This is a genomic window from Draconibacterium sediminis, from assembly GCF_000949475.1.
GTDB classification, from domain to species: Bacteria; Bacteroidota; Bacteroidia; order Bacteroidales; family Prolixibacteraceae; genus Draconibacterium; species Draconibacterium sediminis.
The window spans coordinates 1-57,671 of record NZ_JRHC01000004.1 but is presented as its reverse complement, the minus strand read 5'-3'; the positions used below and the strand labels follow the sequence as shown (position 1 = coordinate 57,671).

The window sequence follows — 57,671 nt, the reverse complement described above, 5'->3', positions numbered from 1 at the left end:
AGTAACTGGACATGGACAACCACACTTTCGTATGATCGCAAGATTGGAGACCATGACATAACAGGTTTAGTTGGATACGAGCTACTTCAAAACGACATAAATATGGAAGTAGGAGGCTCACGAAATAATTTATTATTCCCTGGAGATCCTCGCTATGCCTACATTAATAATACCGAAAGTCCGGCTTCAATTAGCGACATCAATACCTGGGGAGCTGACTGGGCTGCCGGCGGTGGCGGTTTAATGTCGTACATGGCAAGAGCTCAATACAATTATAAAGAGAAGTACCTGCTATCGGTAACAATGCGTGCTGATGGTTCTTCTAACTTTGCCAAAGGAAACCGTTGGGGATATTTCCCATCAGTATCTGCAGGATGGGTACTGACCAGCGAAGACTTTATGGAAAGTACTTCTTCCGTTCTTGATTTCGCTAAAGTGCGCGTAAGCTGGGGACAGAACGGTAACCAGTCAATCGATAACTTTATATACTCTTCACAAATAACCTATGCTTTCCCTGGCTATTTCTTTGGAGATACAAAACCGGTATCGGGAACAACAGCATATCCATCGAAAGTTCCAAACCCGGATGTAACCTGGGAGACTTCGGAGCAGTTGAATATCGGGCTTGATGCCAGATTATTGGATTCAAGACTTGGTATTGCGTTAGACTGGTACAAGAAAACCACAAAAGACTGGTTGGTTGTTGCACCTATTTTGGGTACTTCTGGCGCCGGTGCTCCTTTTATTAACGGAGGAGATATTGAAAATAAAGGTTTTGAAATGGTATTAAACTGGAGCGACAATATCAGTGATTTCAAATACAGTGTTGTTTTAAGCGGAGCACGTAATAAAAACGAAGTAACACGAATTGCCAATACCGATGGTATTATTCACGGACCTTCTCACGTATTATCGCAAGGTACAGCCGAGGTTTCAAGAGTAGAAGTAGGATACCCAATTGGTTATTTCTATGGATACGAAACAGCTGGTATCCTGCAGAACCAGGATGAAGTTGATGCTTATGTAGGACCAGACGGAACACCTTATTTCAACGACCAGCGTCCGGGTGATGTTCGCTTTGTAGATAAAAACATGGACGGTATAATCGACGAGAACGATAAAGGCTATCTGGGAAATCCTAATCCTGATTTTGAAATGGGATTGCAGTTAAACCTTGCGTACAAAGGATTTTACGTAAATACCACTTTAGCCGGAAAATTCGGAATGCAGGTAATGCAATCATACCGTTCATTTGCTGATAGTCCAACTCAAAACTACACCTCATCTGTTTTTGAACGTTGGCACGGCGAAGGTACTTCTAACAAAATGCCACGATTATCTTCTGTTTCGAACCGAAATCAGCAATACGTTTCTGACATTTATATGCACGATGCAGACTATTTAAGAATCAACAACCTGACATTTGGATATGATTTTAGCAAATTACTTTCAAGTTTTGATGCTGTTTCAACGCTAAAAGTATACGCTGCAGTAAACAACCTGCACACTTTCACAAGCTATGATGGAATGGATCCTGAAGTTCGTTTCGGTCATGATGCCGGCTGGGCATCCGGAATTGACCTCGGATTATATCCATTACCAAGAACAGTGATGTTTGGATTAAGTGTTGCCTTTTAATTCTAAAAATTGATGATGATGAAAAAACTATTATATATAACATTCATTGCAGGCCTTGTTCTTGCAACGAGTTGTAGTCAGGATTATCTGGATACCGATAATCTTTACGGAAAAAGTTTAGAAACCTTTTACAGCACTCCTCAGGATATAAAGGAGGCAATGGCAGGGGTCTATAATGCAATCTATACACCTAATGTTCACAGTAACGAATCGGTGGCTGCATGTTTGATGTCTGATTTAATGCTTGGCGGCGGTGGTGCTGATGATAAATCTGCAAAATGGGTTGATAATTTTGAAGACCCTGCAGAAGATACTTACAGAGATATGTGGGTACAATGCTACAATGGTATTTCCAGAGCAACTGCAATTATTGAAAAAACCGCAGAAGCTGACTTCTCGACATATTTCAGCAGTCCCGAAGAAGCTCAGAATTACAAAGATCAGGCAATTGGAGAAGCACTGTTTATGCGTGCGTTCTACTATTTCAGATTGGCGAAATTTTTTGGTGGTGTACCTTTAATCGTTACATTCGATGCACCCAGAGATATTGCCAGATCCACTTATACAGAGACTTTTGCGCAAATTGCATCAGATCTTAAGCTCGCTATCGAAACCATGCCATCGGTTGCCTTTCAAAATATCCCGGAATCTGATTACGGACATGCAAACAAATGGGTAGCACAAGCCTACATGGCAAGAGTATATTTGTTTTACACTGGTTATATGACCAATATTGAGGGGCAAGCCACAAGCGAACTTCCTTTGGTTGAAGGAGGATCTGTTTCTGCCTCAGCTGTTGCTGGTTATTTAGAAGATTGTATCGATAATAGCGGTTACGGGCTGGTTGATGATTTCAGAAATCTTTGGCCTTACTCGTACGTAAACATTGCTGCTAATGATACAACCGTATTACCATGGGCACATGAAAACGAACTTTCGTGGGTAGGCCAGGATGGCCACACACCTACTTTTGGTCGTGGAAATAATGAATCCATGTTCGTACAAAGGTTCTCTTTTGGAGACTGGGGATGGTCAAACGGAAATATTTATACCAACAGACTCGCCTTGTTTACAGGTCTTAGAGATAACTCTTTGGTGCCTTTTGGTCAAGGCTGGGGATGGTGTACTGTAAATCCCAGATTATTTAACCAATGGGATGATAATGATCCAAGAAAATTAGGTTCAATCCTTCAGGTTGGCCAGGCCGACCAGGGAACCGGCGACTATGTGGGAGATAAAGGTGATCATGAAACAGGATTTTTTAACAAAAAATATACTGCCATTCAATATTGGGATACTGATGATCAGGCAAATGTGGGTATGTTCGTTCAGTTGTACAACTGGGGAAATACTGATATGCAGTTGATGCACGCACAAGACTTTATTTTCATGCGTTTTGCCGATGTACTACTCATGCACTCTGAAATTACAGGTACTGCCGATGGGATGAACGCCGTAAGGGCCAGAGCAGGATTGGATCCGATTGCTTATTCTTTAGATGCACTAAAAGAAGAAAGAATGCACGAACTGGCTTTTGAAGCTTTACGCTGGTTCGACCTGGTGCGCTGGGGAGACGTAAATACTGCATTTAATGAAACAATAAATGTTCGAAATTCAGGTAGTGACGCGACTTACTCAGTTAACTACAGACCGGAAACCAAAGGATTGGTTCCAATTCCGGAAACGGAAATGAGGTTAGCAAATGGAGTTTATGAACAAAACCCTGGATGGTAACAGGCTTTAATTTTAATAGCAAGAGATATGAAAAGAAATAATATAATACAAGGTATTTTTGTTGCATTGCTGGCACTGTTAATTGTGTCGTGCGATGCCATTGTTGACGAACAATTCCTTGAAAACAGTACAACTGTTGAAGGCGTTGAGTTAGTTGCTACTCAAAACTCAGCGAATGGAAATACGATCGAGTTAAGTATGAACACACCGGGCGTTACCGGTTACTGGGATTACAACTTAGGTGTAGCGCTAACCAATAAAGTTGAAATTGTTTATCCTATTCCGGGAACTTCAACTTTTACTTTCATTGGAACTTTAGGAGCTGAGTTTTTCGAGAAAACAATTGATGTAACAGTTGATGTTTTAGACACACCACTCGATCAGGACTGGTATGATTTGGTAAGCGAAAGCACTTCAGAAGGTAAAACCTGGGTATTTGACGGAGGACCTACACCCGACGGAAGATTTTGGTGGTTTATGTCTGATCCGGGTAACCCATGGGGAGTTTGGTGGAACGCAGCCGGTGATTGCTGCCCTCCTGCCGATGCTGCCGGTAGAATGAGTTTTGACTTGGATGGAGCTGCCAATTTTACCTATTACAGTGGCCCTGATGCTGACCCTGCAACTGGTAGTTTTGTATTGGATGTAGCCAATCAAACATTAACGATTGACGGAGGAGTAAATATTTTGGGTTCGATGGAAGGCGGTGGCAATGCCGGTGTATTTAACATAGTAGAACTAACCGAAGATAAGATGGTACTTCATGTACCAGATGCAGCCTGGGCAACCGGCTGGACTTGGGTATTTGTTCCTGCAGAATAATAGCAAACAGTAATTCAAAATATTGGCTATTGAGCCAATTCAGTTTGATAGTTTAGTTAGAAAATGGGGAGAGTTTCTCTCCCCATTTTTATCAGCTTTCAACAATTGCACAGTCGTAACTTTTCGGCTTATATGATAATTCTATGTGCCTTTAATCAAGAACATCGTGCATTCGTCACGTCAAATTTTCAAAATCCTTATGCGTAAAACATTTAACAAACAAAAACGAAACTGGCCCTATTTACTGGCACTTCTTATTCTTATTGCTCCTTTAGAGGGGTGTAGCGAAGAAGGAACAGAAGCAGGTTTCACTGCCGATTTTTCGTATTCATTTATTGATGACAACAACGTTCGGTTTACCAACGAATCGGAAGGAGACTACCTGAGAATGAACTGGAATTTTGGTAATGGCCGCACGGAATCAACAACGACAAAATCTCAGTCGTACGATGTTTATTATCCTGAAGCCGGAGATTACAATGTAAACCTTCTGGTAATTGGTCTTGATAGCGAGCAAAAGGCAGCCTCAAAATCAATAAATATTACCAGCACCGATTTTGCTATTAGTTTTACCGCCGAAGCAGATGCAACCAATCCGAACAATATCAATCTGAAAAACACTTCGGTTGGCGATTTCGACTCTTTTCAATGGAAATTCAGAGATAAAACCATTGAAAACGAAACGAATGCCGTGGCCTATTTTCCCTATGCAGGAACGTACACTATTGAGTTAATTATTACCAAAAACGGAGATACTTTTTCTTCATCTGAGATTATCACCATTGCCGCAAACGATTCAGAATACTTCTCGAAACTGGAGCTGGTTTGGGAAGATAATTTTGATGGCAACGCTGTAAATACCGACAACTGGACCTTTGAAACCGGCTCGGGTGGCTGGGGAAACAACGAGCTGCAAAATTATACCGCCGGAGACAATGCTGTGGTTAAGGATGGCATTCTTACCATAACGGCAAAAAAACTAAACGAAGCTAAAGTTGCCGGATCGTATACTTCGTCACGTATGATCACCAGTGGTAAAAAAGAATTTACCTACGGCCGAATGGAAATCCGTGCTAAACTGCCGTCGGGAACAGGAATCTGGCCGGCAATCTGGATGCTGGGCGCCAACATTGGTACGGCAGGGTGGCCTGCCTGTGGCGAGATCGATATTATGGAATACGTGGGTTACCAACCCAACAAGGTTCATGCAACCGTGCACACTTCGGCGGGATATGGCGGAAACGGCGACGGCAGTAGCAAAACTTTTGAAACTGCTGAAGAAGAATTTCATGTTTACGGCCTGTTCTGGACCGAAAAAGAACTGGTATTTTATACCGATTCTCCCGAAAATATTACACACCGTTATGCGCCCTCAAGCAAAAACAACGACAACTGGCCGTTCAACAAACCACATTTTTTTATCCTGAATGTGGCAGTTGGTGGTAACTGGGGAGGAGCCCAGGGAATTGATAATGCCATTTTCCCTCAATCGATGGAAGTGGATTACGTTCGTGTATATCAGGAAATGTAGAACAAATACTAACTATAATGAAGATTAGAGCTTTAATATTAATTATTGGAACCTGGCTGGTAACAGGTTGTACAGCAACATTCACCGAGAACCCTGATCCGGTAGAACAAAAAATTAACAGTCTGCTGAGCGAGATGACGCTGGATGAAAAGATAGGCCAGATGCAACAGGTTAACGACGGTTTTTTTGGCGATGAAGAAGCCACAAAACAAGCCATCAGAGATGGCAAAGTTGGATCGTTTCTAAATACGACAGGAGCCGATCGGGTTGCAGAGTATCAACGTATAGCTTTGGAAGAAAGTAAACACGGAATTCCTTTGCTTTTTGGGCGCGATGTAATTCACGGCTATCGCACGATTTTCCCTATTCCGCTGGGAATGGCCTCCTCGTGGGAGCCTGAACTGGCTGAAAAAGCTATGCGTATTTCGGCAATCGAAGCCTCATCGATGGGAATTAACTGGACATTTGCACCGATGATGGATGTTACCTGGGATCCGCGCTGGGGACGAATTGCAGAAAGTTGTGGAGAAGACCCGCTGCTAACATCAGAGTTTGCAGCTGCCATGGTAAAAGGATTTCAGGGCGACCTGGGCGATCCTACTGCAGTGGCTGCCTGTGCCAAACACTTTGTTGGTTACGGAATGTCCGAAGCCGGCCGCGATTACAATACCACTTATATTCCTGAAATGCTGCTTAGAAACGTTCACCTTCGTCCGTTTAAAGCGGCAGTTGATGCGGGAGCATTAACTTTTATGTCGGCATTTAACGACTTAAACGGAGTGCCTACTTCCGGAAATGAATTCACGCTAAAACAAATTTTGCGCAACGAGTGGAACTACAAAGGAATGGTGGTTAGCGACTGGGGATCGATTGAAGAAATGATTAACCATGGTTTTGCTGCCGATAAAAAACAAGCCGCCGAAATTGCCGCCAAAGCCGGTGTTGATATGGAAATGGCAACAACCTGTTACACTGATAATTTAAAGACATTGATTGAAGAGGGCGCGATTACAGAAGATATGATCGACACTTATGTGGGCAATATTTTGCGTGTAAAGTTTAAGCTGGGATTGTTTGACAAACCTTACGACAATCACGTATCAACCGATACCATTTTAGCACCTAGCCATTTGGCGGTATCGCGCGAAGCAGCACGAAAAAGTATGGTTTTGCTGAAAAACGACAATAACACCTTACCAATATCAAAAAATATACATTCGCTGGCTGTAATTGGTCCACTTGCCGATGCCGCACGCGATCAGCTGGGAACCTGGATTTTCGACGGGCAAGGCGAAGACTCAACAACACCAAAACAAGCTTTTGGCGAGATCCTTGGCTCAAAGATGAACTATGTTTCCGGGTTGGAATACAGCCGCGATAAATCGACAAAAGGATTTGCCGAAGCTATTGCTGCCGCTAAACGTTCTGATGCCATTTTATTCTTTGCCGGCGAAGAGTCTATCCTTTCGGGCGAAGCAAATGCACGTGGTATTATTGATCTTCCGGGAGTTCAATCGGAACTGATTACCGAATTGAGAAAAACAGGCAAACCGCTTATTTTGGTGGTAATGGCCGGAAGACCGCTGGGAATTGGGGCCGAAATGGAAATGGCTGACGCCGTACTTTATGCCTGGCATCCGGGAACAATGGCCGGGCCTGCAGTGGCCGACCTGATCTTTGGCGACTATTCACCTTCAGGGAAATTACCTGTAACTTTTGTAAAAGGTGCCGGTCAAATTCCGTTTTATTACTACCGCAAAAACACCGGTCGCCCGGCTACCGAAGATGATGTTACTTACATCGATGATATTCCGAGAAATTCGAAACAACTTTCGCTTGGATTTAAATCCATGCACATCGATTACGGTATTACACCTCTCCTGCCCTTTGGATATGGTTTGAGTTACACCGAGTTTAAATACGAAAATCTTAAGCTGTCGTCGAACGAAATGACAACAGACGGATCAATTACCATTTCGGCCGATATTAAAAACATTGGCAACTTCGAAACGGAAGAGATTGTACAGCTGTATGTGCACGACAAGGTGGGCAGTATTACCCGCCCCATTAAAGAACTAAAAGGTTTTGAAAAGATTAACTTAAAACCGGGCGACGTTAAAAACGTAAGCTTCGAGCTTAAAGCTGAAGATTTGCAATTTTTTAACGGCGATGATTTTGTAATCGAACCAGGTGATTTTGAAGTTTGGATCGGACCGAATTCTGACGAAGGGTTAAAGGGAGCATTTAAGTTAAAGGAGTAACTAACTATTAACAACAAAGGGTGAAAGCCATCCTTTGCTAACTAACACTGCTAGCAGGCATTTCCATTTGCGAAATGCCTGTTTTCTTTTCCGATAGTTTACAAATCCCTTTTAAACTTTACTTTCCAAAGACCGCGGAACTCGTTCAAGGTATAACCCGTTGCCAAATCATTTGGGTACAATTCATTCAGCTTTGTTTTGGTTGCTTCATTGATATCTGTATCAGGGTTTCCATGACATTTTAAACAGGCCGGCATCTCTGTTCTTATCGGCTTGTAATAAACCAAATCACTGCCATTTTGCAATACCGTGTCGGCCAGTTGTTCGTTGGCAAAAAGTTCCCACATTTGTTTTTCCTGCTCAGTATTAAGCGCATTTTGTGGATTACGGTTTTTGGCCGAAACTCTCGAAATATCACAATCAAATACACGGTTTAAACTATCTACAATTGAGCTTGCTTCAAGGTTACAGAATTCAACTGCGTATTCCGGCCCGCCGGTTTGAATGGCTTTCCCCACATTCGTCAAAAGCACCGCTTGTACATTGGCAGTAATTTCTTGTCCGCTGTTTTGATACTTTTTATAGGTTTCCATATCCAGTTTCGGAGAACAGGCGAAGCAAAAAAATAGCAGCAGAATTGGTAAGATTTTATTTGTCATAGCTCACATTTCTTAAATAAATGGTTCAAAATATCTTTAATTCATAAACTGCAAGTTCTGCTTTATTTGTTAAATCACAAAATCAACTATCTTTGCGGCATCAAATATTCTTTCAAAGGGTGTTTGCTTATACAGAAGAGTGGAGAGATCGGGCTCTGTGAAACTCTGGCAACCATGTTCGGCAACCGGCGGACAAAAAGGTGCCAATACCTGGCCGGAAACGGAATTATAATTAAAACACAATCGATGAAGAAACTGCACTACAAATTATTTTTTACAAGCTATCTGCACGGGGCAAATATGTGTATGCGTCAGCGGTTTTAACCGCATAAAATTAGCAGCGTAAAGAATATCAATACAAACTTTTAAATGAAAACAGTTGCCGGTTTCAAAGATTCATGCTTCGGTATCCTGGCTTCCAACTTCCGACTTTTTAAAATATGTCGACAACAAAAACTTACGAAGAAATTAACCAAAAACTGAAGGCCGGAAAAGCAGTTGTTTTAACCGCCGAAGAAGTTGCACAAATGGCGAAAGAGTTAACGCCGGAGGAAATAGTTGAGAAAGTTGATGTAGTAACCACTGCAACCTTTGGCGCCATGTGTTCATCGGGGGCAATTATAAATTTCGGTCACGCGAATCCGCCAATCCGAATGGAAAAAATCCGACTGAATGGCGTTCCATGCTACGAAGGTCTGGCTGCGGTTGATTCATACATTGGCGCCACTGCCTGTAACCCTGACAATCCGGAGTACGGGGGTGCACACGTTATTCAGGATCTGCTGGAAGGAAAAGATGTGGTTTTGGAGGCCTGGGCAAAAGGCACCGATTGTTATCCGCGAAAGCATATAAAAACCAAAATCAACATTAACACGATCAATGAATTTACGTTGTTCAATCCGCGGAATGCTTATCAGAACTACAATGTGGCGGTAAATACCACTTCCACCATAAAATATACCTACATGGGCAGTTTGCTTCCGAATTTGCGCAATGCCACCTACTCCACTTCAGGTGAATTGAGCCCCCTGCTGAACGATCCGGAGTTTAAGACCATAGGGCTGGGAACACGCATATTTTTAGGAGGTACACAAGGATTTGTGGTTTGGCCGGGAACACAATTTCACACCACAAAACCGAAAAACGAGCTGGGAGTTCCGGTTACCAATGGCGCTACCATTGCAGTAATGGGCAACCTGAAAGAAATGTCGCCCGAGTATATTCAGGCTGCATCATACGAAAAATACGGTGTTAGCATGTTTGTGGGAATTGGAATTCCTATCCCGGTGTTGAATGTTGATATTGCCAAACGCGTATCGATTAACAACAGCCAGATTGAAACTTCGGTACTTGATTACGGCACGGTTGGAACGCCCAAACTTGGGCAGGTTACCTACGAGGAATTGCAGTCGGGAACCATAAAAGTGAAAGGTAAAAAGATAAGAACCGCGCCGGTTGCCAGCTTAAAAAAAGCGCGCAAAATTGCTGATGAACTGAAGAAATGGTTACAAAACGGAGAGTTCGAAGTAAGCAAACCCGTACACATGTTCGCGTCAAATACATCGTTAAACGGATTAAAAGAAACGGAGGTTGACAATGATTAAAAAAAGATACATACTGAATTTCCCTCCGCAAAGCGGCGACAAAGCGTTTACTTACCACCTGGTGAAGGAATACGATATCCGGATAAATATATTGAAAGCAGAGGTATACCCCGGGAAACGCGGCAGTCTGTTGCTTGAGTTGCAAGGCAAAAAAGAAAACATTGAAAAAGGCGTTGAGTACATTAAAAGCCATAAAATCACCTGCGAATCGCTCGACAAACGTATTCGCTGGAAAGAAGAAAAATGTATCGACTGCGGAAACTGTACCGCCGTATGTTTTGCCGGTGCATTGAACATGGACAAGCAGTCGTGGGAACTGGAATTCGACAAAAGCAAATGTGTAGTTTGCGAACTTTGTATTCCGGCTTGCCCGCTAAACTTGTTCGAAATTGATTTTAGATAGAAAGATGCATTTTCGCAAAATCACGATTTTTAAACGATGAATATTTTTGAAGAACGTACATACCGCAGCCAGTTTAACACCGAACGTTTTACAGGTTTTGAAGTAAAACACCTGGAAACCGATCTTTGGATCGGTGTCGATCCGGCCTCTTACCAAGACCAGATGCAGGAAGTGGCTTTGGAAAAAGCGAAATCGCTGCGTCAAACTTTCGATGACTATATCGAAAAAGAACCGTTTTTCAGGAAAAGCCTGAAACCTTTTCAGCCGTCAGACTTTGCTCCTGAAGAAGCAAAAGAAATGGCGCTGGCTGCCGAAAAAGCGGGAATTGGCCCGATGTCGGCAGTGGCAGGTTTGTTTGCCCGCGAAATTGGAGAAGAAATTTGTAAAAACTTTTCGGTGAAGGAACTGTTAGTTGAAAACGGCGGCGACATCTTTTTGCTTTTACAGGATGAATTGATTTTATCTGTTTTTGCAGGCGAATCCATTCTATCCGAGCGTATCGGGCTGGTAATTCCAGCAGGGAGTAGTACCTTTGGTATTTGTACTTCGGCTGGAACAGTTGGTCCCTCGCTAAGTTATGGAAAAGCGGATGCCGTTGTGGTGGTTTGTGAAGATATTCTAATGGCAGATGCGCTGGCAACGGCCCTGGGAAATAAGGTTAAAACACCTGACCACGTTGAGAAAGTGATTAAACAGGCAGAAAATTTTAACGAGATACAATCGTTGCTCATTATTTGCGAAGACAAGATCGGAATTAAAGGAGACAACGAAATTCGAATATTGAAGTAGAAACACAAAGCCACAAAGGCACTAAGAATTCTTTTATACTTAGGGTTTTTGTGTTAAGAGTTAGGATAGATGACAACAAAAAGAGACATACGGGAAGAACTCAAAAAGAGAGTATTGGTATTGGATGGAGCAATGGGATCTCTGATTCAGGAATATAAATTGGACGAGGCCGATTACAGGGGCGAATTGTTGATAGATCACCCCAGTGATATGAAAGGGAACAACGACATGCTGTCGCTGACTCGCCCTGATGTTATTTCGGAAATCCATGAGGCTTATCTGGAAGCAGGTGCCGATATAATCTGCACCAACACATTTAATGCAACCAGCATTTCGCAGGCCGATTACTATACTGAAGAGTATGTCTATAAAATGAATAAGGCTTCGGCTGAGATTGCCAAAGAACTGACCGATAAATTCACCAAGGCCAATCCGGATAAACCACGTTACGTTGCAGGATCAGTAGGTCCTACAAACAAAACACTATCACTTTCGCCCGATGTAAATGATCCCGGATACCGCGCCATCTCATTCGACGAGTTGAAACAAGCGTATCGCGAACAGGTGGAAGCGTTGCTCGATGGCGGCGCTGACCTCTTACTGATCGAAACAATTTTTGATACACTGAACAGCAAAGCAGCCATTTTTGCCATTGAAGAAGTTCTTGACGAAAGAGGTATAAATATTCCTCTAATGGTTTCGGGAACCATTACCGATGCCAGTGGCCGTACACTTTCCGGTCAAACACTGGAGGCTTTCCTGAACTCGGTTTCGCACGTCGATTTGTTAAGTATCGGATTGAACTGCTCGTTGGGAGCTACCGATCTTCAGCCGTACATTAAAGAACTGGCCGGGAAAGCACCATTTCATATTAGTGCACACCCAAACGCAGGATTACCAAACCAGTTTGGCGAGTACGACGAAACTCCGGAAATTATGGCCGGCCACATCAAACAGTATCTCGATAATAACTATGTAAATATTATTGGTGGTTGCTGCGGTACAACGCCTGCTCACATTAAGGCATTTGCCGATATGGCTGCCAAAGCAAATCCGCACAATCGTGCCGAAGCTACCACTTACACAAAGCTGAGTGGACTGGAGCCGGTAACCATCACCGAAAACACCAACTTCCTGAATATTGGAGAACGTTGTAACGTTGCCGGATCGCGTAAATTTGCGCGACTGATCAGTGAAGAAAAATACGAGGAAGCGCTTACCATTGCGCGTCACCAGGTTGAAAATGGCGCCCAGGTTATCGACGTAAACATGGACGATGCCATGTTGGACGCTGAAAAGGAAATGACTACTTTCCTAAACCTGATTATGGCAGAACCCGATATTGCCAGGTTACCGATCATGATCGACTCGTCGAAGTGGCATGTGATTGAAGCAGGGTTAAAATGTTTGCAGGGGAAAGCCATTGTAAACTCCATCAGCTTAAAAGAGGGCGAAGAAGTTTTTATCGAGCAGGCACAAAAAATTAAACGTTACGGTGCTGCTGTTATCGTTATGGCATTCGACGAAAAAGGCCAGGCCGACAACACTGAACGCCGCAAAGAAATATGCAGCCGTGCTTATAAAATTCTTACCGAAAAAGTTGGACTGCCTGCCCAGGATATAATTTTCGATCCGAACGTGCTGACAATCGGTACCGGAATTGAAGAGCATAACAATTACGCCGTTTCATTCATCGAATCGGTGAAATGGATAAAAGAAAATCTGCCGCTGGCAAAAGTAAGTGCCGGTGTAAGTAATGTTTCGTTTGCTTTCCGCGGAAACAATGTGGTGCGCGAAGCCATGCACTCGGTGTTCCTGTTTCACGCGATAAAGGCCGGTCTCGACATGGGAATTGTAAACCCGGGAATGTTGCAGATTTACGATGAAATTCCAAAAGATTTTCTGGAAAGGATTGAAGACCTCGTATTAAATCGCAGGCCGGATGATGCAACGGAAAGATTGCTTGAATTTGCCGAAAGCCTGAAGTCGACTTCGAAAAAAGAAGAAAGAAAAGACGAATGGCGTGAACTGCCGCTTGAGAAACGAATTGCTCACTCGCTGGTAAAAGGATTGCCCGAATTTGTTGACGAAGATATGGCCGAAGCCGTTCAGAAATATTCGCCTGCATTGGACATTATCGAAGGTCCGTTAATGGATGGAATGAACATCGTTGGTGAGTTATTTGGCTCAGGAAAGATGTTCCTGCCACAGGTGATCAAATCCGCAAGGGTGATGAAAAAAGCTGTGGCTTATTTGCTGCCGTTTATTGAAGCGGATAAAGCGAAATTCAAAAACAGCACGTCGCAGAAAAAGGTGCTGATGGCCACCGTAAAAGGCGATGTTCACGACATTGGTAAAAATATAGTTGGTGTGGTACTGGCCTGTAATAACTACGAAATCATCGATTTGGGCGTTATGGTTCCAACCGAGAAAATCCTTGAGGAAGCCATTAAAAACGAAGTGGATGTAATCGGGCTGAGCGGATTAATCACTCCATCGCTGGAAATTATGGTGGAGATTGCCAAAGAAATGGAACGCCGCAAAATGAATATCCCGGTGATGATCGGCGGTGCAACCACGTCAAAAATTCATACGGCCGTTAAAATTGCACCTGAATATTCGGCACCGGTTGTTCACGTAAAAGATGCATCACTGGCCGTTAATGTGGTTTCCCACCTGATTTCCAAGAACGAAAAATTCCATCAGAATCTGGATTCTGAGTACGCTCAGATTCGCGAATTCCAGGGAAAACGAAAAACAAAAGAATACTTAAGCCTTGAAAAAGCACGCGAGAATAAATTCCCGATCGATTGGAACAATACTCCAATTTACAAACCGAATTTTACCGGGGTAAAACACTTGATCGATTTCCCGCTGGAAGAACTGCGGAATTACATCGATTGGACATTCTTTTTTATCACCTGGGGATTAAAGGGACATTACCCGCAAATTCTGGCCGATGAAAAACAGGGCGAAGAGGCTAAGAAACTTTTCAAAGAAGGAAATGAATTCCTGGATGAAATTATAGAGAAAAAGATGCTTCAGGCAAATGCTGCTTTTGGAATCTGGCCGGCACAATCGGATGGCGACGACGTCGTTCTATACGAAGATGAAACGTGCGAGAAAGAGATCGGACGTTTCTATCATCTTCGTCAGCAGGAGAAGAAAAAAGAAGGCGTAGCGAACTTCTGTTTGGCCGATTTTGTTGCGTCAAAAGAATCGGGGAAAGTGGATTATTGCGGGGGTTTTGCCACTACAGCAGGTATTGGTATCGAGAAATGGACCAAACAATTCCGCGAAGAGCACAACGATTATAAAGCCATCATGGTAGAAGCCCTGGCCGACCGCCTGAGTGAAGCTTTTGCAGAACTGCTTCACCTCGAAATTCGCAAGAATTACTGGGGTTATGCACCTGACGAAAAACTGTCGCTCGACGAAATCCTGAAAATAAAATACCAGGGAATTCGTCCGGCTTTGGGTTACCCGGCTTGTCCGGAACACGCTGAAAAAGAGAATCTGTTTCAACTGTTAGATGCTGAGAAGATTGGCATTTCGCTTACCGAGCATTTTGCAATGTATCCGAATGCATCGGTTTCTGGACAGTACTTCGTGCATCCTGAATCGCGCTATTTCAGTCTCGAAAAAGTGGGAAAAGACCAGGTTGAGGATTATGCAAAACGTAAAAATGTATCGGTAGAATTTGTTGAGAAGTTCTTGCCAACAAACCTGAATTATAAATAACAGCGTCCGATTCATTTTAAAAAACTGTCATTTATTTTTCAATTTGAAGTTTATTCAGACGATCAGGTACGAAATTGTTAAATTTGCATCAGCAAAACAGACTAAAATCGCATGAAAGTTATAGACACCATAAATCAGGCAAAGAAAACCGTTTTTTCTTTTGAACTGTTGCCGCCATTAAAGGGCAACGATGTTTCGCGCCTGCATAAAACGATTGAAAGCTTAACCGAGTTCGATCCGAAATACATTAACATTACTACCCACCGCGACGAGATTGAATTTAAAGAACTCGCCGATGGAAGCATTGTGAAACAAACAGTACGCAAACGCCCGGGAACAGTTGCTATTGCTGCCGATATTCAGCACAAATACGGCATTCCCGTAGTTCCGCATATTTTATGTGGCGGTTTCACCAAAAGCGAAACTGAGCATGTACTTATCGATCTTAACTTTTTGGGAATTAATAACGTTTTGGCACTACGCGGCGACGGACTTAAGAACCAGCATGTGTTTCAACCCACCGAGAATGGCCACTCAAATGCCAACGAATTGGTTAAACAAATTAAAGATCTGGGAGAAGGGAAGTACCTGGATGCGGACCTGAAAAACAATAAACCACTTGATTTTTGTATTGGTGTTGCCGGTTATCCGGAGAAGCATTTTGAAGCGCCAAACATGGAGCAAGACATGGCTTACCTGAAACAAAAGGTAGACGAAGGAGCCGATTACATTGTAACCCAAATGTTTTTCGACAACCAGGTTTATTACGATTTTGTGGACAGATGCCGTGCAATGGGAATTACTGTTCCGATTATTCCGGGTATTAAGCCTATCAACCTGAAAAATCAGTTGACGGTGCTTCCAAAAATCTTTAGCATCGACTTGCCTCAGGAGTTGTCAAAAGAGTTGACAAAGTGCAAAAACAACGATGACGCACGCCGTGTAGGAACAGAGTGGGCCATTTTCCAATCGAAGGATTTGGTTGCGCATAATGTACCATCGTTACACATTTATACCTATGGTATTTCTGATAATGTTAGTGAAATTGTAAAAGCTGCTTTCTAAGCAAAACGCATATAAAATCATATAAAAAAAGCAGGCTGGAAATTGATTTTTCCAGCCTGCTTTTTTAAAAAGTATTGCTCAATTACAGTCTTTCTAAAACGTCCTCCGGCTTCCTTCGTCAGTGGTTAAGTAAGAATTCCCCTTTGAAGGGAAAAGAAGGGGATGATAGCTATTAATTCCCTGAATAATTATAATTTTTATTCTGAATTTCCACTTATCCTTCCACCTGAATTTCAATATCCTGCTGATTTAGTTTATCATTATCAGCCTGGTTATTTAATTTTAACGAATAGATCATTGCTTCCACCTGGCGTAACAGGTTGCGTTTATCTTTACCCGGGGCGTATACAAAACCAAAAGCGTTTAATACACGTTGATTCGATGCGTCTAACTCCGAGAGAGCCACGTAAGGACCACCCATAAAATCATTCTCAACACGCCATAAACCGCGCATTTCGGATGCATAATTTCCATTGTGCTTAATTACATTATTGATCTGGTCGATGCGTTTTTCCGTCGACATATAGCTCCCGTCGGTTGGGCCCGGAACGTATCTTTTTAGTAAGCTGTCGCGAATTGGCAACTGGTAATCAACCGTAAAAGCACTGTCGGAAACGTAAGGATACGAATAAATCACAATTCCCTGTGTAATTTCAGGCGAATCGAATTGTACCCACAAAAAATCCTTTTTCTTTTCCATGATACGGAAGCCCGGTGGTACTTTCATGGTAACAGCAAACTCGCTATTCAAGGTATTAAATACAGCGCGCTCGTAGGTGTCGTTATAATTCATTGTTATGCGCTCTTTCTCGGCCTGCACAAAATAGGATAGAATTCTGTCCTTGTTTTCGTTGAAGATCTTTTCAAACTCGTCGGCATTTTTTGCACGAATTTGTATGGTTGCCTGCGGATAAGCCCACACATCGTCTGTGAATTTTATTCCACTCTCATCAACATTTGTAGAAATAGTAGTTTGTACAACGTTTCGAGTTGATCTGAAAATATCTTTAAAAGCTTCGTGCGGAACGTTAATCAAATCGAAAAGTGGCTCTTCCTGAGGCAATCCTGCATGTGGTTGAGCCAGTGTTTCGCGAAGAACTTCTCCGGGATTACCATTCCATGAATCTTTTGACATTACTACAACCATTTCACCGGCTTTCCCGGTAATATTTTTGTACATAACAGTTGAATCGGAATCGCAGCCCGCAAAAATTGCGGCAACGAGTACCAGAAAAACAAGGTGGCTAATACGTTTCATATAATCAGTTTTTTGGATTTCTAACATAAATAACAAAAACCTTACCAGACTGTTAGGCCACAACATGGTGTAAGAAAAGTCTATCGGATGAAATACAAAAAATCCCGTATCTGTATCACAGAACGGGATTTTAATATCTATTTCGATATTAATTACTTGTCGATTTTTTCGCTTTCCGGTTTTGTATCCTCAGCATCGTCCTCTTTTGTGGCTTGTTTAAATTCCTTCATTCCTTTTCCCAGCCCTTTCATCAACTCCGGAATTTTACGACCACCAAACAGAAGTAAAACAATAATTAAGATGATTATTATTTCCTGAGGTCCGATAAATCCTGCAACTACAAATAAATTCATATACTAATAAGTTAATTGGTTCAACAACAAAAATAGTTTTTTTTCATTAAAATGTACCGTTAATCATTTTAATTATATCGTTGGCATTAGCATAAAGTACCAAAGCCAAAAGTAATACCATTCCGGCAATTTGTGCATACTCAAGGAATTTTTCTCCGGGTTTTCGTCCGGTAATCATTTCGCCAAACAAGAACATTACGTGTCCACCATCCAATGCAGGAATTGGCAAGAGGTTCATAATGGCCAAAATAATAGAAATAAACGCGGTCATATCCCAGAAATGTGCCCAGTCCCAGGAAGATGAAAAGATGTTACCGATGGTTGCAAATCCACCCAGCGACTCGTATGCTTTTGTTTCTTTTTTGAAAAACAACTTAAACTGCTTCAAATAATTACCGGTAGTTTGAACACCACGATCGATACCTGCAGGAATTGATTCAAGAAAACCATATTTTATGGTTTTGAACTCGAACATATCTTCAGGATTATTAAAGGCAGCATTAAAGCCCATTTTCCCGTCTTCGTTCACTGTCAGCGTTTTAGTCATTTCCTGACCATCGCGGATAATATCAATGGCAATTTCCTCTCCTTTCTTTGATTCCAGGTAATTAGTAAACTGATCGTAATACTCAAACGATCGTCCATCAACATTTCCCAAAATATCGCCAATCTGGAGACCGGCCTGTTGTGCGGGTAAATCTTTTGCCAAACGTCCGATTTGGATATCGTAAGGAAAACGCTCTTCCCAAATACCTTTACTCTTTAGCAATAGCGCCAGATCCTCTCCTGTGATCTCCACATCTACTTTCTGTCCGTTGCGCTCTACCTGAACGGTTTTTGCTCCATCTAAAACAATGGTTGGTACAATTTTGCTGAATTGCTCGATGTATTCATTGTCAACGGTAAGAATTTTATCGCCGGTTCTAAAACCAATCTGCTCGCCGGTTTCGTTAACAACAATGCCGTATTTTACATTCTCGGTTGGCAGGTATTGTTGACCCCATGCATAAAGTACACCAATGTAGATTACGATTGCAAACAGGAAATTCATTAACACACCACCCACCATAATCAGCAAACGCTGCCAGGCCGGTTTTGCCCTAAATTCATAGGGTTGTGGTGGTAGTTTCATCGCTTCTTTGTCCATCGACTCATCGATCATCCCCGAAATTTTCACATAACCACCAAGGGGTAACCACCCAATTCCGTATTCGGTTTCGCCTTTCTTTATTTTAAAAAGCGAGAACCACGGATTAAAAAAGAGGTAAAATTTTTCTACCCGGGTTTTAAATAAACGGGCAAACATAAAGTGGCCGGCCTCGTGCAAAACCACTAATATTGACAGACTTAAGAGTAATTGTGCTGTTTTAATTAATATCGACTCCATTAAATTCCTTCTAAATTTTGTTTTCTGTTAACAACTGTGCCACTGTTCTTGTTTCGTTGTTGGTCTCAATTAAATCATTGAGTGTTGGCTGATTAACAAAATCAACCTTGTTCATGGCTTGTTCTATTATTTCTGGCATTTGTAAAAAGCTGATTTTCCGTTTCAAAAATGCCTCAACAACTATTTCGTTTGCAGCATTCAAAATACAGGGCATATTTCCGCCTTTTTCCATTGCCGCAAAAGCGAGTGCAAGGTTACGAAAAATTTCTGTATTTGGCTGCTCAAAATGTAAAGTGGGGTAATCTAAAAAGTTGAACCGCGGGAAGTTATTTTTAATCCGGTTCGGAAATCCCATGGAATATTGTATGGGTAACTTCATGTCTGGCAGTCCCATTTGTGCTTTCATCGAACCATCTTCAAACTGAACGATGGAATGAATGATAGACTCGGGATGAACAATAACATCGATTTTTGAAGCCGGCAAACCAAAAAGCCAGTGTGCCTCAATTACCTCGAAACCTTTGTTCATCAGCGTGGCCGAATCGATAGTGATTTTTGCGCCCATATCCCAGTTGGGGTGTGCCAGGGCATCATCAACCGTAACATGTTGTAATTCAGCGAGTGTTTTACCACGAAACGGCCCCCCGGAACAAGTGAGGTAAATTTTCTCAATCGGATTCATAAACTCGCCAACCAAACACTGGAAGATGGCTGAATGCTCGGAATCAACCGGCAGCAGGTCAACCTGTTTTTCGCGGGCAGCTTTTGTTATGATCTCGCCGGCAACAACCAGCGTTTCTTTATTTGCCAGCGCTATTGGTTTCCCGGCCTTAACGGCATTATAGGTTGGAAGCAATCCCGAATAACCCACCATGGCCGTTAGTACCATATCAATGGTATCCATTTCCGCCACCTGGTTTAGTGCTTCTTCTCCGGCATAAACTTTTATATCTTCATCCTCAAGAGCATCAGAAACCAGCCTGTAGTTGTCCTTGTTGGCAATAACCACCACATTGGGCTGAAATTTTTTTGCCTGCTGAATGAGCAGCTCCACGCTGTTATTCGCTGTTAAAACCTCAACTTCAAACAATTCAGGATTTTGCTCGATCACCTCAAGCGCCTGGGTTCCTATGGATCCGGTAGATCCAAGAATTGCTATTTTCTTCTTCATCTTAAAAGTCAATGTACTGTTCCGGATCAAGTGCGGTTCCATCGTGCCACAACTCAAAATGCAGGTGCGGCCCACTTGATAATTCTCCTGTATTTCCGATAATGGCAACGGCTTCCCCGGCTTTGACTGTCTGTCCGGTTTTCTTCAATAATTCGGCATTGTGTTTATACACCGAAACCAAATTGGCTTCGTGCTGAATGTAGGCTACATAACCCGTTTCGAGTGTCCAGCCGGCAAAGATCACCGTTCCGTCTAACACCGACGAAATACGGGCATTGGGCTCACTCACCAAATCAACACCAAAATGATCGGGTGTATTTTTAAAATGTTGCGATACAACACCTTTTACCGGCACAAAAAAGTGTACCTGGCTGAGTTGTGTAACATCGGTATTATTGTTTCGAATGGATAGACTCAACTGTTCGGCCAGCAATTTATCCTGAAAAACAGAATCGTGATTGTACTGCTTAAATTCTACCTCGTCTGTCTCAATATCGGCTGCGGTCATTTGATCATCCTCCGGTACTTCGCCCGACATTATGGCCTGAATACCCTTAAAAAACTGATCGCGTTTTGCCAATTCCTGTTCCAGTGAATCAACAACCAAAGCATTACGCACCAACATTTGCCGGTACTCAGCTTTTGGGTAACCCGGAATATATTCGCGTAAGCCGGTAGTTGCAATCAGCAAAATTACGAGTATTACCAAAACTGCCGATGTTAAACTGGTTACTGTAAACACTTTCAGCCGCGAAAGCTTCATGCTCCACACCGACTGAAACGTGGTATCGTTGTAAATAATTAACCGGTATTGATTTTTTAGTTTATCAAAAAACTTCTTCTCTTCCACTCCCCAAAAAATTTTTAAGGCTACAAATTTAGTAAGAATTGAGACATAGCCCTGCCGTTTAGGTATTTTTAACCAATTGATTTAGAACTAAAAGAAATTAGGTTGTGTCTATTGTTCAACAGGATAGCAAATTCGGGTGATCCATTTTGCCGGATCGGGTTCCTGCTGCGGATCTGTAAGGTATATTTCCAGGGGTGCACTGGCCAGGTTAAAACCGTGTGCTTCTAACCACTTTTGCACCGCTTCATGTCCTTCCTGCAAATTGCTGTAATCGCCATAAAAATCGAGGCAGGCACAGGTTGTTGCGGGGAAAACAGCCACTTTCACAAGCTTGTTTCCTTCAACGTCGGCGTCAATCGGGATGCCACATTCAAGGTCAATATTTTCTTCATCCATCAGGTGGTACAGGGCAAAAGGCATTCCGGCCATTTCAATTTCCTTTTGCGCCAGAAACCTGCTTATTTCGCTGTACATCTCACTCATATCGCGGCTAACTTCAATAAAAGGTACGGTTGCACGAATGCCGGCATATTTCATTTCCGGTACTTCGTCAAGCAGGATTACTTGTTCGTTCTCCTTCTCAATCACCTGGCAAAGTGCTTTTAATTTAACCAGTCCATTGTCAAAATCGGTTGCCATACTTTTATTCATCAGCAGCCCGATCCAACGCGCAAAAGGGTTATTACCAACATCATAAGTTAATGTCCAGTTTATTGTGGTTCCTTCGTTTTTATCTACTAACGAAAAACTGCTTAAAGCTTCTCCCCGCTCCATAAAATCGAGCGAAACGGTTACTTTGCTTAAGGGGATCGCCTCAATAATTTCAATGGTTGCACCACTGCCTTCTTTGTTTTCATTTCTCAGAATATAACCTCCACCAACACCTACTCCGTGGTTTATGTATTCTACACTCATATTTTCGCCCATTCGTTTCCATGGCGACCAATTATCCCACTGGTGCAAATCAATTAGTTGTGCATACACGGTTTTTGCAGGGGCCTGAATATCGGCACTCCGCTCAACTACTACTGTTTTGGGTAAAAAATACGCAACGGCAACAAACAACGCTCCCCACAACAAAACCCACATAATAATTCTGGCAAATCGGCTCATAACAAGTTTTTAATTTCAATATAGTGCAATTCATGTAATTCAAACAGCATTTCAAATACAAATGTCAAAACCGGACCAAAATTTACAGGAAAGTTAAAACTACTGCTTCGGATTACTGAATTGCATTAATCTGTGTGGTCTTTCTGTTAAAGAGATTTAAATCACGTTAACAAGTATTTTGAAAAACTATATTTGCACAAATTTTTTGAAAAGAACAATTAATAACATGATGAGAAAATTTAATCTGATACTGCTTTTATCGATCTTAATGATTGGCTCGGCAGTTGCAAAAGAAGGAATGTGGCTTCCTTCACTTATTCACAAACTGAACATTAAAACCATGCAAGATATGGGCTGCGAATTGAGTGCTGAAGATATATACAGCATCAATCAATCGAGCCTTAAAGATGCGATTGTTGCACTTGATCGTGGATCGTGTACTGCTGAAGTAATTTCAAAAGACGGTCTGCTTTTAACCAACCACCACTGCGGTTTTGGCGAAATTCAGCAACATTCGAGTGTTGAACACGATTACCTGCAGGATGGTTTTTGGGCCCGTTCGAAAGAAGAAGAACTTCCGAACCCGGGCAAAACAGTTACTTTCCTTATTTCGGTTGAAGATGTAACGGCTAAGGTTTTGGCCGACATTACCGACGAAATGAGTGAAAGCGAAAGAAACAACAAAATCGACCAGGTAGTTCGTCAGCTGGAAAAAGAAGCAAAAGGCGATTCGCACTACGAGGTTTACATCAGAGACTTTTTTAAAGCCAACCAATACTTCCTGTTTGTTACCGAAACATTTAAAGATGTTCGTTTGGTAGGAGCACCTCCGCAAGCATTGGGTAAATTTGGTGGCGACACCGACAACTGGATGTGGCCACGCCATACCAACGATTTTTCGATGTTCCGCGTGTATTGCGCTCCTGACGGAACTCCTGCAGAATACTCGGAAGACAATGTGCCTTACCAGCCAAAACACCACCTGCCAATTTCGCTTAAAGGTGTTGACGAAGGCGACTTTGCCATGGTATTTGGTTACCCGGGAAGCACCAACCGTTACAAAACATCGTGGGGAATTGACTACACCATGAAAGTAACAAACACTGCCCGTATTTTGGTTCGCGAGAAAAAACTGGACATAATTGCCGACTATATGGCTACCAGCCAAAAAGCAAAAATCCAGTATGCATCGAAACACGCACGCAGCGCCAACTACTACAAAAATGCAATTGGCCAAAACGAAGCATTGACAAAACTGGGCATTATTGCACAAAAACAGGAATTGGAAAATAAATTTACCAATTGGGTAAATGCCAATGCCGACAGAAAAGCAAAATACGGAGAAGCTCTTCCGTTAATTGAAGGATCGTACGAAAATGTAGAGGCTGAAAAAGCAATGGAGTTTGCTGCCGAGGCCTTGTTGCGCGGACCAGAGATTTTTATGTTTGCCTACCGCGCCAGCCAATTGGCCGACCTGTTGGAGAAACCGGAAGAGAACAAAGACAAAATTGAAGCCTTTGCCGGCAGACTGGAAGAATCACTGGATGCTTTCTATAAAGATTACGATGCTGCTACCGATGAAAAAATTGTTGCTGCACTGATGAAGATCTATGCTGAAAATGTTTCGTCAAGCTATTACCCGTCTTTCTACTCTGAAATTCAGAACAAATACAAGGGCGATTACGCGAAGTACACCGAAAAAATGTTTAAAAAATCGATTTTCGACAACCAGGAAGAGTTAACTGCTTTCCTCGAAAATCCTTCGTTAAAAACACTGCAGAAAGACATGGTTTTCCAGGCAGCTGTTGATATTTTTGATATGTACCGTGCCACATCGATGAGTTTAAGAGAAGGTGACGAGAAGTTGCTAAAAGGAAGAAGGTTGTTTGTTGCCGGCTTGATGGAAATGCAGCCTGACAAGAAATTCTACCCGGATGCCAACTCAACCATGCGTTTAACTTACGGAACTGTAATGCCATACGATCCACGCGATGGCGTAACGTACAAATACTACACAACAACCGATGGTTACCTGGAAAAAGAAATTCCGGGCGATTACGAGTTCGACGTTCCAAAACGAATGAAAGAACTGTTGTTGGATGAAAACTTTGGTCAGTATGCTGACGAAGATGGTAAACTTCGTACTTGTTTTATCACCGATAACGACATCACCGGCGGAAACTCGGGAAGTCCTGTTATTAACGGAAAAGGCGAGCTGATCGGTATTGCTTTCGACGGAAACTGGGAAGCAATGAGTGGCGACCTTGATTTTGAAGAAAACCTGCAACGTTGTATTAACGTTGACATTCGTTTTGTACTTTGGGTAGTTGATATTTATGCCGGAGCACAAAACCTGATCGATGAAATGACAATTATTCGCTAAGCGAATTCAAGATATTCAACGAAAACCTCGTCAATTTTGGCGGGGTTTTTTGTTTATCAGATATGAGATTATGAGTATTGAGCAATGAGACAAACAAAAACAAAGTTTGTTTATTAAAAAGAATACTCCCTATTTTGTAATCAAAATACAAATCAACAAATGGCTCGTCCAAAAATTACGATATATACCGATGGTGCAGCGCGCGGAAATCCGGGAAACGGAGGCTACGGAATTGTGATGCTTTCCGGTCCTCACCGCAAAGAACTTTCGGAAGGCTATAAACTAACCACCAATAACCGGATGGAGTTGCTGGCGGTAATTGTAGCATTGGAATCGCTGAAGATTGAAGGCTGCGATGTTACCGTTTACACCGACTCGAAATATGTTGCCGATGCGGTTGAAAAAGGATGGGTGTTTAATTGGGTGAAGAAACGTTTTAAAGGCAAAAAAAATCCCGACCTTTGGATGCGTTTTCTCGAGATTTATAAAAAGCACATTGTTAAGTTTGTTTGGGTGAAAGGCCACGCCAACAACCCGCTTAACGAGCGTTGTGATGAACTGGCCGTTGAAGCATCGATGAAGCCGAATCTTTTAGTTGACGAAGGTTATAAACCGGAATAATTTGAAATGAAACGTCTAAGTTTGGTCCTGCTTCTTTTTACTTTTATTTCTTGCCAAAAAGAAGTGGAGCCGGATAACAAAATGGAAACCATAAAATATATAGAAAGAGCAAGCGGGGAAGTTAAAACCGAAAATGTTCCCGGCGAAAGAATGCTGAAATGGTTGTACGCATCGGGAAGCGGGAAAGCTGCCCTGAATTTGTTGTTTAAACGCAAAATTGTTTCGGCAATGGGCGGCTGGTATATGAATTCCAGGCTTTCGGCTAAACGTATCCCGAAATTTGTTAACGAGCACCGCATTAATTTAAACGAATGCGAAATCAGTAATATTCAGCATTTCAAAAGCTTTAATGACTTTTTCTATCGCAAGCTAAAACCGGGAGCCCGCCCTCTGGAAGAAGGTGTTGTTTCTCCGGCAGATGGTAAAATTCTGGCCTTTCAAGCGATGAACGATATCCCGTCGTTTTTTATTAAAGGTTCTGAATTCAACCTGCCAACTTTCCTTGGCGATGAAAGCCTGTCAAAAAAATACGAAGCAGGAGCAATGGCAATTGTTCGTTTGGCTCCGGCCGATTATCACCGTTATCATTTCCCGGCATCGGGCAAGGCTTCTGAATCGCATAAAATTAATGGCCACTATTATTCGGTTTCGCCACTGGCCTTGCGCGGAAGTCTGAAAATTTTCTGTGAAAATAAACGCGAACACTGTACACTTTCAACCGAAGACTTTGGTGATATTATGATCGTAGACGTGGGCGCGACCATGGTGGGAAGTATTATTCAAACTTACGAGGCAAATAGCAAGGTGAATAAAGGAGATGAGAAAGGTTACTTTGCTTTTGGCGGATCAACACTGGTTTTGCTGTTCGAAAAAGGAACGATCACGTTTGATGCCGACCTGATCGAGAATATGAAAAAAGGCATGGAAACCACCGTTAAGGTTGGCGAAAAAATTGCTTCTGCTATAAATCAGTGAAAGCATAACAAGCATTCATACTATCACGTTTTGAACTTTTTTATTGAAGACTCCCTTACTTTCTCGCCAACAATTGTGATATTTGGGTAATTAACGGAACTAAACCATGAAAAACCTAAGTCTCATTTTTCTTTCGCTTGTACTTTTTGCCTGTAATCACTCTAACTCTGTCGTTCTTCAAAGTCCCGACGGAAAGCTAAAAATAAGCATCACTGCCAACGACACAGCTTTTGTTGTCTATTCAGTTGAATCGGAGGGAACTCCGTTAATCCAAAAATCAAAGCTGGGCTTTGCATTTGAAAATGCACCTACATTAGGCCGGAACATGAAAATTGTTTCCTCTTCTGAATTGCATGTCAACCAAAGCTGGAAACCGGTTTACGGTGAGCGTGCAGAAATTCCGGACACATACCATCAGGCCATTATTCACCTGAAAGAAACCGTTGAACCGAAACGTGAAATGGAGCTCACGGTTCGCGCATATAACGAAGGTATTGCATTTCAATATACATTACTCTCACAAGTAAATACAGAGTCGGTAACAATTCAGCAAGAACTCACCGAATTCTGTTTTAGTAAAAATTACAATGGCTGGGTTTCCGACCGGGCACAATCGGAATACCGGAAGGTTCCCATCAGCGAGATCACCAGTCCGGCTGAACGTCCGCTGGTGGTGGAAGCCGATGAAAAATTTGTAGCACTTGGCGAGGCAAAACTTGTCGATTTCTCGCGCATGAAACTACAGGCTGGCGAGCGAGCCAATTCACTGGTCGCCACCTTACACGATAACCCAACAGTGAAATTGCCCTACACCACTCCCTGGCGAACTATTATGACCGGTGATTCTCCCGGAGAATTGCTGGAGCACAACTACTTTCTGCAAAACCTGAATGATCCGTGTGCTATTGAAGATTTTTCGTGGATTAAACCGGGGAAAGTAATTCGCGAAGTTACGCTCACCACCCAAGGCGGAATGGCCTGTGTGGATTTTGCTGCAGAGAACGGGCTGCAATACGTTGAATTTGATGCCGGCTGGTACGGTTTTGAATACGACGACAGCTCGGATGCCAGCACCATTACCGTTGATCCAAAACGCTCTCCCGGCCCATTGGAGTTGCATAAGATCATCAATTATGCCAATTCCAAAGGAATAGGAATTATTCTTTATGTAAACCGCCGGGCGCTGGAAAAACAACTTGACGAAATACTGCCGCTGTACAAATCGTGGGGCGTGAAAGGCGTAAAATATGGTTTTGTTCAAGTGGGTTCTCAGGAATGGACCACTTGGTTACACGAGGCCGTAAAAAAAGCAGCGGATAACCAACTTATGGTGGACATTCACGATGAATACCGTCCCACCGGGTTTTCACGCACTTACCCCAATCTTATGACCCAGGAAGGTATCCGCGGCGACGAAGAAAGCCCGGACAATCAGCATACTTTAACCACACTTTTTACCCGCATGCTTGCCGGTGCTGCCGACAACACCATCTGTTACTTTGCTCCACGTGTTACTGAAAAAATGGGCGGCCATGTTTCGCAGCTGGCAAAAGCAGTAATGATGTACAGCCCCTGGCAATTTCTGTTCTGGTATGACCGGCCACCCAATTCATCTGAAGTGATTGGCGGCGTTCCCGGAGCCAAGGATTATATTGAGATTACCCCGGAACTGGAATTCTTTAAAAATATGCCCACTGTTTGGGACGAAACAAGAGTACTGGAAGGTGAAATCGGAGCATATGCCACGCTGGCACGCAAATCCGGTAACGACTGGTATTTGGGTTCACTCACAGGGAATGTTCCGCACACCGTCCAACTGGACTTATCATTTCTTGAGCCAGGCAAAAATTATGAAACCTTAATTTACTCGCATGATCCGGATGCTGAAGTTGCAACAAAAGTTAGAATCGATCATCAGAAAATGCGTTATGATTCCATCTTGAGTTTTGATATTGGCGCGAATTCAGGCTTAGCTATTCATTTCAAACAAACGAACTAAGTACATTCCTTTATTTTTTAAAATGCCACCGACAAACGGATTCCCGGATATACATTTTTAAAGAAGTCGTTAAAATAAAGTTCAGGTTTAATCATAAATGTATTGTTGATCTTTTTATTGACCGACACTCTAAAAGTGTTGTCCATAAAAAAGTCGTTATTCCGTTTCACCAGGTAACCCACCGAAAAACCGTACCATTTGTCCTGCCCTGTAACATCCGAGAAATTGTGTTCCCAGGCCAATGAAAGAAAGTGGTTGAGTTCAAAAAACTTGTTTTCGTTCGATTCCGAAAAATCATACATCATGTTGTAATCAACAGCGTACAAATTTTTGAATACTCCTTTTTTACTAAACGACACTCCCAGCCTGAAATTAATATCAGAAACAAAGGTGTTTTTGATCCAGCCCGAACCGATTCCTCCTGAAATGATAAGCATATCAAGATTTTTATTGTTGTTCTGATAATTAGCTTTCACTTCGTCGCCACGTAAGTCCAGCCAGGCAATAATCCCTTTCTTGTATTTCTCGCCAAATTCCATTTTCAGGAAATCCTCGCTTTGCTGCCCCTTCTTTTCAAATTCATCGGAGAGGAAAAAGTCAAGATCATCCAGATCGTCGACAAAGATTTTCATTTCCATGGCGCGGTACGAAAAGTAAATGCAGTAACGTCCGAAATCCTTTTCAAAAGTGCTTCCATCATCGAAAACAACCAGGCTTTTGGTGTTCCTTTTGCTGCGCGACAACTCAATCTCTTTGAAATTCCACACCCACATATCTTCGCCCTGATCGCGAAATGATATCGTGATCATTTCATCATCGGCCGGCGGTACAACAGTCATTTCTGCAAGTACTTTCTGAATCTGTTCTACCCTGCCCTGCATACTCATTTTGTGTGGTGTTTTATTCAGGGCATTGGTGCTGGCCACCTCAATCAGCATTTTATCGAACTTGTATCTTACCGTATCGGCTTTAAAATAGCCATCCATGGCTGATGTTGAAAGTGCAAGGCTTAGAAAAAGAAAAATTGAGATAATTGTTTTCATGGTTCTTTAATTGTAATTGTTGTTTACTTTTTGAAAATTGTACTGTTCAGGTTATTTCTGTTCTCGATAAAGTTTTTCTGAAATACTTTCATTTCCATCTCCGGCGATTTAAGCGATGGTTTTTGTTGAGGCCCCAGTTCTACGCGCTCGCTTTTTAGCTCAAAAGGATTTGTTGACTGAGAAGGCTCCGGGCTTTCCGATTCTGCCTGGTTTTTTAAAGCAATTAGTTCTTTATTTAACGTCCCTATCTCGGCTTTCAAAGCAGCATTTAGGTTTTGAATTGTTTGCATTGAATCCATGGCCTGCTGATAATTCTGCTGCCACTTAATAGTTTCATCTTGAACATTGTTTTCCACCACCCTGTCGCGATAAACCACTTTTTCCTTTTCAACCACTTGCACTTCGGTTCTTACTTGTGTAGGCAAGGTTTGTAACGAGTCGACCAATAATTGCAATCGTGTGATTTCGTGCTTTACATTTTCCATTTCAGCACGTTGTTTGACCCGGCTGTTTAGTGACGCCATAACGCCCAACGTGAGCAATAAACCCAGAAAAACTGCAGCGATTCTCCAGAATGCGGCCACTCCTTTTCGTCCGCTCAATTCCGAATCAAGGCGGCTCCACATTTGCTCCTTCCCGGCGAACGATGTTTTTTTATCGTTCGATTCGAATGCCTTTTTTATTCTATGTTCCAGCTTGTCCATAATCCTGTGCAAGTTTCTTTTGTAAAAATTGGCGTGCTTTAAAAAATTGCGACCGTGATGTGCTTTCCGAAATTCCCAGCAATTCGGCAATTTCTTTGTGTGCATAACCATCAACAACATTCATTAAAAACACGGTTCGGTATCCATCCGGCAATTCATTTACCAGGTCAATCAGCGCTCCGTCGTCCATCTCTTCAATCCAACTGCTTTCATGACGTTCTTCATCCAGCGTTTCCACTTTGTAAAGTGTACTCAGTTCTTTTCGCCTGTCCATCAGCGTTTGGTTAATTACAATACGTGTTAACCACCCCAGCAATGCCGGCTCGTTGATGTATTCAAAATCAGGCAACTTGGTATAGATCTTCATAAAAGCCTGAAAAAGTGCGTCTTCTGCCAATTCATCATTAACGGCATATCGCCGGGCAACGGCATACAAGTGGTCGACATATTTATCGAACAGCAGCTTCTGAGCCCGCCGGTCTCCCTTTTTTACTTTATGAATTAGTTTTTCGAGTTGCACTTATTTGTTTGCTTTCAACTTTAAAATGCAAGGTAAACCAAAAACGTTGCCTGAGGGGTAAAATATTTTTCTAAACTCAGTGATAGCATGACTTAAAGTCATACTATCACTTTCTTAGACAAAGCAAAAGTATTGCAATCGACTATAAATCAAGCGAAAGTTGTTCATCCAACAGGCGAAACGTCATGCGGTGGTATTTTGTTGGTCCGAATTGCTTTATAGCGGCGCGGTGTTTTTTTGTTGGGTATCCTTTGTTTTTATCCCAGTCGTAATATGGAAACTCCTTGTGGATTTCGGCCATGTAATCGTCGCGGTACGTTTTGGCCAGGATTGATGCTGCGGCAATGGAATAAAACCGTCCGTCGCCCTTTATCATGCAGGTATATGGGATTTTGCTTTTTGTACGGAATCGGTTACCGTCTATTAACAAATGTTCTGGAACGGTTTCAAGTTTTTCAACCGCCCTGTTCATGGCCAGAAAAGAGGCATTCAGAATATTTACCTCATCAATTTCCTTGTTGTCGACCGCAACCACTGCCCAGGCCAGCGCCTGTTCTTCAATCAGCGGACGTAAGTGGTAACGTTGTTTTTCGCTTAGTTTTTTTGAATCGTTTAACAGTCCATTTTCAAAGTCGGCCGGCAGAATTACCGCAGCGGCAAATACCGGTCCGGCCAGGCAGCCTCTACCGGCTTCGTCGCAACCGGCTTCAATTGTATTCTTGTTGTAAAAAGGAAGTAGTTTTTGTTTCTCCATGAAAACGGGCAAATTGTTAAATTGCTAAACTGTCAAATTGTTAAACTGCTCACTGCGACTGAAAACTGTTACTGCAAACTCTTTTCAACGCTCATCCACAGCAAACGCGCTGTTTCGTCCCAGCTAAACTTCTTTTTCTGCTGAAACCCTTTCTCTACCAGCTCGGCGCGCAAATCCGGGTCTTCGTGCAACTTAATCATGGCATCAGTAATCTGATCGATTTTTAACGGATCGGCATAAAGTACTGCATTGCCGCCAACTTCAGGAATAGACGTTGTATTGGAGCAGATCACCGGAATACCGGCACTCATGGCCTCCACCACCGGAATACCAAAACCTTCGAAAAACGGCACAAAAGTAAGTGCCATTGCTGCCCCGAAAATATCGTGCAAATCGGCCGTTGTTACACGCCCCGTAAACACTACATCATCTTTATGACGCATATTTTCGTAGGTCTCAAAAATATCGCCTGTTTTATGCATTTCGCCCCCAACAATTACCAGTTTTGTTGTATTGTTAACCACACTTTTAAACGCATCAAAAGCCTTTAGTAAACCACAAACATTTTTCCGCGGATGTAAAGCGCCAACAAACAGAAAATATTCTGCACCATTTGTAAACATGGAACGCACCTCCATTTTCTCGTCATCAGATAGGGGCTCAAAAATCTGGTTAATACCGTCGTAAACCACATCAATTTTGTCGTAATCCACTTTAAACGAACGCGTAATATCTTCTTTCGAATAAAACGACACCGTGGCAATCCGTTTTGCCAGTCGGGCAAATTTTGGGAAATAATAATTGTAGTATTTTGCTTTCAGCCAGGGAAGATCATCGGGACGATGCACAAAGTTTATGTCGTGAATTACACCCAACTGCGGCACTTTGGTGCGTTGCGAAAGATAACCATCGGGCGACAGAAAAAGATCTGCTTTGTATTTTTTCAGGATTGCCGGGATTCGGAATTCAAACCAAAGGTACCACAAAAACGCATGGCGTGTTGGCGGCCCAATAACTACCGGAGTAACATTTTCGGCAAAAATATAATCCTTGCTGTATGGCCTGTCGAATATAAAAATAAACTCATGCTCAGGATGATTGATCGTCATCCGTTTTAGCGTTTCATAAGTAAACCAGCCTATTCCCTCAAGCTTCCCCTTTATTAATAAACGAGTATTTACGGCAATAACCATAAGTGCTGTCGATTTTTCGTAAATGTACAAAGTCTGTTCAAATATTTGTTACTTTTAAGTATTCAAATTCTAGATACAATTCAAGAAACACGGTGTTTTGAAACGCAAATTTGTAACCAACCTGATATTATTACTTTTCCTGAATCTGCTGATAAAACCAATGTGGATTTTTGGTATCGACAGGACGGTGCAAAACTCGGTTGGCGACGAGACTTTTGGACTGTATTTCGCGCTGTTCAACTTCTCGATGTTGCTTAATATTTTGCTCGATGTTGGGATTACCAACTACAACAACCGCAACATTGCACAGCATAACTTTTTGTTACCAAAACACCTTTCCAACATCATAGGGTTGAAGATTCTTTTGGCCGTTGTTTATGCTATTTTCAGTTTAGGAATTGCGGCCATTATCGGGTACAACAACATTCAGTTTCACCTGCTTTTCTTTTTAATCTTCAACCAGTTTCTGATCTCTTTCACACTTTATTTAAGGTCCAATCTCAGCGCTTTACACCTGTTCCGGACTGACAGTTTAATATCGGTTTTAGACCGGAGTATTATGCTCATTCTTTGTAGCATTTTACTTTTTACATCGTGGACAAGTATCCGTTTTTCAATCGAATGGTACGTTTACGTGCAAACCATTGCCTACGTGCTAACCGCGATAACTACTTTTGTTGTTGTGCTGACCAAATCGGGGCGCATAAAAATGCGATTCGACCTTTCCTTCTTTCGTGTATTTCTTCGGAAATCATATCCTTATGCACTCCTTATTTTGCTGATGTCGTTTTACAACCGTATTGATTCTGTTTTGCTGGAACGTCTGCTCCCAAATCCGATTGGAAAAGAGCAGGCCGGTATTTATGCACAGTCATTTCGGTTGCTGGATGCCGTATCAATGTTTGGGTTACTGTTCGCGGGCTTACTGTTGCCGATTTTTGCAAAAATGATCAAACAAAAGGAACATATCGGGCAGATGGTGAAACTTTCCTTTACGCTTTTAATCGTGCCGGCAATAATTATTGCTGTTTCGAGTATATTTTACGATAACGAGATAATGGGCGCGCTATACACCTCAAGCACCGGGCATTCAGCAGGCATTTTGGGAATTCTGATGACCGGATTTATAGGCATTGCCGGCACCTATATTTTTGGCACTTTACTAACCGCCAACGGCAGCATGAAACAACTTAACATTATGGCTTTTTGCGGAATGTTGTTGAACATTGTGCTTAACCTGGTACTCATTCCGCGATTTATGGCCTACGGATCGGCCTATGCAAGTGTAGCTACCCAGTTGTTTACCGGTTTTACCCAACTCGGCCTTGCCCTTTTCATATTTAAAATAAAACCTCGGCTTTCTTACATCATCCGGTTGGTTATGTTTATCGGGGCAGTGGTTGTTACAGGGCTGATTTCGAAACAAACCGGCCAATGGTTTTACGGCTATCTTGCCATGTTGGCTGGCTCGGTAATTCTGGCTGTATTGTTCAGGCTTTTTAACTTAAAAGATCTGTATCAGATCATTCGTTATGAAAAGGAATAATCCATCGATAGAAGAATTAAAAAACGGAGACGATTACGAACTTCTGGCGGAACCGAAACACGATGAGATTAAGTCGTTTGTGTTTTCGCAACTGGAAAAAGGTGGTTGGTTGGTTAAAGGATTTATGGTCTATCAGGCCGTTATGATACTGCTGGGTTTATTCATTATTACCCGCGCTGTGATTTTAAGTTTTAAAGGCACCAGCGAACCACTTTGGCACAGTGTAGGGACTGTTGTTTTTTGTGCAACCGTGCTGGTCATCATTCACGAGCTGTTGCATGGTATTGCCATAAAACTTACCGGTGCTAAAAGTGTGCGGTACGGAGCCTTTTTTAAAAAGTTTATGTTTTACGCCGAAGCCGACCGCCATGTTTTTAACCGCAGGCAGTTTACCTTTGTTGCGCTTGCTCCATTGGTTGTAGTAAAACTAATCACTTTTGCCGGAGTTATTATCTTTTTTAACCATCCGCTGGTTTATGTGTTTACTCTCATCATGTGTATCCACAGTTTGTTCTGCGCGGGCGATATTGGCTTACTGTCCGTGTTCTATTCGGAAGAAACAGAAGTATTTACCTTTGACTGTAAAGAGGAGCGAAAAAGTTATTACTTCAGAAAGAAGTAAAATTTTGGACAAAAAAAAGGCAGCTTCTACAAGCTGCCTCAAAGCCATGAAAACAATTAAACAATGTTCAGAAAACAGAAAACTAGAAACAATTAAATAGTCATTATATCTTCTTCCTTGGCTTCCACCAAGGCGTCGATCTTCTTACCAAATTCATCAGTCAGTCGTTGCACTTCCGCTTCCGCGTCTTTCTCGATATCCTCCGACAATCCTTCTTTTAGAAGTTTCTTAAGGCTATCGTTCGAATCTTTTCGTGCTCCACGAACGCTTACTTTTGCGTTTTCACCTTCCTGATGGGCTTGTTTTACCAAACCTCTTCGTCTTTCTTCAGTCAGTACCGGAATATTAATCCTGATAATCTCGCCGTTGTTATCCGGGTTTAATCCCAAATTTGCATTAAGAATTGCTTTTTCAATTTGTGGGATCAAATTCTTTTCCCAGGGCTGAACAGCAATTGTTCGTGCATCAGGTGTACTTACGTTAGAAACCTGATTTAGTGGCGTTTGACTACCATAATATTCCACATGAACTCCATCTAACATAGCTGGACTTGCTTTACCTGCACGGATGTGTACCAATTCCTTCTCAAGGTGTTCAATGGCAGCTGCCATTTTCTCTTTACAATGATCTAAAATAAACTCTACTTCTTCTTGCATCGGTAATAACACTGTCTATCCAACTGTGGACTGTCAGCAAATATAGAAAAAATATAAATTCCCAAAAATTTTTTACCCAATTTATTCCTGTTTCAAATAAATAAGGCTTAGCAATACACCAAAGTTCCGAGATCCTCACCACCCATAACTTTCTGTAAATTACCCTTTTGATCCATATTAAAAACATAAATCGGCAAATTGTTCTCCTTACACAAAGTTGTAGCGGTAAGATCCATTATTCGCAGGTTACGATTATAAATTTCGTCGAAACTGATTTTATCGAACTTGGTTGCGGTTTTATCCTTTTCCGGATCGGCCGTATAAATACCGTCAACGCGGGTTCCCTTCAGCATAACTTCGGCTTCAATTTCGATTCCACGCAGGGCACTTGCCGTATCGGTGGTAAAGTACGGATTCCCTGTTCCTCCTGATATAATTACGACTTCGCCATTTTCCAAAGCCTCAACAGCTTTGTCTTTCGAGTAATACTCGCCAACAGGCTCCATTCGGATTGCGGTTAGTACTTTCGATTTAATTCCCTGACCAACCAGTGCTGAGTTTAAAGCGAGACTGTTTATTACAGTTGCCAGCATCCCCATCTGGTCGCCTTTTACACGATCGAAACCTTTGGCTGCTCCGCTTAGTCCGCGAAAAATATTACCGCCGCCAATTACAATGCCAACCTGCACACCCGATTTTACAATTGCTGCAATTTCCTCGGCATAATCGCCAAGTCGTTGCTGGTCTATTCCGTATTGTTGATCACCCATCAGCGATTCGCCGCTGAGTTTTAGTAGAATGCGTTTGTATTTTGCCATGATTATTTGCGTTTTTTAGATGCACAAATATAGCATAACCTTAATTAAAACAGGAAATGGTTTTATAGTTAATTGAATCAAACATCCTTATGTGCTTAGCAAGAGTGAGCCGTTCAACAATCACATTCTAGTGCGCTACGTTTTTGAAATTTGAGTTTCATGAATAAAAAAGCCACTTGCGTTATGCAAATGGCTTCAAAAAACTCTGTGCTGTCTAATCAATTACCCTTCGCAGTGGTAATTAAATACTCATAAAAAAACTGCTTCTCTGAACAGCCGCGAAAATTGCGCTTTTTACAGGCCGAAAACATGACAAAAATCAATATTCATCAGCGACAGAATACCGCCGATTTACTGCTTTTAAGTGAATTTGGATAAAATAAACGAAACCCTAATTGAAAATGATGGGAGAATAAAAAATGATAGTGTTTTATGATTTTACCTTGCAGATTGTAACTTCTTAAAAAAAATAAAAAAAGCATTCAATTATATCTATAGAATATATATTCTCAATAGGTAAAATCAATCTTTTCTTACACTAGATGATCTCTATACCCTGATCCTTACACAGTTCCACAGACATTTCGCTCAGCTTGTATTTCTGGATCTTTCCACTGGCGGTCATTGGGAATTCATCAACAAAAAAGATGTATTTCGGAATTTTAAACCGGGCAATATTTCCGCGGCAGAAATCTACAATCTCTTCTTCGCTGAGTTTTTCTCCTTTTTTCAGTTTAATAAAAGCACCAACTGCTTCGCCATATTTTTTGCTTGGAACACCTGCAACTTCAACGGCTTCGATTTGCGGCAAACGATACAGGTAATTTTCAATTTCGCGCGGGTAGATATTTTCGCCTCCACGCACGATCATATCTTTTATGCGGCCAGTAATTTTATAAAATCCATCTTCGGTTTTTACAGCCAGATCGCCCGAGTGCAACCATCCTTCTTTATCGATAACCTTTGCTGTTTCCTCAGGGTTGTTGTAGTAGCCTTTCATCACATTGTAACCACGGCAACAGATTTCGCCCTGTTCGCCCGGCCTACATTCTTCGCCGGTTTCCGGATCCACGATTTTCACTTCAACATTAGGGAATTCAAAACCAACCGTGGTAGCCCGAACTTCAACCGAATTATGTGTGCGCGTAGCCGTCATTCCCGGCGAACTTTCGGTTAAACCGTACACAATAATTATGTCTTTCATGTTCATTTTATCCATCACCTGGCGCATGGTTTCAATGGGGCAAAGTGCTCCGGCCATAATTCCTGTGCGTAACGACGACAGATCGAACATATCGAACATCGGGTGATTCAACTCGGCAATAAACATGGTTGGCACTCCGTAAAGCGCTGTACATTTTTCCTTTTGTACAGAAGCCAGCACCATTAAAGGATCAAAATCCTCGGTAAAAACCATTGTTGCTCCGTGCGTTACGATAGAACACACAGCCAACACGCAACCAAAACAGTGGAAAAGTGGAACACAAACCAACAAACGGTCGTCTTCGGTGTATTTCATACACTCGCCGGTTGCAAAACCGTTGTTCAGAATATTGTGATGCGAAAGCATTACACCTTTCGGGAAACCTGTTGTTCCCGAGGTGAATTGCATATTTACCACATCGTGGCAATTGAGCGTTATTTTAACGCTTTCCAGCTCCAGATCATCAATGTGGCTTCCCAGCAACATTAACTCGTCGGTACTGTACATTCCGCGATGTTTTTGCTGACCGATAAATCCTACATTTTTAAGCTGCGGGAATTTTTCTGATTTCAGTTTTCCGCGTGGTTGTGTTTTTAGCTCAGGCACCAATTCAAACACCATCTTCACATAATCGCTGTCGCGGTATCCATCAACAATAAACAGCGAGTTTATATCGGCATTTTTCAGGATGTATTCCAGCTCCGCCAGCTTGTAATTGGTATTAACCGTTACCAGAACCGCCCCAATTTTTGCAGTGGCAAACATCAGAGTGGTCCAGTCGGGAACATTTTTTGCCCACACACCTACTTTATCTCCCGGTTTTATACCGATAAAAAGCAATCCTTTTGCCAGGCGGTCTACCCGTTCGTTAAACTGCTTATACGAAAATCGCAGGTTACGATCGGGGTAAACAATAAAATCTTTATCTGGCGTTTCAAAGGCCCATTTTTCAAGTATATTTCCTAAGGTATAATCAAGTAACTGCATGAAAATGTTTTTTAATTACACGGGAGTATAAACTACCGCAAGAATTTTTGCAGCCTGTTCGCCGGCTGCGTGAATATTGTGGGCAACAACCGAATCGATATAGATGGTATCGCCTTTCTGTAAGAGGTAAACTTCTTTTCCGTAATTGATCTCAATACTTCCTTCGAGCACATATATAAACTCTTCGCCTTCGTGCGACGACAGTTTATAATCCGACTCTTCCGCAGGTTCAATTTCAACCAAAAACGGCTCCATATGTCTTCCGGATTTTGCCTGTGCCAACGAGAAAAAGTTAAGGTGCTCGCGAGTACTTTCGTCTTTGGTAGAAAAGCTAAGCGTTTCTTTAGCTTTGCCAGCATTTACGAGTGCCGGACCAATGGTTTCCTGATCGTCGAGGAAGGTTCCGATACGCACACCCATGGCGCGCGATATTTTAATTAGCACACCTAACGAAGGAACATTTCCCTCGTCTTCAATCAGCTGCAATTGGGCTTCATCCAAATTAGCCTGTATTGCCAAATCAGCGCGCGAAAGTTGCCTGAACTCACGAAACTCTTTGATTTTATTACCAATCTTTTTCCGGTTTTTCATCTCATTAAAATTGTTCGTTTCATTTGTATTCGATGTAACACCCTATGAATTTTAATTCTTCCTGTTTGTGAATTTGAAGAATAAAAATTCACACTCGTTTCATACGATTAAAATTGTTTATTTATTAGGGCATCGTATGGAACTCGCACATTTTTAGTTATTCTTTTGGAAGTAATTATTTTATATGCTCGTTTCATCTGTTAAATTTTCATTTTCTCTTGTACCAAATGCCTGGTGTTCTTCAGCTTTGATATTCACCCTGGTTACCAGGACTTGTTTCTCCCGACATTTGATTACGACGTAAAAATAACAGTTTGAATGAAATGTAAAAATGACGTCAATTACTATTTTGCGTTCAATGTCATTTTGAAACTAATGTTGCACAACAGCTTAACTTCACTTCAATAAAAAAAGGTGCTCGTTTGAACACCTTTCTGTTTATTTCATTTTTGCTTTTGCAAATACATCAATGTTCCACTGCGGGATTAGCTGATCCATTTAATGAATCGGAAATCCTGGCGGTGCGGCAATTCCGGATGTTTTGCATACACCCTGAAACTGTAGGAGAACGACCCGGGGTGGTCGGGCAAAATAGTATGCTTGTAACAGCAAGATGTGCCTTCGCTTTTTTCAGGAATAAATTCAACTGTATCAACAATTCTTTCCTGTCCGTCTTTATTTTCAGCAATTAATAATTCCACACCAACTTCCTCCGGTTTCAGTCCATTTAAATCAACCGATACTTTTACCGGGTACTTATCACCCATCACCATGGTGTGCGCAATACCGTCAATGATTTCGATGTTTTTCACCTCAACTCCATCCCATTTTGCAGCTACTTTGGCTTTCCAGGCAGCAATTTCTTTCGCCAGGTTAAAACCATCGGCATTCACACGTTGAGAACGTTCGTACTGCGGATTGTAGTAACGGTCCTGGTAGTCGCGCATCATTCGCGATGTGGTAAAGTTTGGCGAAACATTTGCAATGGTATTTTTCACATATCCCACCCATTTTTCAGGAATATCGTATTGGTTGCGGCCATAATAAGCAGGCACAACTTCTTCTTCCAGAATATTGTAAATGGTTTCGGCATCCAACTCATCCTGGAAATCCTGTACATCGTAAGCGCGCTCGGCCGGCAGTGCCCATCCGGCATCTTTCCGGTAACCTTCAACCCACCATCCATCAAGAACTGAGAAGTGCAGCGTACCGTTCATAACTCCTTTTTCGCCGCTTGTTCCCGAAGCTTCCAACGGACGGGTTGGCGTGTTCATCCAAACATCAACACCCTGCAACAGCATTTTTGCCAGGTTCATGTCGTAGTTCTGAACGAAAAGAATTTTACCACGAAACTCAGGACGTTTCGATACTTCAACAATATTTTTAATCAGATCCTGTCCTGCTTTATCAGCCGGGTGAGCTTTACCTGCAAAGATAAACTGTACCGGACGCTCAGGATTATTTACAATTTTCGCCAAGCGGTCGAGATTGCGGAACAACAAGTGCGCACGTTTGTAGGTGGCAAACCTGCGTGCAAAACCAATTGTTAAGGTATTCGGATTCAATTTTCCGAGAATCTCGCTGATCAACTTCGGATTCTCCGAACGTTTAACCCAGTTATCTGAGAAACGCTCTTTGATGTAGTTAATCAGTTTTTGACGCAATTTTTTACGCAGCTCCCAAATCTCGTAATCCGGAACGTTGTAAATATTCTTCCACACATCAAAATCCAATTGATTGGTCGGAAATTCTTCGCCAAAATATTTTTTATGAATGTCTTTCCATTCCTGTGCTGCCCAGGTTGGGTAGTGAACACCGTTGGTTACATAACCAATCTCCAGTTCCTCCTCCAGGTAACCCTGGTACAAATGTTTTAGCACCGCCTTACTTACGTCACCGTGCAGCATACTAACGCCGTTAATTCCCTGCGACAAGTTGCTGGCCAGGTAACTCATATTGAAATGATCTTCCTCAGCCCTGGCTTTACCCAACATCTCGAAATCTTCCCAGGTCAATCCCAACTTTTCGACAAAGAAATTCATGTAATGACGGAACATATCCACATGAAAAGAATCGTGCCCTGCCGGAACCGGCGTGTGCGTTGTAAACACTGTTGATGCATTTACAACCTCTTTAGCCTCGGCGTAGCTAAGTTTCTGTTCTGCCATCAGATTGGCAATACGCTGTATACCGATAAACGCTGCGTGCCCTTCGTTACAGTGATAAATATCTGATTCTACGCCCAGCTTTTTTAATGCCTGAATACCACCCAAACCAAGTAACATCTCCTGTTTCAGGCGGTTTTCGTTGTCGCCACCGTATAAATGATGGGTTACAAAACGGTCGGCATCGTTATTTTCATGATGGTCGGCATCAAGCAAATACAATTTTACCGAGCCAATATTGGTTTGCCAAACACGTCCGATCAATGTTCTTCCCGGATATTGCACTTCAACGCGCACCCATTCACCATTTTTATCCAATGCCGGCTGAACCGGTATCTTCGAGAATTGCTGTGCATCGTAAACAGCCATTTGCTCGCCATGTAAATTCAGGGTTTGTTTAAAATATCCGTAGCGATACAACAAACCTACGGCAACCAGTTTTACTTTCATATCGCTGGCTTCTTTCAGGTAGTCGCCGGCCAAAATACCCAAACCTCCCGAGAATATTTTCAAGCTGTCGTGCAAACCGTACTCCATACTGAAATACGAGATTCCGGGGCCTGCCAGCTCTTTACGCTCATCAAGATATTGATTGAATTTTGCATTCACTTCGTGCATTCGCGCTACGAACATTTCGTCGCGTTCCAGCTCTTTAAAACGATTATAGCTCACCTGATCGAGCAATACAATCGGGTTATGGGCACATTCTTCCCAAATTTCCGCATCTATCTGCTGAAATAATTCGCGTGCTTCTGAATTCCAAACCCACCAAAGGTTTTTTGAAAGGTCGCGCAATGGTGAAAGACTTTCCGGAACGTTAGATTCTACAATAATCCGTTTCCATACCGGCTCTCCCACAACCGGGTTTTTTATAAATTTTTTCTCCTCCATTTTCTTCTCATTTTATTAATTACAAACTATACCCAGCGGGTAAGTCAATCGTTCTAACTCACTTAGAACGAGCTGCAAAATTAGATTATCATTTCAACAAATTGTTTGTTCTACAATTATCGTTAAGTGAATTTAATGTTAGCGACAAATCTTCTATTTCTTTTTTCGCAAAGTCGTTTTTTGCTTTTTCGTTTTTTGCAAACGGCGCAAATCGGCTTCCATCTTTTTTATCTTTTCTTCTTTTTCTTCCAACAAACGATGAAGCGAAGCGATTTCATTCTCCACTTCACTTTCGGGAACGTGTGCGTTTAACCGGATTTTAAAATCGCTCAGCACATTCATATAATTGATAAAGGCCTCGTAAGGCGAATCAAAATGGCTGTAGGATTTATGCGGATTACCATCGGCAAAATACTTGGTCGACATGTAAAAGAAATGATCGCTCGCCTGCAGGTAATTCCAATCCTTCTGAAGAACAGCGTCGGTACACCGGGCCATTTGTCCTTTCATGGCATACAATTTTTCAAAGGCCTCTTTTTGCATTTCATTCCCGAGCCAAGCACTAAGATCGCGCTCTTCGTCGGACCAGGAAATTGGATGTGGAACACTAACAACCGAAATCGGCTGAAGTTCATCAACCGCTTCGGAAGGGGTTGAAAATTTTAGCTTATCGCTTTTTACCACCTGCTCAGCCAACGCTTTTAAGAAATCGAATATTCCGGCTTCTTTTGGCTGCCGGGTTCCAAACGAATCGTAGCCCATAAACAAGTTAATTACCTCTTCTTTTTCTCCAACCTTTTCAAGCCAGCCCACATATTTTTCTGCTGTTAGCGGGTGCTTATCCCAGTTTTTGTCTGAAAAGCGAAATCCAATGTCGTCGCTCAGTTTATAGTTACGCATTAATACTTTTAGCCGCGGATTTATGGCGTTTACATACAGAAAGTCAGGGCTTTTCCATCCCAGCACGTGTTTGGCTCCTTCAGTTAACATGGCCGAATAACCCAGCTTGGCCACTTTCTCTCCAATTTCGTCGGAGTAGATCATTTCGGTATTGCGGAAAACACGCGGTTTCTGACCAAACAACCTGAAGATCTGATCGTCGTGCTTTTTCACCTGATCGGTAAAAGCATTTATATCTCTTAACGAACTCAGCGAATGCGAGTAGGTTTCGGCCAAAAACTCAACACAACCGGTTTTTGCCAATTTCTGAAACGACTCGATAACATCGGGTGCATAAAGCTCAAACTGCTCCAGTGCCACTCCGGTTATAGAAAAAGCAACCTTAAACTTATCACCCAGTTTTTTAGCCAGTTCGAGCAACAGTTTATTGGCCGGCAAATAACTTTTGTCGGCTATATTTCTGATTATGCTTTCGTTTGAATAGTCGTCGTAATAGTAGTGGTCGTTACCGATATCGAAAAAACGGTAACGCCGGTGCCTGAACGGTTGATGTATTTGAAAAAACAAACAAATTGACTTCATAGCAGTTGGGTTAAAATTCTTGCAAGGTACTTTCGTAAACTTTTCTCACTTCGCGGGCCGAGTGTGTCCACTTTAATTCATCCACCTCTGTTTTTCCGGCACTTTTAAAATGCTGGGCCAACGAGGAATAATTCAATACACCATAAATAGCATCGGCCATGGCATAAGTATCCCAAAAATCGATCTTTATAGCATGTTTTAAAATCTCTGACACCCCCGACTGGTTGGATATAATTACCGGAACATTTAACTGCATGGCTTCAAGCGGTACAATTCCGAAAGGCTCCGACACCGAGGGCATAACAAACACATCGGTCATGCTAAAAAGGTCGTTCACATCATTCCCCTTCAGGAAACCGGTAAAATGAAATTTATCGGCGATGCCCAATGCTGCTGTCCGGGCTATCATTTCATTCATCATATCGCCGCTTCCGGCCATAACAAAACGTGCATTCCGCATTTTTTTGAGCACCAGGTTGGCAGCTTCAACAAAATAGCCGGGGCCTTTTTGCATGGTTATCCTTCCTAAAAAAGTAACCACTTTATCCTTAACGCCTTTTGGCGGCAAACTTCCTTTTTCATTATTTACCGACTCAACGGCGTTATAAACGGTAACCACTTTTTCGGGTGGAATTCCGTACTTTTCGATCACCATTTTCCGGGTAAGATTGCTTACCGCAATAATTTTATCGGCCGCTTCCATACCTTCTCGCTCAATGGCATAAACCCGCGGGTTTACATCGCCTCCGCTTCGGTCGAAATCGGTGGCATGCACATGAATAACCAATGGTTTTCCTGTGGACTGGCTGGCAGCTATTCCTGCCGGATATGTGAGCCAGTCGTGTGCATGAATAATGTCGCAGGAATTATCTTCGGCAATCAAACGAGCCACCAGCGCATAATTGCGAATTTCTTTTAACAGATCGGGGCCATAACCACCGCTGAATTCGATCTTTGAATTTTCGTCGGTTTCAACAAATTTTGTCTGGCCTGTGTAACGTTTGCTTTTTAAAGTCCAGAATTCATCTTCGGTAACGTAAGGAAGAATGGGCGAATCTACTTCGAGGTATTCCATTGTTTTTCCGCCCTCATCAAAAGTAAAGGTCGTTCGGCTTACGGGAATGTTATTGGCTCCAATCAGCTTTATTCGCGACTGATCTTCGTCGCCAAAAGCCTTTGGAACCACAAAAGTTACGTCAATATCTTCAATCTCAGCCATACCTTTTGTAAGCCCGTAACAGGCTGTCCCCAATCCACCGGAGATATGGGGCGGAAATTCCCATCCAAACATTAATACCTTCATCTGATCTTCTAATTTTCCGGTTACATCCCAAAAATCAATTGTTTTTGGTTTATTCTGTATAGTTCTGCACCAAATCAAGCGCATACGAAACACCTGCCACATTCCAGGCCTGCGAAATGGCGCCCTTTCCAACATGTGGCGGGTCGCCATCGTACATCTCAGGAATATTTCCGATACAATGCTCGGTCATTTCGGCTTCAAAACTTTCCATAATCTGTTTCACAAACGGCAATCCTCCGCGCTTGTGAATCTTTAAATAGGCTTCAACAAAAAACTGTAGCAACCAGGGCCATACAGCTCCCTGATGCACCGCCAGCTCCCGTTCTTTGGGGCCTCCGCTAATATTACCAAAGTAACGCAAATGATCGGGCGACAATGTTCGCAGCCCCCTGTTGGTTAACAGTTTGCGTTTCACCACACTTAACACCTGTTTTTGCTGTTCTTTTGTAAGCGGTGTATAATCCATGGCAACCGCAATTACCATATTTGGCCGAACTGCCCAATCGTGCTGCTCATCTTTTACCACATCGGCCAGGTAGCCGTGTCCATCGCTCCAGAAGGTTTTCAGGAACGACTGCGCCACTTTATTTACCATATGTTTCCATTGCGTAATAAATTCGTCGTCGCCGGCCATATCCGCTAAATCGAGGGCAAAACAAATGGCGTTAAACCACAAGGCATTCACTTCAACCGGCTTTCCGGTGCGCGGTATTACAGCCTTTCCGTCAACACTGGAATTCATCCAGGTTAATGCGGTATCTTCTTTTTCGGCATAAATCAATCCGTTGGGCAGCATTTTTATATCATCCCTTTTCCCGCTGGTATAGGCATTGAGTATTCTTTTGATCACTTCGCCATACGTTCTCCAAAGCATCTTCGGATTGTTCTTTTTCTTTAAATACTGCTGAATAACCCAAATAAACCACAACGATGTGTCGGCAGAATGGTAGGTCAGTTTTTTATCCTTAATCTGATCGGGGAAAAAACCATCGTTAAAATATTTCAGGTAAGAATCGAGTATTTTCTCACACAGTTTCGGGTCGTTAAACGCCAGGCACAATCCGGGAAGCGATATAAAAGTTTGACGGGTAATGCTGTTGTACCAGGGGAAACCGGCAATAATATCGGCCGTGTAACCTTCGTGCATAATAAACTGGTGAGCGGCCCGCTCCAAAACACTGTTGAAGGTTTCTTTGCCTCCACGTTTGTTCTGCTCTTTGGTAAAGCGCTGTTTTAACGACACCGGATTTGCTTCTGTTAAACCCGCGGCAAAAACGATCGACTCACCTTTTTTCATCGGAAACTCAAAATAGCCCGGCACAAAAAGATCTTCAAGATATTCGTAACCCCGGATCAGCTCTTTCAGGTATTCAATATCGTAATACCAATCGGGTACCCCAACAAAATCAACCGCTTTGCTGCATTGCATAAACAAATCGGGGTAGCCATCGTACAAACAGGCTTTTATGCCGTTTTTGGCCTTACCGAACTTGCGGTTTACAAACATATTTGCCTTGCTCAGCTGATGAATATTCCGGAAAGCAAGGAATGGTTTTAATCGCAATGTTGTTGGCGATTTAGCTTCCTCAAGGGTATATTTTATGAGAATTTGTTCCTCTTTTTCTACCAGCAGTCGTTCTTTTGTTAGCACAACCCCACCCACACGGTAAGTAATTTTTGGTATCGCATCAAACTCTACATTGCGGATGTATTTGTGCCCTTTGGGTTCGTAGGTTCCACCTTTATAGCGGTGGATTCCGAGGTTAAATTCGGCCTCGTTTTGTATTACGGTTTCATCGAGCGACGAAAGCAACACGTGTTTTTCTCCTCCAAAATTCTCAATAGGGCACACCAGCAAACCGTGGTATTTTCGGGTATTACAGCCGTTTAGCGTAGTACTTAAATAAGAACCGGCTCTGTTTGATCGTAATATTTCTTTGAACAGCGAATATTCAAGATTTACCAGCTGCTCCTTATCAAATTCAAGGTAATGCATATTAATAACACTTTGGTAAATTGAGTATTGGTTCAGCAGCCACAACGAAGTTGTCACTACTAAGTTAAGGGATTTAACTTACAATTGTTTGGTCACTACCACCAAATTGCTCAATCTGTACATTAAAATATTCTTTTTCTAACTTTAAATTAAGATACGGGAATCTTTTTTCCAGTAATTCCAATTTATTAAGAAAACTAAGGAGAAATTTGGAATATTCAAGGGATTTTTTGTTGATTGGACGATGCTTTACAGCATTGCATATTTTTTGAACTTCCCGCGCAATTTCGATACTTTCAGGGTTGATTAGTGCCGCTTCAAAACGCGACCATATATGTTTGATGGCCACCTCTGAAATGTGCAACATATCTTCGGCATAAAAACGATAATCGCGCAGTTCATCCATCACAATTTCGTACGACGGAAAATAGGCACATTTATCTGCACCCAGTTCCTGAATAAGTTGATCGACAGCCAATACAAGTGTCGACTTACTTCGCTGGTTTTCAACAGCGCCGTCTTTCCAATGACGAATCGGGCTAACCGTAAAAACCACTTTTAGCTCAGGATTTATTTGCCAGATTTTGTGCAGCAATTCCCGATAAACTTCAACGATTTGTTGTACCGACAAACGTTCGCGCACAAACTCACGTGCCGGAATTTTATGGCAGTTCGAAACCAGTTCTCCGCTTTTTTTATACCTGTAAATCCAGGCTGTTCCAAAAGTGAGAAATAGAAAACCGGCCTCTTTTAAAAAAGCTGCTGAGCTTTTAATACGCGTGTTTATGTCATCTAAGGCCATCTTTTGCTCGGTATTCGAAAAACGGCCATGATGGCTAAAGCTATGCCAAAGGCCGTTGTGTTCTATAAGATCGATTGCCGAAAGTTGCTTTTCTTCGAGCAATAGCTGCAGCCCGTTGGCAACGGAAAGCGGGTTATATAAAATTCCAAACGGATTGATGTCAACCGGGTATTTCAGGGCTTCCATTTTCGCCCCAACATTTTCGGTAAAACACGATCCCATGAACAGGTTCTTCGTTTTATAACCTGTTTGCCACGGAAACTGCGGCACATCTACTATGGTTTGAAATTTTGATTCGGCCATTTACTTCACTTTCGGGATATCCACTTTTTTCAGTACAAGCGCCGTTCTTGCCGGAAGGTAAAGTCTCAGGTAATGCTGGCTATCCAGTCCTTTGCTTGGCATGGTGTAGTAACTGATCTCCTCATCAACCCGATCGTGACCACCAAAACGGCCGGAATCGGTATTCAACACAATCTGATATTTCCCGGCACCCAACGGAATTCCGTAATCGGTAAACGACTGTGTTGGATTAAAATTGAAAACAAACAGAAACAGTCCGCGGTGGTAGGCCAGCACTTTATCTGGCGTATTTTCCAAAACCTTATCAACCGGAGGAATAGAAAGTATTTTGTTCTGGTTGATCAGCTGAATCATTTCCTTATCAAAATCATACAACCAATGAAACTTCAGGTCCTGATCCTCGGCAATGCTCCAGATTCGGCGGGCATGACTGTACGACCAGTTGTTTCCTTCGCGCGGGAAATCGATCCATTCGGGGTGCCCGAATTCATTTCCCATAAAATTCAGGTAAGCACCGCCGGCAGTACTCGCGGTTGCCAGCCGGATCATTTTATGCAGGGCAATTCCACGGTCAACGATCAGGTTCGGCTGATCTTTTCGCATGGAGAAATACATTTCTTTATCTATCAGCCGGAAGATGATGGTTTTATCGCCCACCAAAGCCTGGTCGTGCGATTCGGCATAACTCACCACCTGCTCGTCCATACGTTTCGAGGTCAGCTGGTAGAAAATATCACCCACCTCCCATTCGTCATCCGACTTTTCTTTTATCATTTTTATCCAGAAGTCAGGTACGCCCATCGCCATCCTGAAATCAAATCCCAAACCGCCATCTTCTATCGATGCTGCCAATCCGGGCATTCCGCTCATATCTTCGGCAATCGACAGCGCCTGCGGATTAATTTGTTTAATCAACTTATTCGCCAGTTTAAAATAGGTAGTTGCCTCCTGGTCGACATTGGCATTAAAATAGTCGTCGTAAGTGGTGAAAGCAATCTCCAAGCCATGGTTGAAATACAACATGCTGGTTACACCGTCAAAACGGAATCCATCAAATTTATACTCGGTGAGCCAATAACTGATGTTTGACAAAAGGAAGTGCAGCACCTCGTTTTTATCGTAGTTAAAACAATAGCTGTCCCAGGCCGGATGCTCACCTTTTGCACCTTCGTGAAAAAACTGGTAACGTGTGCCATCGTAATTCCCCAAGCCTTCAACTTCATTTTTTACAGCATGCGAATGCACCAGATCCATAATTACGGCAATTCCCATTCCGTGCGCCTCATCAATCAGCTGTTTTAGTTCTTCGGGCGTTCCGAAACGCGACGACGCCGCAAAAAAGCTACTAACGTGATAACCAAAACTCCCGTAATACGGGTGCTCCGGAATAGCCATTAACTGAATAACATTGTAGCCGTTGGCTTTTATGCGCGGTAACATCTGCTCGCGAAACTCATTGTAGGTATGAACACGCGCTTCTTCGCCTGCCATCCCTACATGCCCTTCATAAATCAGCGGTTGCTCCTCGGTACGTTGAAACTCCGGATTCTTCCACTCGTAAGGATTTTCGGGCGCCCAAACCTGCGCATTAAACATGTGTGTATTTTCATCCTGCACAACACGTGTAGCCCAGGCAGGTATTCGTTTTCCATGATTTACAGCCCAATGTACATTTAAGGCATACAAATCGCCATGGCCCATTTGATCGGCTGCCAGATGCAATTCCCAAACACCATGATCGAGACTTGCAAAAGCGTACTCAACACTTTCCTGCCAATCGTTAAAAGTACCAACCAGATAAATATGCGTTGCATTGGGTGCCCATTCGCGAATTACCCATCCCGATTCGGTTCGGTGCAAACCAAAATACAGATGCCCGGTAGCAAAATCGGCCAGACTCCGTCCTCCGGTAACTTCTCTTTCTTTACGATCAGCAAGAATCATCCGGTCGGAAATAACTCCGGCATAAGGCTCCAGCCATTTATCGTTCTGAACTAATTTCGGCAGGTATCTCTTCATCTTATTAAAATTTTTCGTTTTAAGGTAAAAGATGGAACTCGCATGATAATGCTCCAACATCAAACGGGCTTTTTAATCTGCTCGTTTCATAGGTTTTGCTCCTTTCTTTTTCGTCTTTCAAAATCCGAATACTCTTCCGGATTTGTTTTTTAAAGATATAGAAACAGACGTGAAAATGCAGATTATTAAAAAAAAATGCGTTTCGAAAAGTCTTCTTTTATTTCAAAACTCATTAACTAACTGACAGGCAGACCTCTGTTATGACGGATTGAACATTTAGAATAATTTAACTGCGAAAAAATGCCGTTGTCCGGGAAATTAAAAAGATGTTGAAGGATGAGCATGAAAGGAAAGGACTGTTTATGACAACATTAAGAGAAAGAAATAAAAAAAACCATGGCGGGGGGCGCCATGGTTAGCAGTTGTTAATTAAATGCTGTTTAATTATAACTTAAAGATGCAAAGGTAAGGAACAATTATCGTACCATAATGCATCGACACCCCTAAAACAATTATGTTGTAGAATTGTTTTGAGGATGTCAAATATCAGGATTTTTTAACTGATATTTTGTAGCAGCAGGGCATGAAAGGAATACAAAAGATTACTTTTACGCCTTTAAAGAACGACAAATGAAGAAAACCGGATTTACTACCACAGCATTAAATGTACCTTACGCCAAACACGATCCACACAAGGCACTGCAAATGCCATTATACGAGTCGGTGGCTTACGAATTTGATTCGGCCGAACAGATCGAAGCCAATTTCAGAGGCGAGTACATTGCCCACGTATACTCGCGAACAGCAAGTCCTACGGTGGAGTATTTCGAGCTAAAACTAAAGGCGCTAACACAAAGCAGTGGTGTAATTGCGGTAAGTTCGGGAATGGCAGCCATTACAAATACCATTATGGCGCTTACCAAAACGGGCGACAATATTATTTCCGGAAATCGTTTGTTTGGGCACAGTTTTGCTTTGCTTCAGAATACACTTTCTGAATTCGGGTTGGAAACACGTTTTAGCGATTTAAGTTCGGCAGAAGAAATTGAAAAACTCATTGATAAAAATACCCGCGCCATCTATTTTGAAACGGTAACTAATCCACAACTGGATATTGCCGATATTGAAATGCTGTCGCGTGTGGCCAAAAAACACAACCTTGTTTTAGTTGCCGACAGCACGATTACTCCCCCCAATGTTTTTAGCGGCGGGAAGTTTGGTGTGAATATCGAGGTGATGTCGACCACAAAATACATCTCGGGAGGGGCCACTTCGTTTGGTGGTGCCATTGTGGATCACGGTAATTTCGACTGGAACCGGAACCCTAATACGGCTTCATACACTGAAAAATTTAAGGACAATGCCTTTCTTATTAAAGTAAGAAAGAACGTTTACCGAAATACGGGCGGAAGCATGGCTCCTCAGACGGCGCGCTTTCAAATTCAGGGGCTCGACATCCTGGAGCTTCGGGTAGAAAAGTGTTACCAAAATTGCCTGGCTTTGGGCGAATTTATGAAAGCACATCCCCGGATTAAAAAGGTAAGTTACCCGGGACTGGAAACCGATGAACGCTACCCGCTGGCACAAAAATATTTTAACGGAATTCCGGGCACCATTATGAGTTTTGAGCTGGAATCGAAAGCTGCCTGCTACACATTTATGAACAAGCTACAAATCATTCGAAGGGCCACTAACCTGAATGATAATAAATCGCTGATCATTCACCCGCACTCAACAATTTACGCTGAGTTTACCGAAGAAGAACGTATTGCAGCCCGCATTAACGACCGCATGATGCGCCTTTCGGTGGGGATTGAGAATGTAGACGATATTATTGCCGATATTGAAGCGGCGCTGAAATGATATTTAAACACCAAGACTCAAAGACACTAAGAATTAAACCACAGTAGGCACATAGGGCACAGTAGTTTATGGTTACAATTGCTAAATTGTTTTATTGTCAAATTGTAGAACTGTAAACTGCGACTGAAAACTGAAAACTTTCTTCCCACTTCTGAAATCGAAATTCATTTGGGTAACGAGTTCCGAGCTACGTGTTTCGAGTTTTACTTCTCTATGAAACTTTGTGCATTCTTTGTGCATTCTCTGTGCGGCTTTGTGGTTAAAAACTTTAAAACACAAAGATTCCAAGGCTCGAAGACTTGAACCACAATAGTCACATAGGAATCATTAGGATTTCTTTACTATTTCTATACTGTTCTACTGCTAAACTGTTTACTGCGACTGAAAACTGCTAACTTTCCTCAAGATTCTGAAATCTAAAATCGTTAATCAGCATTCGAAATTCATCATTCAATTGCTACTCATTCACTCAGTAACTCACTCACGATTCTAATTCTAAATAGTTCAATTGAAAATTGTGAACTGAAAACTGCGACTGAAAACTGATTACTACATCCCATAATCCTTAATCCTTCTTAGTACGCCAACATCACTGTACCATTCTTAACTGTACCTTTTCCATCGTTCAGCAGCAGTACGTAGATGTAGTTACCGGCCGGTAATCCACCTGATCGACCAAGGGTAAGTGCATGTTTAGAAGTTCCCCACCACCATGCATCCTGGTAAGTTCCCCAAACATCAAGGTTACCATAGTGTTCTTTCTCCCAAAGTTTAACACCGTTACGGTTGAAGATCATCAGTTTGGCATTCGGATATTTCTGAATACATAGAATCTGGAAGAAGTCGTGAACATCATCGTCGTTTGGCGAGAATCCTTCAGGAATAAACAGCTCACAATTCAGCTCGGTATCCAGGTATTCCGGATAACCATCCAAATCGAGGTCATCGTCACTGTAATCGCCGTTACCGTTCAGGTCTTCATTTACTGTCAGGTAATCATCATCTTCGTCGTTAATATCTCGCCAGTCGCGTGTACCGTCATCATCAAAGTCTTGCAGCGGCGCATTACTTCCGATCTCGTTACCATAATCGGCCCAGCCATAATAGGTATCGTAGGCATCATCCAATCCATCGTGGTCTTCATCGGTATACCATCTTAATACATCGGCAATACCATTGTGGTCGGCATCGTGACCTTCAATCATATCAAATACACCGTCGTTGTCCGAATCAATATCCAGGTAATCAGGCATCGAATCACCATCGGTATCCGTCAACTCTTCGTCGAAAGTAATTACACCACCAATGGTTACGTCGTAAACATCATCCCAGCCATCGTGGTTGGCATCAATTCCTGAAGGCGGAATATAATTGTGCTCGCCCTGACCTTCAATATTGTCCGGTATTCCATCGTTATCCGAGTCGATATCCATGTAATCCGGTATTCCGTCATGATCGGAATCGATCAATCCCATCTGCTCTTCAGGCCAGTAACCACCATTTTCAATATTATCGCGGATTCCGTCGTTATCATCATCAATATCATCAGCATCGGCAACTCCATCACAGTCGTTATCCGGAACACGGGTGATAAAAACCCATGCGGTGTCGCACAACGACGTAGGAATACCATCGTCGCAGATTGCATACTGGAAGCTATCAGTTCCGAAGAATCCATCGAACGGAATGTATTCGAAGTTTCCATCGCCGTCCAACCAGTTAAAGACACCGCTATCCGGTGGAGTAATCAGAGTCTGGCTTACTGTAATCTTATCACCGGCATCCGGATCAGAATCTACTCCATTTCCAAAATCGTCGCCATACAATACATTACCAAACAACTCACCGCATGGCACTTCAAAGTAGTCGTCGACAGCCACCGGCGGCTCGTTGGCAGGAAGTACGGTAACATATACAGTGGCTGTTCCTTTTTCTGGTTCACAAGGAACACCATCGTCGGAAATCTGATAGGTGAATATATCCTCGCCAACAAATCCCGGATCAGGAATGTAAGTTACAATACCTGTTTTATTATCTACCACCACAGATCCATTTACAGGATCACTATTTACGCCAAGCGTCGCTAAATCAATATTTGTCTTCAGGTCGAAGTCGTTATTGGTTACCGGAATATCAATAGGAACATCCATTGCAGTGATAGCCGAGTCGTTTTCAACGATTGGAGGCGTGTTACCTATAACAACAAACTCTGCAGTACAACTGCTTGAATTACCATTTACATCGTAAGCTGTTGCTGTAATTGTTGTCCGTCCAATGTTGTCGCAATCCAATAAGTATTGATCCAGTAACACCGTGTCAATTCCACATTCATCCCAGGCTGATTCCGTAACAACATCCCATGTTAGTAGGAAAGTACCATCTTCTTCGCTTAACTGTATGGTATCTCCCGGGGCACAAGTAATTTGAGGAGGAATCTCATCGATAACAGTCACATTTGCCTCGCAGGTATCGGTATTACCATAAATATCCGTAACAATTAACTGAACAAGGTTAACACCAACATCGGTACAGTCGAAACGATCTCTGGAAATATCGATTGAAGCGATTTCACAGTTATCGGTTGAAGTATTGTTGATTTGTTCAGCCGTAATTGTTACCTCACCGTTTTCATCCAGATAAACCGTAATATCCTGACAGATTGCATCCGGCGGAACGGTATCAAGTACGGTAATGTTTGCCACACATTCTGCCGAAAGGCCTACCTCATCATAAACAATTACACGAGCCTGTGTTCCCGACTCTATATCCTCACAGGTGATCTCGTTCACTTCAATTACCACCCTCAGGTTTTCAGGAGCGGTACAATTATCGTACACACTGTCGACCATGGCAACCGAATCCTGCACAGAGATACGATAAGTTCCGTTTTCATCCAGGTACACCGTAATATCGGCACAGAATACCTCAGGTGGTTCCTGATCGAGAATGAGGAAATAGGTGGTATCGCGGCCAATGTTTCCGCACATGTCGGCAATACTGTAGTAGTAAATTAACTCCGAACGACCAGGTTCAATATTAATCAGGGTATCACGAACGGTAAACGACGATGGATCGATAGCACAGTTATCGTAAGGCACAGGTACTCCCGATGCGATAAAATCAGTGTAGGTTTTGTAATCCGCATAAACAGCAGAGTAACATTCCACGGTATCGCCTTCAGGAGCATTTAGTACCGGCGGGATAGTATCGTGGAAGTCGATGGTTTGAATACAGGTATCCAATCTTCCGTAAATATCTTCAATTATGTAGGTACGTTCAATGGTTAAACAGTACTCGCTTGAGACCGGATTATCAAAACTTGTGATGTTAGCCACAATATTGGCCGGATTATAGTATCCGCCTATGGCAATAAATTCGGCAATGTTGGTTGACGCAGGATATTGTGTTACATCAGGGCATTCAAATATTGTATCCGGCGGACAGCTAAACTCCGGCTCAAAGGTTCGCAAGGTTACAGATAAACTATCGTAACAGCCAATCTCGTCGCTTACTTCTACCCAATAATCACCGGCGTAAAGGTCGACAATATCCTCTGACGATGCAGAATATCCGTCAGGGCCTGTCCAGTTAATAGTATAAGGTCCGCTTCCTCCGCTGATATTCAGATTGATGCTTCCAACCGGATTTGGATCATAGCCCTGATCAACCAAATTAGCACTCAAGTCGATTGCGGGAAGAACAGTGACAATTAAACGATAAGGCGCTGCGTGATAGCTTGAATCAGGATAGAAAATATATTCGAAATCGCCTGCTGTAGCCGTACTTATCGTGTCCGGCAGCCAATAACCCGGTGTTCCGTTTAATGCGGTATCAGGCAATTCGGGTGCAACAGAATACTGGCAGAACGGGCCAACAGCTGCAAAAACAAGATCGTTGGTTACTTCTATCTCCTGCTCACATTCCCTGGTATTGCCACAGAAATCAGTTACTTCGTATGTTCTTGTTATCGTTTCCGGATTGGTTTTTCCATCAGAAACATCGCTTACATGGCGGAAACTAACAATTCCACAATTATCATCAAAAGTACCTCCTGCAGCTAAAAATTCAACAGAATCAAGAGGTGGCGGAACGATACCTCCGGACACCGCGAAGCCCGGCGGACAACTGATTGTTGGCTCTTCGTCATCATCAACAATTATCCGGTGCGTTGCACTTAAGGTTTCACCATCAAAATCCTGGATGCTGTATGTTCTAATTTCTTCATAACAATATTCACTACCTCCAATAATTACAGATTCTAGCTTGAAGGTGCTGGTATCCAGTCCCCAATCGGAGAATACCTCAACATCAGGATGTAAGGCCAGGTATTGCTTCAGCGAGTCGAGAAGTGGGAAATTGTTACGGTCTTCGTAACAGATTGGCGTTTCAACCGGTGACATTCGCCTTTCGGTTGCTACCGGCTCAGTAATTGTTGCGATTAATATTTCCTCACAACCATTCGCATCAGTTACTCTTAACGTATACTCACCGGCAGGCTGGTTATACAAGTCTTCGTCCGTACCAACAATATCGTCTGATTCATTTGTCCAGACATAAGTGTAGCCCGGTGTTCCACCCCCAAGCGAAACTTCTATGCTACCGGTTGATTCACCAATAACAAGAACATTTGTTACAGCATCGAGTGTAATTTGTATCGGATCAGGCTGCGTAATCTGAATGCTGAGACTATCCGTACATCCCAAGGAATCGCTAACCCATACGGTATAAGTGCCAGCCGCTAAACTACCAATATCTTCAGTAGTTTCACCGTTACTCCATACAAATGTATAAGGTGCGGTACCTCCTGTAACCGTTAAATCAATGGCCCCATCTGCAAAGTCGTAACAGCTTACCGGTATTGAATCGGCCACAAGATCCATTGGCGGACTGATAAATAAGTGTAATCGTAAAGTATCTGAGCAGGCTCCCAAGTCGGATATATAATCGTAAGTGCCCGACTCGGTATAGGTATTGCCATTTCCATCAACCCAGGTGAATGTTTCACATGCTGATTCATAAATCTCAAAAAGTTCTCCATCAATAATATCCAGAATTAGAACAATTATCGAATCACAACCACCTGCACTGGTCAAACTATCCGTATACGTTCCGGCAGAAGCGATTTCCACGCCATTCCAATCGTATGGCAGAGAGGACACACAAACTGTTTCTATAATGGTGTCACGGAATTCTGGTACGGTGAGAAGTTCCAGAACCAGTATCGAATCACAACCGCCTGCACTGGTCAGACTATCGGTATAGGTTCCGGCGGAAGTAATTTCCATGCCATTCCAGTAATATGGAAGAGAGGTCTCACAAACCGTTTCTACGATAGTGTCACGGAATTCAGGAACAGTGTATAATTCAAGAACCAAGATCGAATCACAGCCACTTACACTGGTCAGACTATCGGTGTAGGTTCCGGCGATAGCGATTTCCACACCGTTCCAGTCGTATGGAAGCGAGGATTCACAAACCGTTTCAATTATAGTGTCACGGAATTCAGGAATAGTATATAGTTCAAGTACAAGAATAGAATCACAACCACTTACACTGGTCAGGCTATCAGTATAGGTTCCGGCTGAAGCGATATCCATTCCGTTCCAGTTGTATGGCAGAGATGATTCGCAAACAGTTTCAAATATGGTATCGCGGAATTCTGGTACGGTGAAAAGTTCCAAAACAAGGATAGAATCACAACCGCCCGAACTGGTCAGAGTATCAGTATAGGTTCCGGCGGCAAAGATTTCCATGCCGTTCCAATCGTATGGAAGTGAGGATTCACAAACTGTTTCTATTATGGTATCGCGGAATTCTGGTACGGTGAAAAGTTCCAGAACAAGGATAGAATC

40 protein-coding genes and 1 riboswitch (1 of these 41 running past the window's edge) are annotated in these 57,671 nt (G+C 42.5%); of the genes, 17 read left to right on the top strand and 23 right to left on the bottom strand.

The features are described 5' to 3' along the window. The 5 genes from LH29_RS14715 to LH29_RS14695 form a co-directional block, all read left to right on the top strand. A protein-coding gene (locus tag LH29_RS14715; protein WP_232302848.1) for a SusC/RagA family TonB-linked outer membrane protein crosses the window boundary here: on the top strand, positions 1-1,638 show its 3' portion. The gene continues 1,593 nt to the left of window position 1, outside the view; 1,638 of the gene's 3,231 nt are visible here — the last part of the coding sequence; its start codon lies beyond the left edge, outside the window; its stop codon occupies positions 1,636-1,638. A gap of 18 nt (positions 1,639-1,656) precedes the next feature. After that, entirely contained in the window at positions 1,657-3,372 is a 1,716-nt protein-coding gene (locus LH29_RS14710) for a RagB/SusD family nutrient uptake outer membrane protein (protein ID WP_045031202.1), read from the top strand. A gap of 27 nt (positions 3,373-3,399) precedes the next feature. Next, positions 3,400-4,194, top strand: a complete 795-nt coding sequence (locus tag LH29_RS14705; RefSeq protein ID WP_045031201.1) for a hypothetical protein — start codon at positions 3,400-3,402, stop codon at positions 4,192-4,194. Between the two features lie 199 nt (positions 4,195-4,393). Then, on the top strand, positions 4,394-5,725 hold the full coding sequence (locus LH29_RS23900; protein WP_052670989.1) for a family 16 glycosylhydrolase: 1,332 nt from the start codon (positions 4,394-4,396) through the stop codon (positions 5,723-5,725). 17 nt (positions 5,726-5,742) lie between these two features. Beyond that, a complete protein-coding gene (locus LH29_RS14695; protein ID WP_052670988.1) occupies positions 5,743-7,986 on the top strand; it encodes a glycoside hydrolase family 3 N-terminal domain-containing protein in 2,244 nt (747 codons plus the stop codon). A 98-nt stretch (positions 7,987-8,084) separates the two neighbouring features. On the opposite strand, the gene LH29_RS14690 is transcribed toward LH29_RS14695, so the two are convergent. Beyond that, positions 8,085-8,645 (bottom strand): Tll0287-like domain-containing protein, encoded by a 561-nt coding sequence (locus LH29_RS14690; RefSeq protein WP_052670987.1) that lies wholly within the window; start codon positions 8,643-8,645, stop codon positions 8,085-8,087. A 124-nt stretch (positions 8,646-8,769) separates the two neighbouring features. Beyond that, positions 8,770-8,880, top strand: a riboswitch (SAM riboswitch). Positions 8,881-9,085: 205 nt separating this feature from the next. On the opposite strand from LH29_RS14690, the gene LH29_RS14685 reads away from it, so the two are divergent. The 5 genes from LH29_RS14685 (at position 9,086) to metF (ending at position 16,247) form a co-directional block, all read left to right on the top strand. Beyond that, positions 9,086-10,249, top strand: coding sequence for a homocysteine biosynthesis protein (locus LH29_RS14685; protein ID WP_045031199.1), 1,164 nt, complete (start codon positions 9,086-9,088; stop codon positions 10,247-10,249). After that, positions 10,242-10,652: an NIL domain-containing protein gene (locus tag LH29_RS14680; protein ID WP_045031196.1), complete on the top strand. Its 411-nt coding sequence runs from the start codon at positions 10,242-10,244 to the stop codon at positions 10,650-10,652. The genes LH29_RS14685 and LH29_RS14680 overlap by 8 nt, the downstream gene beginning before the upstream one ends. A 36-nt stretch (positions 10,653-10,688) precedes the next feature. Beyond that, entirely contained in the window at positions 10,689-11,441 is a 753-nt protein-coding gene (locus LH29_RS14675) for a UPF0280 family protein (RefSeq protein ID WP_045031195.1), read from the top strand. Between the two features lie 69 nt (positions 11,442-11,510). Further along, positions 11,511-15,182 carry a methionine synthase gene (gene metH / locus LH29_RS14670; protein ID WP_045031192.1) on the top strand — a complete coding sequence of 1,224 codons (3,672 nt, stop codon included), beginning with the start codon at positions 11,511-11,513 and terminating at the stop codon, positions 15,180-15,182. A gap of 111 nt (positions 15,183-15,293) precedes the next feature. Further along, complete coding sequence (gene metF, locus LH29_RS14665; RefSeq protein ID WP_045031191.1) at positions 15,294-16,247, top strand: methylenetetrahydrofolate reductase [NAD(P)H]; 954 nt, start codon at positions 15,294-15,296, stop codon at positions 16,245-16,247. A 214-nt stretch (positions 16,248-16,461) separates the two neighbouring features. Here metF and LH29_RS23895 read toward each other — a convergent pair whose 3' ends face one another. The 6 genes from LH29_RS23895 to LH29_RS14635 form a co-directional block, all read right to left on the bottom strand. Beyond that, on the bottom strand, positions 16,462-17,505 hold the full coding sequence (locus LH29_RS23895) for a DUF4837 family protein (protein WP_198152464.1): 1,044 nt from the start codon (positions 17,503-17,505) through the stop codon (positions 16,462-16,464). Positions 17,506-17,657: 152 nt separating this feature from the next. After that, positions 17,658-17,858 carry a twin-arginine translocase TatA/TatE family subunit gene (gene tatA / locus LH29_RS14655; protein ID WP_045031189.1) on the bottom strand — a complete coding sequence of 67 codons (201 nt, stop codon included), beginning with the start codon at positions 17,856-17,858 and terminating at the stop codon, positions 17,658-17,660. 46 nt (positions 17,859-17,904) lie between these two features. Further along, positions 17,905-19,245 (bottom strand): RIP metalloprotease RseP, encoded by a 1,341-nt coding sequence (gene rseP, locus LH29_RS14650; RefSeq protein WP_045031187.1) that lies wholly within the window; start codon positions 19,243-19,245, stop codon positions 17,905-17,907. 10 nt (positions 19,246-19,255) lie between these two features. Beyond that, a complete protein-coding gene (locus LH29_RS14645; RefSeq protein ID WP_198152463.1) occupies positions 19,256-20,416 on the bottom strand; it encodes a 1-deoxy-D-xylulose-5-phosphate reductoisomerase in 1,161 nt (386 codons plus the stop codon). 1 nt (position 20,417) lies between these two features. After that, positions 20,418-21,266 (bottom strand): M23 family metallopeptidase, encoded by an 849-nt coding sequence (locus LH29_RS14640; RefSeq protein WP_052670985.1) that lies wholly within the window; start codon positions 21,264-21,266, stop codon positions 20,418-20,420. A 108-nt stretch (positions 21,267-21,374) separates the two neighbouring features. Then, positions 21,375-22,379 carry an SRPBCC family protein gene (locus tag LH29_RS14635; protein ID WP_045031183.1) on the bottom strand — a complete coding sequence of 335 codons (1,005 nt, stop codon included), beginning with the start codon at positions 22,377-22,379 and terminating at the stop codon, positions 21,375-21,377. Between the two features lie 226 nt (positions 22,380-22,605). Between LH29_RS14635 and LH29_RS14630 the strand changes: the two genes are divergently transcribed. The 4 genes from LH29_RS14630 (at position 22,606) to LH29_RS14615 (ending at position 28,357) form a co-directional block, all read left to right on the top strand. Further along, positions 22,606-24,762 (top strand): S46 family peptidase, encoded by a 2,157-nt coding sequence (locus tag LH29_RS14630; RefSeq protein ID WP_232302847.1) that lies wholly within the window; start codon positions 22,606-22,608, stop codon positions 24,760-24,762. A 159-nt stretch (positions 24,763-24,921) separates the two neighbouring features. Further along, positions 24,922-25,383: a ribonuclease HI gene (gene rnhA, locus LH29_RS14625; protein ID WP_045031178.1), complete on the top strand. Its 462-nt coding sequence runs from the start codon at positions 24,922-24,924 to the stop codon at positions 25,381-25,383. 6 nt (positions 25,384-25,389) lie between these two features. Continuing rightward, positions 25,390-26,358, top strand: coding sequence for a phosphatidylserine decarboxylase (locus tag LH29_RS14620; RefSeq protein WP_198152462.1), 969 nt, complete (start codon positions 25,390-25,392; stop codon positions 26,356-26,358). 106 nt (positions 26,359-26,464) lie between these two features. Beyond that, entirely contained in the window at positions 26,465-28,357 is a 1,893-nt protein-coding gene (locus tag LH29_RS14615; RefSeq protein ID WP_045031175.1) for a glycoside hydrolase family 97 protein, read from the top strand. A 17-nt stretch (positions 28,358-28,374) separates the two neighbouring features. Here the strand turns inward: LH29_RS14615 and LH29_RS14610 are convergent, their stop codons facing one another. From LH29_RS14610 to LH29_RS14590, 5 genes are all read right to left on the bottom strand, one after another. Then, positions 28,375-29,400 carry a hypothetical protein gene (locus tag LH29_RS14610; protein ID WP_045031174.1) on the bottom strand — a complete coding sequence of 342 codons (1,026 nt, stop codon included), beginning with the start codon at positions 29,398-29,400 and terminating at the stop codon, positions 28,375-28,377. 23 nt (positions 29,401-29,423) lie between these two features. Continuing rightward, entirely contained in the window at positions 29,424-30,104 is a 681-nt protein-coding gene (locus tag LH29_RS14605; protein ID WP_045031172.1) for a hypothetical protein, read from the bottom strand. Beyond that, positions 30,085-30,624: an RNA polymerase sigma factor gene (locus tag LH29_RS14600; RefSeq protein WP_045031170.1), complete on the bottom strand. Its 540-nt coding sequence runs from the start codon at positions 30,622-30,624 to the stop codon at positions 30,085-30,087. The genes LH29_RS14605 and LH29_RS14600 overlap by 20 nt, the downstream gene beginning before the upstream one ends. A 142-nt stretch (positions 30,625-30,766) precedes the next feature. Beyond that, positions 30,767-31,378 carry a ribonuclease HII gene (locus LH29_RS14595; RefSeq protein WP_045031168.1) on the bottom strand — a complete coding sequence of 204 codons (612 nt, stop codon included), beginning with the start codon at positions 31,376-31,378 and terminating at the stop codon, positions 30,767-30,769. Between the two features lie 68 nt (positions 31,379-31,446). Continuing rightward, entirely contained in the window at positions 31,447-32,571 is a 1,125-nt protein-coding gene (locus LH29_RS14590; RefSeq protein ID WP_045031879.1) for a glycosyltransferase family 4 protein, read from the bottom strand. A gap of 97 nt (positions 32,572-32,668) precedes the next feature. On the opposite strand from LH29_RS14590, the gene LH29_RS14585 reads away from it, so the two are divergent. Next, positions 32,669-34,117 (top strand): oligosaccharide flippase family protein, encoded by a 1,449-nt coding sequence (locus tag LH29_RS14585; RefSeq protein ID WP_157493712.1) that lies wholly within the window; start codon positions 32,669-32,671, stop codon positions 34,115-34,117. Continuing rightward, entirely contained in the window at positions 34,104-34,739 is a 636-nt protein-coding gene (locus LH29_RS14580; RefSeq protein ID WP_045031164.1) for a DUF3267 domain-containing protein, read from the top strand. Before LH29_RS14585 ends, LH29_RS14580 begins: the two co-directional genes overlap by 14 nt. Before the next feature lie 92 nt (positions 34,740-34,831). Here LH29_RS14580 and frr read toward each other — a convergent pair whose 3' ends face one another. The 10 genes from frr to LH29_RS14530 all read right to left on the bottom strand — a co-directional run bounded on the left by frr (position 34,832) and on the right by LH29_RS14530 (position 49,956). Next, positions 34,832-35,395: a ribosome recycling factor gene (frr, locus tag LH29_RS14575; protein WP_045031877.1), complete on the bottom strand. Its 564-nt coding sequence runs from the start codon at positions 35,393-35,395 to the stop codon at positions 34,832-34,834. Between the two features lie 107 nt (positions 35,396-35,502). After that, the gene (gene pyrH, locus LH29_RS14570) at positions 35,503-36,213 is read right to left on the bottom strand and encodes a UMP kinase (protein ID WP_045031162.1); all 711 of its coding nucleotides are present in this window, start codon (positions 36,211-36,213) and stop codon (positions 35,503-35,505) included. 538 nt (positions 36,214-36,751) lie between these two features. Next, a complete protein-coding gene (locus LH29_RS14565) occupies positions 36,752-38,404 on the bottom strand; it encodes an AMP-binding protein (RefSeq protein ID WP_045031160.1) in 1,653 nt (550 codons plus the stop codon). Between the two features lie 15 nt (positions 38,405-38,419). Next, on the bottom strand, positions 38,420-38,995 hold the full coding sequence (locus LH29_RS14560; RefSeq protein WP_045031158.1) for a helix-turn-helix domain-containing protein: 576 nt from the start codon (positions 38,993-38,995) through the stop codon (positions 38,420-38,422). A 485-nt stretch (positions 38,996-39,480) separates the two neighbouring features. Then, positions 39,481-42,051 (bottom strand): alpha-glucan family phosphorylase, encoded by a 2,571-nt coding sequence (glgP, locus tag LH29_RS14555; RefSeq protein WP_052670984.1) that lies wholly within the window; start codon positions 42,049-42,051, stop codon positions 39,481-39,483. A gap of 153 nt (positions 42,052-42,204) precedes the next feature. Further along, entirely contained in the window at positions 42,205-43,533 is a 1,329-nt protein-coding gene (locus LH29_RS14550; RefSeq protein WP_045031156.1) for a glycoside hydrolase family 57 protein, read from the bottom strand. Positions 43,534-43,543: 10 nt separating this feature from the next. After that, the gene (locus tag LH29_RS14545; protein ID WP_045031871.1) at positions 43,544-44,836 is read right to left on the bottom strand and encodes a glycosyltransferase family 4 protein; all 1,293 of its coding nucleotides are present in this window, start codon (positions 44,834-44,836) and stop codon (positions 43,544-43,546) included. Between the two features lie 49 nt (positions 44,837-44,885). Further along, positions 44,886-46,832, bottom strand: a complete 1,947-nt coding sequence (locus LH29_RS14540; RefSeq protein WP_045031869.1) for an amylo-alpha-1,6-glucosidase — start codon at positions 46,830-46,832, stop codon at positions 44,886-44,888. A gap of 73 nt (positions 46,833-46,905) precedes the next feature. Further along, positions 46,906-47,937 carry a GSCFA domain-containing protein gene (locus LH29_RS14535; protein ID WP_045031154.1) on the bottom strand — a complete coding sequence of 344 codons (1,032 nt, stop codon included), beginning with the start codon at positions 47,935-47,937 and terminating at the stop codon, positions 46,906-46,908. Continuing rightward, on the bottom strand, positions 47,938-49,956 hold the full coding sequence (locus tag LH29_RS14530; RefSeq protein WP_045031151.1) for an alpha amylase C-terminal domain-containing protein: 2,019 nt from the start codon (positions 49,954-49,956) through the stop codon (positions 47,938-47,940). Positions 49,957-50,586: 630 nt separating this feature from the next. On the opposite strand from LH29_RS14530, the gene LH29_RS14525 reads away from it, so the two are divergent. After that, positions 50,587-51,819 carry an aminotransferase class I/II-fold pyridoxal phosphate-dependent enzyme gene (locus LH29_RS14525; RefSeq protein ID WP_045031149.1) on the top strand — a complete coding sequence of 411 codons (1,233 nt, stop codon included), beginning with the start codon at positions 50,587-50,589 and terminating at the stop codon, positions 51,817-51,819. Between the two features lie 575 nt (positions 51,820-52,394). Here LH29_RS14525 and LH29_RS23890 read toward each other — a convergent pair. Further along, positions 52,395-57,671: Ig-like domain-containing protein (locus LH29_RS23890; protein ID WP_052670983.1), on the bottom strand; the 5,277-nt coding region annotated here is incomplete at its 5' end.

Coding starts and splice junctions, on each gene's coding strand:
- metF (WP_045031191.1), top strand. CDS start 15,294: ATGAAAGTTATAGACACCATAAATCAGGCAAAGAAAACCGTTTTTTCT.
- pyrH (WP_045031162.1), bottom strand. CDS start 36,213: ATGGCAAAATACAAACGCATTCTACTAAAACTCAGCGGCGAATCGCTG.
- LH29_RS14590 (WP_045031879.1), bottom strand. CDS start 32,571: ATGGTTATTGCCGTAAATACTCGTTTATTAATAAAGGGGAAGCTTGAG.
- LH29_RS14550 (WP_045031156.1), bottom strand. CDS start 43,533: ATGAAGTCAATTTGTTTGTTTTTTCAAATACATCAACCGTTCAGGCAC.
- LH29_RS14565 (WP_045031160.1), bottom strand. CDS start 38,404: ATGCAGTTACTTGATTATACCTTAGGAAATATACTTGAAAAATGGGCC.
- LH29_RS14545 (WP_045031871.1), bottom strand. CDS start 44,836: ATGAAGGTATTAATGTTTGGATGGGAATTTCCGCCCCATATCTCCGGT.
- LH29_RS14540 (WP_045031869.1), bottom strand. CDS start 46,832: ATGCATTACCTTGAATTTGATAAGGAGCAGCTGGTAAATCTTGAATAT.
- LH29_RS14595 (WP_045031168.1), bottom strand. CDS start 31,378: ATGGAGAAACAAAAACTACTTCCTTTTTACAACAAGAATACAATTGAA.
- LH29_RS14620 (WP_198152462.1), top strand. CDS start 25,390: ATGAAACGTCTAAGTTTGGTCCTGCTTCTTTTTACTTTTATTTCTTGC.
- LH29_RS14705 (WP_045031201.1), top strand. CDS start 3,400: ATGAAAAGAAATAATATAATACAAGGTATTTTTGTTGCATTGCTGGCA.
- LH29_RS14530 (WP_045031151.1), bottom strand. CDS start 49,956: ATGAAGAGATACCTGCCGAAATTAGTTCAGAACGATAAATGGCTGGAG.
- LH29_RS23900 (WP_052670989.1), top strand. CDS start 4,394: ATGCGTAAAACATTTAACAAACAAAAACGAAACTGGCCCTATTTACTG.
- LH29_RS14680 (WP_045031196.1), top strand. CDS start 10,242: ATGATTAAAAAAAGATACATACTGAATTTCCCTCCGCAAAGCGGCGAC.
- LH29_RS14580 (WP_045031164.1), top strand. CDS start 34,104: ATGAAAAGGAATAATCCATCGATAGAAGAATTAAAAAACGGAGACGAT.
- LH29_RS14685 (WP_045031199.1), top strand. CDS start 9,086: ATGTCGACAACAAAAACTTACGAAGAAATTAACCAAAAACTGAAGGCC.
- LH29_RS14610 (WP_045031174.1), bottom strand. CDS start 29,400: ATGAAAACAATTATCTCAATTTTTCTTTTTCTAAGCCTTGCACTTTCA.
- LH29_RS14605 (WP_045031172.1), bottom strand. CDS start 30,104: ATGGACAAGCTGGAACATAGAATAAAAAAGGCATTCGAATCGAACGAT.
- metH (WP_045031192.1), top strand. CDS start 11,511: ATGACAACAAAAAGAGACATACGGGAAGAACTCAAAAAGAGAGTATTG.
- tatA (WP_045031189.1), bottom strand. CDS start 17,858: ATGAATTTATTTGTAGTTGCAGGATTTATCGGACCTCAGGAAATAATA.
- LH29_RS14690 (WP_052670987.1), bottom strand. CDS start 8,645: ATGACAAATAAAATCTTACCAATTCTGCTGCTATTTTTTTGCTTCGCC.
- frr (WP_045031877.1), bottom strand. CDS start 35,395: ATGCAAGAAGAAGTAGAGTTTATTTTAGATCATTGTAAAGAGAAAATG.
- LH29_RS14695 (WP_052670988.1), top strand. CDS start 5,743: ATGAAGATTAGAGCTTTAATATTAATTATTGGAACCTGGCTGGTAACA.
- LH29_RS14635 (WP_045031183.1), bottom strand. CDS start 22,379: ATGAGCCGATTTGCCAGAATTATTATGTGGGTTTTGTTGTGGGGAGCG.
- rnhA (WP_045031178.1), top strand. CDS start 24,922: ATGGCTCGTCCAAAAATTACGATATATACCGATGGTGCAGCGCGCGGA.
- LH29_RS14630 (WP_232302847.1), top strand. CDS start 22,606: ATGATGAGAAAATTTAATCTGATACTGCTTTTATCGATCTTAATGATT.
- LH29_RS14560 (WP_045031158.1), bottom strand. CDS start 38,995: ATGAAAAACCGGAAAAAGATTGGTAATAAAATCAAAGAGTTTCGTGAG.
- LH29_RS14525 (WP_045031149.1), top strand. CDS start 50,587: ATGAAGAAAACCGGATTTACTACCACAGCATTAAATGTACCTTACGCC.
- LH29_RS14615 (WP_045031175.1), top strand. CDS start 26,465: ATGAAAAACCTAAGTCTCATTTTTCTTTCGCTTGTACTTTTTGCCTGT.
- LH29_RS14675 (WP_045031195.1), top strand. CDS start 10,689: ATGAATATTTTTGAAGAACGTACATACCGCAGCCAGTTTAACACCGAA.
- LH29_RS14645 (WP_198152463.1), bottom strand. CDS start 20,416: ATGAAGAAGAAAATAGCAATTCTTGGATCTACCGGATCCATAGGAACC.
- rseP (WP_045031187.1), bottom strand. CDS start 19,245: ATGGAGTCGATATTAATTAAAACAGCACAATTACTCTTAAGTCTGTCA.
- glgP (WP_052670984.1), bottom strand. CDS start 42,051: ATGGAGGAGAAAAAATTTATAAAAAACCCGGTTGTGGGAGAGCCGGTA.
- LH29_RS23895 (WP_198152464.1), bottom strand. CDS start 17,505: ATGAAACGTATTAGCCACCTTGTTTTTCTGGTACTCGTTGCCGCAATT.
- LH29_RS14710 (WP_045031202.1), top strand. CDS start 1,657: ATGAAAAAACTATTATATATAACATTCATTGCAGGCCTTGTTCTTGCA.
- LH29_RS14535 (WP_045031154.1), bottom strand. CDS start 47,937: ATGGCCGAATCAAAATTTCAAACCATAGTAGATGTGCCGCAGTTTCCG.